Here is a 57671-nt window from a genome sequence, read left to right on the forward strand (position 1 = left end):
AAATTAGTGTTTAACTAGCAAGCTAAGGCTTGTTAGTTTTTAAATACTAGTATGGGATTTTGTTTATTTTTGAAAAATGATTTTCTACAAACTCTAATCAACATAGTTTACATTACAAAATCATCTTATATATACAATAAGTAAACATAAAACAATTAATATTAAATATAAATTACTATAATAAATATCGTAAAACATAAAAATACACACTAAATAATTGATATTAAGAAAATGAATATCAATATCTGGCATATTTTTATATATTTTTATTGAAATTAGTAAAATTTATGAAACTTTTATAAAAAATTGTTATATAATACTCATTAAGTTTATAAACAAAACTTAAATAAAACCCACAAGGAGTACATCATGGGAACAAGAAAAGAACACGACTTTATTGGCGAGTTGGAAATTTCTGACGAGGTTTATTATGGAGTGCAAACTTTTAGAGCACTAGAAAACTTCCATATGAGTGGCAGAAGGTTACAAGATTATCCTTATTTTGTAAAAGCTTTCGCTCAAGTTAAAAAAGCGGCTGCACTTGCCAACAAAGAAGTTGGAGTTCTTGATGCTGACAAAGCTGATGCTATCGCTAATGCTTGTGATAGATTAATTGCTGGTGAATTTTTAGATCAATTTGTAGTAGATATGATCCAAGGTGGTGCTGGTACTAGTACAAATATGAATACTAACGAAGTTATCACTAATATTGCTCTTGAAAGTATGGGGCATAAAAAAGGAGAATATCAATACCTTCATCCAAATGATCATACAAACTTAGGTCAATCTACAAATGATACTTATCCAAGTTCAATTAAAGTAGCAACCTACGCAAAACTTACTGATCTTTTAAAAGCTATGGAGCTTTTAAAAACTGAATTAGAAGCTAAAGCTAACGAATACAAAGATATCATTAAAATGGGTAGAACAGAGCTTGAAGATGCGGTTCCAACGACTTTAGGAAATACCTTCAATGCTTTTGCTAGCTATATTAAAAGCGATATTGCTAAAATCACAGCAGCCCGTGAATCAATGACTTATTTAAATCTTGGTGCAACAGCTATTGGTACAGGAATTAACTGCCATCCTGATTACAAATTTGTGGTTGAGAAAAAATTAAAAGAAATTACTGGTGTTGAATTTAAACCAGCAGAAGATTTCATTGCAGCTACTCAAGATACAGCTGACTTTGTACATGTAAGTGGTGCATTAAAAACTGCAGCTGTAAGACTATCTAAAATTGCAAATGACTTAAGATTAATGAATTCAGGTCCAAGATGTGGTTTAGGTGAAATTAATCTACCAAAAATGCAACCAGGTAGTTCTATCATGCCAGGTAAAGTAAATCCAGTAATTTGTGAAGCAGTGGGTGAAGCTTGCTATGAAGTTATAGGAAATGATGTTACTATCATGCTTTGCTCTGAAAGAGGTGAGTTTGAACTTAATGCATTTGAACCAGGTATTGCTTATGGATTATTCAACTCTATAGTATTACTTGAAAATGCAATGAAATCTCTAGCTGAAAAAGCTGTAAGAGGTTTGACAGCAAATCCTGAAGCATGCAAACAATCTGTGCTTAATTCAATCGGTATTGTTACAGCATTTAACCCTGTTTTAGGATATGAAAAATCTGCAAGTATTGCTAAAGAAGCTTTAGAAACCGGTAAAGCAGTTGGCGATATTTGTCTTGAAAGAGGATATCTTCCAAAAGAAGAAATTGAAAGAATTTTAACACCAGAAAATATGTTAAATCCTCACATGACAGAAAAAAGAAAAGCTTAATAATTTAGGAGTTTAATCATGGATATTATGATTATTTTACAACTTGTTGTCTTTCTTGGGGCAATCTTCATAGGTATCCGCCTTGGTGGCATAGCAATAGGCTATGCCGGAGGTTTGGGTGTTGTTATTTTAGGTCTTGTTTTAGGTATGAAGCCAGGTAATATTCCTTGGGATGTTATCTTAATCATCGCCGCAGCTATTGCTGCAATTTCAGCAATGCAACAAGCAGGTGGTTTAGATTATATGGTAAAAGTTACCGAAAGAATTTTACGTAAACATCCAAGATTTATCAACTACCTTGCACCAGCTTGCGGTTGGTTACTTACCATTTTAGCAGGTACTGGTAATGCGGTATTTTCATTAATGCCTGTTGTTATTGATGTTGCAAAATCACAAAACATTAAACCATCAGCTCCACTTTCGCTAATGGTTGTTGCTTCACAAATTGGTATTACAGCCTCTCCAGTTAGTGCTGCTGTTGTTTATATGACTGGCGTATTAGAACCGCTTGGTTGGAACTATCCTGCATTAATTGGTATTTGGATTGTAACTACTTTTGCTGCTTGTATGATTACAGCTTTCATTGTAAGTTTAATCACTCCTATGGATCTTAGCAAAGACCCTGTATACCAAGAACGTTTAAAGGCTGGCCTTGTAAAAAGCGCTTCTGATGTTTTACAAAGCGAAGATAAACCAGGTGCAAAACTTTCAGTTGCTATTTTCTTATTCACAGTATTAGCAGTTGTTCTTTATGCTACAGCAATTTCTAACAACATCAAGTGGATTGATCCAGTAGTTATCCCAAGAGATGCTGCGATTATGAGTTTCTTATTAACTGCTGCAACTTTAATTACATTCTTATGTAAAGTTGAACCTGCAAAAATTTTAGATACAAGTGTATTTAAATCAGGTATGACAGCTTGTGTATGTGTATTTGGTGTTGCTTGGCTTGGAAATACTTTCGTTGCAGGTCATGAAGCAGGTATTAAAGAAGTAGCAGGTGAGTGGGTTAAACAAACTCCAGCTATGCTTGCAGTTGCTTTCTTCTTTGCTAGTATGCTTTTATACTCTCAAGCAGCTACTGCAAAAGCTATTGTTCCAGTTATCATTGCTGCATTAGGAATTTCAGCTACAAATCCTGCAGATTCTTATATGCTAGTTGCTTGTTTTGCTGCTGTTTCAGCACTTTTCGTTCTTCCAACTTACCCTACTTTATTAGGTGCAGTTCAAATGGATGATACCGGCACAACAAGAATTGGAAAATTTATATTTAACCATGCATTCTTTATCCCAGGTGTATTAGCTATAGCTATAGCTGTTGCCTTAGGTTTCTTAGCAGTAGGTATGTTTTAATACTCCAACTTTCCACTTTTAAGTGGAAAGTTTTCTTCTTTTACTCATTAACCAATTTTAAGTAGAATGTTTCTTTTTACTTTTTAAAGAAACAAAATGACAAAATTATCTTTAGATAGAAATAATATAAGAATTTTATTTATAGGCTATATACTTATAGCACTTTTTGGTAGTTTTATCCTTATGCTACCTATCATGCACACAAAATCTATATCTTTTTTAGATGCATTTTTTACTAGTGCTTCAGCTGTAAGCATGACAGGACTTGTTGTATTAAATACTTCACTAGATTTTAGCTTTTATGGACAACTTGTTATTTTATTACTTATTCAAATAGGTGGCTTGGGCTATATGAGTATAGCCATGGCTTTATATATTCTAGTGCGTAAGAAAATGAGTTTTGGAGAAAAAAACCTTTTAAGAGAATCTTTGATTTATCCTAGCACTGATGGACTTGTAGGATTTTTAAAAAAGGTTTTATTTTTTGTATTTGCTATTGAGCTTATAGGAGCAATATTATTATTTTTTAGATTTAAACTTGATATGAATTTAAGTGAGGCTCTATGGGCTAGTATTTTTCACTCTATTTCAGCTTTCAACAATGCTGGTTTTAGTGTATTTGAAAGTGGTTTAATGCCTTATAGAAATGATTTTTGGATTAACTTCATTATCACTTCTTTAGTTATCATTGGAGGTTTGGGTTATTTTGTATTATTAGAATTATACTTTTTCTCCAAAAGACGTTTTGCAACTTTAAGCTTGCACACAAGACTTGTTTTAATTTCTACTGTTGTATTAATTATTTTTGCTAGTTTGGTAGTTTTTTTATTTGAATATCACAACCCAAAAAGTATTGGAGAATTTTCTCTTTTTGATAAAATTATGAGTGCATATTTTACAGCAGTAAATTACCGAACTGCAGGATTTAACACTCTTGATATTAGCACCTTTAAAGACGCAAGTTTATTTTTTGGATCTTTATTTATGATTATAGGTGGTGCACCTGGTGGAACTGCTGGAGGTATCAAAGTAACTACCATTGCTGTGTTATTAATTTATGCTTATTGGAGTATCAAAGACAGCAATACAAGGATTTTTAACTTTGAAATTCCAAATGAAACCATTAATAAAGCTTTTATTATAACAGTAAGCTCTATTGTTTATATCATCACTTGTGTATTAATTTTATCCTTAATTGAAGATGATAAAAGCTTTCTACCCTTACTTTTTGAAACAAGTTCAGCATTTGCTACTGTTGGAGTTTCAGTAGGCGATGGCGGAACTTTGTCACTTAGTGCACTTTTTAATTCCGAAAGCAAACTTATCGTTATTTTACTTATGCTTAGCGGCAGAGTGGGTGTGCTTGCATTTTTATTTAGTATATTTTTTAAAGAAAAAGAAAAATATTTAAATTATCCAAAAGGAAAAATCATATTATGAAAAAAGAAACTTATGGTATTATAGGACTTGGAAGGTTTGGCTCAGTTTTAGCAAAAGAACTTATTGACCAAGGTAAAAGGGTTATTGTTTCAGATATTGATGAAGAAGCAGTTAAAGAACTACAAGATCACGCAGATTTTGCTTATATTCTAGATTCTACCCATACTATAGCTTTAAAAGAAGCAGGTTATGCAAATGCCGATGTTGTCATACTTAGCATAGGTGAAAATTTAGAATCAAGCATACTCACTTTCATGGCCTTAAAAGAAATAGGAGTAAAAAATATCATAGCTAAAGCAAATTCTTCTACACATGGACAAATTCTTTCAAAACTTGGGGTTAATAAAGTCATCTATCCTGAAAAAGAATCTGCAAAGCGTTTAGCTAAAATTCTTATTACTAATCCAAATTTTGAAATCATAGATCTTTCAGCTAACACCATAAAAGTAGCAAAACTTCTAATAGATGAAAATTTAGCAGGAAAAACTTTGCAATTTATTGGACAAAATTTAAAAGTCATTGCACACAAACAGCATGATATTTGGAGTATTATGCCAAATTTAGAAACCACTGCATATTTAAATGATATACTAATGCTACTTGGCACTCAAGAAGAACTAAATCAATATGAATATTAAAAATCTAAAGCTTATTTTTAAGCTTTAGATTTATACTTAAACCACCTTTCATTTTCCATTAAATATTTTATATATTATTTTACCTATTGCCTGATTTATAAAAACATATAAATTATAATTAAATATATTTTTTTAATAAGTTATTTTAAGATTATAACAACTATTATCAAATTTATATAAAAACTCTATATTATAATTATCTAAATAGCATAATAAGATATTTATACTCTTTATTTATTACCATATATAAGCTTAGTATTTATACTTCATATACTAAATATAATAAATACACTTTATATTCTTATATAAATACTATTTTTCCATATCCACATATATTAAACAATATAACAAAGTATAAATATAAAAACTACAAAAGCCTATTAGTGCATTATTTTAAAAAAGTAAATAAAAGTGATTTTTGATGATATGTAAATAATAATAAATCTATTTGCATTTTTTTAATAAAAAATAAAAGTAATTTAGATTATAATTTATAAATAATTATTATTTATGATAGTTTTTTGACTATTTTTCAATATTTTTATAACTTTTTTATCGTTTTTATATTTTTTGTGTTATCATATTCTCATCACAGATAAAAATTAAATGTAGGTTATGGGGGGGGGGATATGAAAAAAACACTTTTACTTGTTTTACTTATTCACACTTTTCTTTTTTCTCAAATAATGATTTTAAAAAATCAAGATAAAATCATTATAGATGATAACCAGGTTCTTACTTTCAATGAAACAAGTCAAATTAAAAATCATAATAATCTTAATCCAAGAGTCAAAAAACTATTAGAAGAAAAACCAAACAAAGATTCTAATCTTAGTAAAGAAGATGAAGAATTATCTAATAAGGTTATTAATACCATCCAAACCATAGGTAATGTATATAATGCCAAAGATAGTAAAGAAAGAGATGAACTTATAAGAGATTTAGCAAGTAATTATTTAAGCTTACAAGCTAATACTTTAATCCAAGAATATTTACATGTTCTTAATCATTCTATCAACAGCGAGTTTAATTTAAACTATAATGATAGAGGTGGTTTAAATGGCAATGCTAAGGTTCTTTTACCTATTATGAGTGAAGAAAACCCGAAAATTTCTTATTTTTTACAAAGTGGTATAGGTGGATATGATAATAATAGAATCATAGGTCATTTTGGTGGTGGTATAAGATATTATCCTAATGCACTAACTTTAGATAATTCAGGTAATATCATGCTAGGATTAAACTTAGTTTATGATCATGATTTTAATAGAGAGCATAAAAGAATGTCTTTAGGTTTTGAAAGTATGCTAGATACACTCGCTTTCCATGCTAATATTTATCAAAGGCTAAGTGATTGGATTAATAGTTATGATTTTAATAAAAATTATATATTAGAACGTCCTGCTAATGGCTGGGATATGGGTGTTAAATATGCTTTTCCTTCTATGAGCAACGTAGCTGTTTTTGCTAATATGAGTAAATGGTATGGAGAAAAAGTTGCTCCATTTGGCAATGCAAGTTGCTATGAAGATTTAGAAAAAAATCCTTTAATATATGAAGGAGGTATTACTTATTCACCTTGTCCAGCATTAACTTTTTCACTAAGTCATAAAAGAAGTAATGAAAGTGATAAGCAAGGTACAAATGTGGCTATGAATTTTAATATACCTTTAGACAAAGACGGATTTAAACATGCATTTGATACAAAATTGGCAGGTATAAATAATACCATTGAAGGATCTAGAACTCATTTTATCGATAGAGATTATTCTATGGTGCTTGAATATAAAGCTATTAGTAATGCTTATCATATTTCTTATTGTGGAAATTTAGGAGATAATACTCATTGTATTATACTAAAAAATGGTTTTAACCAAGCAGTTAAAAATGTTGCTATGAGTGTAACTCCTGAACAAAAAAGTGTAATCTTAAAGAATGGAAATCATTATATTACTGACGATAATGGAAAAGTTTTTGTAAAGATAATCCATGCTTATGGAGTCCATCAAACCAATTTAATTGCTAAAGCAGGAAATGCTCAAGAAAGTTTTCCTATTACTATCATAGCTCCAAAAGGAGATTTTAGAGTATTTGCTAGACCTTCTAATATACAAAGACACGAGCAATCGTTAATTACATTTACAGGAAATGATTTAGCCGGTGATTTAGCAATTCATTGGAAATTAATTGGCAAAGGAAGTTTAGAAAAAACTCCAAATTCAGATAAAACTGATAAAGATGGAATTTCAAACATCATCTATAAACCTGATACAAATATGAAAAATAAAGAAAAAGTTGAAATTATTGCCAGTGTATTAGGAGTTACTTTAAAAGCCTTTGTTCAAATAGCAATTTATGGAGAGGATGATATCATTTTAGATAAAACTATTATAGGTAATAAAGAAAAAACTCATGCAAGTTATAAAAACTTAAAAGCTAATTCTACTAAGGTTAAATGGAGCATACAAGGAGATAATGCTTTATTTATAGATAAAGATAAAACCTCCAAAGAGCTTAATTTAATAGCCGATGATAAAGGCGAGAGTAATGTGGAAATCATAGGACTTAGTGGAAATGAAAAAGTAAAAATCATTGCTAAGAATATGAATGATGAGTTAGTAAAAGAAAAAAGTAAAGTTTTAGAGATCAAAAATTATACAGCTACTATGGAACTTCCTACCGGAAAAGATCCTGTGACTCACCAAGACTTTGAAAAAGGAATGATTGATTATAAAAGCGACTTTGAAGTAAAACTTAAAGGTTTAATGCCAAAAACAAAAGTTTTATGGAAGGCCAAAGATATACAAAGCAATAAGACTTTAAGAATTAACAATGATAAAGAAAGCACAGCTGATGATAAAGGCGAGAGTAAGGTAGTATTTGAAGGAGTAAAAGATTTTAATATTAAAAGATTACAAATCATTGCTACTTATAATCAAAGTGTAGCTAGCACTCAAGAAGTAAGTGGAGAGATCAAACTCCACCAGTACGCCCCAAGCATTAGTTTTAGTAAAGATACTATCCATGCTTATGAAAGTGATAATACTAAATTATTAAAAGATCCAAAACTTGATCATGTTGAAGTAACTTTAAAAGGTGGTAAACCTAATGAAAAAATAGAATGGGGTTTAAGTGGAGATGCTACTTTAAGTAATCAAGAAGCAACATTTAATGCTAACGGTGAAGCTAAAGCAACTATTACTTCTAAAGCTCCATTTAAAACCAATCCTATAATTAGTGTAAATGCTATGGCTAAAAAATTAAGTAAAACAATTACTTATGATGTGAAAACATATACACCTAGTGTAAAATATCCAAGCTTTAAAGATCAAGAAAAAACCATTGATTATGAAAGTCCTTATGAAATTAAAATAAGTAATCTTTTACCTAATTCAATCATTGATGGAATTAATGGAAGCAAAGGAGTTAATCCTGAATCTACTAGCTTTAAGGTAAATGAAAAAGGCGAAGCTGTTTTAAAATTTAAAGCTATTAAAGATTATAGTATTAAAGATATTACTATTCAGTTTAGTTATACCAAACAAGGTAGCGTTAAAGAGGAGCTTAACTTAGATAAAATCAAACTTTATCAATACGCTGTTTCCTTTAATACTGATCCAAGTACTATTATTGCAGAACCTGATAAAAATACTGAAGTAACCATAAAAGGTGGCAAGCCTAATGCAAAAATAGAATGGAGTTTAAGCGGGGATGCTACTTTAAGTAAACAAGAAACAGTGTTTAATGCTAGTGGCGAAGCAAAAGCAATTATTACTTCTAAAGCACCATTTAAAATCAATCCTATAATTAGTGTAAACACTCTAGGACAAAACCTTACTAAAACATTAACCTATATAGATGGAACTATATATACTCCAAAAATAACTTATCCAAGCTTTAAAGCTCAAGAAAAAACTATAGATTATGAAACAGACTATAGTATTAAAGTGAGCAATCTTTTACCAAATTCAGTCATTGATGGAGTTAGTGGGAGCAATAAGGTAATTCCTAAATCTACTAGTTTTAAGGTAAACGAAAAAGGCGAAGCTGTTTTAGAATTTAAAGCTATTAAAGATTATAATGTTAAAGATATTGTTATCAAATTTAAGTATATGAAGTCAATTATATCTAAATCAGACTATACAACAGATAAAGTCAATCTTTATGAATATAATTTAAAAATACAATCTAATCGAACTTGGTTTTATAATAAAACCAATGAACAATCTGAAATAAAAATTACAGGAGGACGTTTAAATTCTGAAGTCACTTGGGTTATACAAGGAGATGGGGTAATAATAAATAAAGATAGCAAATTCGATTCTCACGGTGAAGCTAAAGTAACTATTGCCTCTAAAGCTCCATTTGAAAATGAAATAACAATAAATGCTTTGACATTAGGAAAAAAAATGGATCAAAAAATTTCCTATAAATGGGAAATATTTTTCTTGCCAGAAATTACGTTTCCTTATGGTTTATCATATCAATATGAAGTTGATTATGTAAAACATTTTCCAGTGACAATAACTCATTTAAAGCCAGGATTTATTAAAGTTATACTACCAAATGGAGTTAAAAGTGAAAAAGATCTTAGCAGATTATACACCAATGGAGAAACAATCATAAATCTATACGTTGATGACCCACATCTTAGATATTTTCAAATAGAACTTGAATGCGAATATAGAGAAAGTACAAGTGAATTAAAAAAATTTAAATCTGATTTCGTTAAAGTGCTGTTCCCAAAAGTTGATTTAGAAAAAAAACAGTGGAGAGTAGGATACAATCCTATGCATATTTTTACACAATTTACTTTAGAATTTAAAGATAAAGACATAAAAGATCCTCCAGATTGCAAGATAACTTCGTATAAATTAAAAAATTATATATCTAGGGTATCAAGTGGAGGTATAGGATTTAGAACAATTATTTTTGTTAATGATGACTCTATGGGACACCAAGATGAAGGTACAATTAACTTTTCTTGTTTTGATGGGGAACAAAATTTTGAATATACTGTGCAAGGGATATAAAATTTGCCATTTTATAATTTTATGCAATTTCTATCTCTGCTAGCTCAGCTTTCAGAGGTAGAAATTAAAACTCTTATGGAATACAAAGATTTATTGTTAAAAGTATTGTCATCTTTAAACGAATCAAAAACATTTGATGTAAAAGAATGTACACGACTTATTAATACTCTCGAAGAAACTTTTTTAGATAAACTCCAAATAGAAGAAAGCAAAAAGAAAGAAATTTGCAAAAAATCATAAAAATACTAAAAACCATTGGAAAATGTTTTTTGAAAGCCAGATGGTGTCAAGGGGGAGACTTGAACTCCCGACCTCCGGCTTATGAGACCAGCGCTCTAGCCAGCTGAGCTACCCTGACATAAAAAGAAGTTAAAATTATACTTTATTTTGCTTAACATTTTATAAAATACTTATTTTGTAAATTTTATATATTTTTTAACTTTTTTGTGCTAAAAATACAAAACTATATCAAAAAAGGATTTTAATGCAAATTAACTCAGGTTATAGCAATGCCTTTTATACACAAAATCCTTATCAAAACGAAGATAAAAAACAAACTAAAGAAAACATTTCAGAAAAAGAAAATCCACAACAAACAAAAGAAAATAATAACGATCAAGAAAAAGATGAAAAAACTCAAAAAGTCAATGGTAAAGACTTAAGTAATGAAGAAGTAAAACAAGTACGAGAACTTGAAAAAATCGACAGAGAAGTAAGAGCTCATGAAGCAGCCCATCAAGCAGCAGGTGGAGCCTTAGCAGGTGCTGCAAGTTTTGGCTATACAAGAGGCCCTGATAATAAAATGTATGCAGTTGAAGGAGAAGTGCCTATAAGAATGCAAAAAGGCAATACTCCTGAAGAAACTATAGCAAATGCTATGCAAGTAATTGCTGCAGCTATGGCACCAGCTGATCCTAGTCCGCAAGATTATAAAGTAGCAGCCAATGCTATGCAAATGCAAAATGACGCACGCACCGAACAAGCTAAAATAAAAGCAGAAGAGCTAAAAGCACAAAATGAAAAAAGTGAAAATGAGAATGAGGAAAAAACAAATTCAAATTCCAAAGCTATAAAATCATACACACAAAATACATCACAAGATTACATAGGAAGTCAGTATAACAAAAGCGCATAGTGGCAGAGAGGAAGGGATTCGAACCCTCGGTGAGTTGCCCCACACACGCGTTCCAGGCGTGCTCCTTCGACCGCTCGGACACCTCTCTAAAAATGAAAATTATAACTTATTTTTTTAAATTTACACTAAAAAGGGATTTTATGAAGCTTTTTTACTCTTGTTTTTATCTTTTTATTTTACTTTTTTTAAGTGCTTGTTCGAATCATGCTAATGTTAATTTATCTTATGAAAAAGCCTTTATAAACAAACAATGTGATGAAAATATCCTAGCTTTAAAAAATGCAGATAAAGACACCATATATACAGGGTTAAATTTAGCTTCTTTAGCAAGAGTTTGTAAAGATTATGAAAAAAGTAATGCATTTTTTGATAAAGCAGAAGAAGCTTATAAATATGATGTAGATTTACAAAATGGGCTTCAAAAAGCCACTAGAAATTTTAGTGAAATTTTACTTAATGATACCATCAATGACTATCAAGGTTATTTTTATGAAAGGATTATGCTAAATACCTACAAAGGCTTAAATTATATGAGCTTAGGAGATTTTAAAAATGCAAGAGTAGAGTTTAACCGAGCTTTATACAGACAAGATAGAATGAAAGAATATTTTTATGATTACATACAAAAAGCTCAAGAAGAATACCAAAAAGAACTTCAAAAAGATAAAAAAACCTATGCGAGTTTTCAGCAAAATTTAAACCCCATCTATAAACAATACGACAATCTTCTTAGCACATTTAACGCAAATAAAAATTATACTAATATCTATGCTAGCTATCTTAGTGCTTTATTTTTCTTTTTTGATAAAGATTACATTAAAGCTTATGATCTTTTAAAAGAAGTAGCTTTAAGCGATGTAAAAAACAAACAACTTCAAAAACAATTTCAAGTATTTGAAAAATTCACTCATTTAAAAACAACCTTCCCTCAACAAAAATATATTTTTATCATTTATGAAGATGGTTTTAGTGCTACAAAAGAAGAATTTAATCTTACTTTACCATTTATTTTTAATGATAATCTTGCAAATATTAGCGTAGCTTTTGCTTATTTAAAATCAAGAAATGCTTCTTATAAATTCTTGCAAAGCCAAGATGAAAAAACACAAAATTTAATTTATTTTGATGATATTATAGCAAGTGAATTTAAAACTCTTTTACCTTCTATGGTAATGAAAACCTTAGCCTCAAGTGCTCTTAAAACTTCAATTAATTTAGCCATAGCTAATAATGATTCTAGTGGTTTTTTATCATTTATTAGCACTGTTAGCACTGCTTTAATCAATAAAGCAGATCTTAGAATGTGGCAAGCTTTACCAAAAAGTGCTAGTATTTTAATGCTAAAAAATGAAGGCATAGTTAAAATTTATGATGATAAAGAAAAAATAATATTTGAAGATAAATTAGAAAAAGATAAAAATTATATTGTGCTTATAAGATCTTTTGTACCAAATTCAAATATTATTTATAAAATTAAAGAACAATAAGGAGATAAAATGAAAAAAAGTTTATTTTTTATGATTTTTACGCTTTTAGTTTTCAGCGCTTGCTCTTCACAGCCAAAATATACCGATGGTAAAGCTTCTCAAAAAGTTCAAGGCGATGCACTTACTTTGGGACTTGATAGAGAAGATTTTGAAAAAACTGCTGAAGATATGATACAAAGTTTACTTAGCGATCCTGCTTTTGCAAATTTAAACAGCTCTAATAGAAAAGTTATTGCTATAGGAAAAATTATCAATGACACCCCACAAAGAATAGATACAGATAAACTCACTTCAAAAATTACCATAGCATTAAGAAAATCTGGCAAATTTATATTAACAACCGCTGTAGCTGCAGGTGGAGCAAAAGATAGTTTATCTCATGATGTAAGAGATTTAAGAGACAATGAAGAATTTAATCAAAACTCCATAGCTAAAAAAGGCACACTCTTAGCCCCAAATTTCTCACTTTCTGGTAAAATCAGACAAGATACTGTGAAACTTTATAATGGCAAAATTCAAACCGAGTATTTTTTCCATTTAATTCTTACGGATTTAACTAGTGGTTTAGCATTTTGGGAAGATGAAAAAACTATTAATAAAACAGGTAAAAGCAAGAGTGTAACATGGTAAAAAAAATACTAATACTTTTTTTAACCCTTATTTGTTTTTCTCAAGCACAAAATATCTTAAATAAAGAAAGCACGGGAGAGGGTTATGGAGCCACTAGAAGCGAAGCAGTAAAAAATGCCATTAATGAAGCTTTAGGAAAAATGAACGGATTAAAACAGGTAAAATTAAAAAAATTTGAATTCAATTTCAATGGCAATTTTGACATAGGCTATGATGAGGAAATTGAGCTAATAAGTAATGGTATTTTTAACAGTTATGATATAAAAACATTAACACAAATTAGTGCTAACGAATTTTATGCAAAAGTTATGATTTACAAAAAGCTTTACACTGAAAAAAATCTTGAAGATAAAAGCTCCTTGTTAATTATCAATACTGTAAAAAACGAATTATCAGTAGAATTTGAACAAGAATTTTTAGGAATTTTACTACAAAGTAAAAAATTTAAAATTATAGATAGAGCACATTTGGATATCTATAAAAAAGAAAAAGATATTTTACTTAATAATGGCAACGATGATGAATTAATTAAATTATACAATATCCTAGGTGCAGATTTTTTGTTAAGATTAACTCCAAAAATAGATCAAATTCAAAGCGAATCTGATACAAAAATATATAAGATTACGATTAATTATCGTTTAATAGAGTTTGCAACAATGCAAATTAAAGCATCTAATACCTTAGAATTTAAAATGACTTCTACAAGCAAATCAAGTAAACAAAAAGCTCTTAGAGGTATAGCCACAAAAATCGCAGATGATATATTTAAGCACTCTAAAAATAATAACGATGAAGAAGAAATAGAGCAAGGTTTGGACGCAAACTATCAAATTAACAATGAAGGTGGAGTTAATTTAGGTTTTTAAAATGCAAAAGGCTTGGGATATTAATGCAAAATTTTGGGATGCACAAATGGGAGATGATTCTAATGAATTTCATAAAAAAGTTGTGCGTCCTAAAGTCGAAGAATTACTAAACATACAAGATGATGATTATATTTTAGATATTGCTTGTGGAAATGGAAATTTTTCCGCTTATATGTGTAAAAAATATAACATAAATATTTACGCTTTTGATTATAGCGATCAAATGATAAAATTAGCAAAACAAAGATGGAAAAATTTTCTACATAAAATTCATTTTCAAACTATAGATGCTAGCGATGAATTGACTTTGCAAAATTTAGCTAAAAAACACACCTTTAGCAAAGCTGTTTCAAATATGGCTATCATGGATATGGAAAATATTCAGCCCTTATTCAAAAGTCTTTATTCTCTACTAAAAGAAAATGGAATTTTTGTTTTTGCTACTCAACATCCTTGTTTTGTAACATTGACTAAACAATATCTTAGCTCGCATAATTATCTCGGATTTGCATTTGAAAAACAACCTGTAAAACATCACTACTACCACCGTTCTATGGAAGAAATTTTTAACACTTGTTTTAAAAATGGTTTTATCATAGATGGATTTTTTGAAGAACCTTTTTTAGATAAAGAATTCCCTGAAGTTATAATTGTCCGAGCAAGGAAAATCAGTTTTTAAATTGCAAAAACTCACACCTTTTACAAAGCTCAGCTTTTAAAATTCCTCGCTTAAAGCCTTCTTTTAATTCTATATATAAAGACGAATTTAAAAGCTCACTAAAATCTTTTTCAAAACAATTTCCAAGTTTTATATCCCCTTTAGTATCCAAACAACAAGGCACTAAAGTTCCATCACTTAAAATAGCAATTTGCCCATTTAAAGCATGACAAAACCCATTCTCTCTAACAACCTCATCTTTTAAAGAAGGCCATTTAAAAAGTCTAGCTTGGTGTAAGATAATATGCCTTTCTAAGCGATTTTTAGCTTTTTGCTTTTGAATTTTTATTTTAAAAATTTGCTCTAAAAAATCATAAATTTTTTCATTTTCTAAAGGTGGGTTGAAATTTTTGTCCAAATTCCATAGCCTTAGATTAATAAAAGAATTATTTTTATTTTCTAAGTGTAAAAAAATAAGCTTCAAAATAGGCTCAAAGTATTCTTTTAAACTCATTCTACTTTGAGATAAAAAAGCACCCAAAGAGATATTAATTTGGTGTATATTTTTAAAACTTAAAACAAGATTGATTTTTTCTTCATCAAAATAAAACCCACTTGTAGTAAGCTCTATTTGCATATTAAATTTCAAAGCTATTTTTAAATACTCTTTTAAATTTAAAACCCTTAAAGGATCTCCAAGCACATGAAAAGCAAAAAGCTTGGCATGATTATGCACGCTTTTGCAAATTTTTTCAAAATTTTCAAGGCTCATTTGTTTTCTTTGGGCTTTTTGGCTAGGACAAAAATCACATTTTAGCCCACAAATATCACTTAATTCTATATAAATTTTCTCAAAATGCATAATCACTCTTTTTAAAAAGCTCAAATGCTTTTAAAGCAAGTTTTGAAAGCGTGATATACTCTAATTCTTTATAAGCAAAAGCTTTAGCTTGCAAGTCTTCAAAATCATCATCTTTTAAAAAATACACCTTAGCGTTGATTTTGTATTTGGTATAAGAATGCTTAAATTCTCCTATAAATTTTGCTTTTTTTTGGTTTTTGTATTCTAAAAAATTATATAAATTAAAATACAATTTTTCTTGGCTCTTAATGAGTAAAAACTGCTCGTTTTTTTGCACTATAAGTATTTTTAAAATAGTATTTTTGTATTGAATTTTTTTAGATACATGAAATTTTTCATATTCATTTTTTCCACTACAAAAGTCTTTTAAAGGACAAATTTCACATTTTGCATTTTTAGGCAAGCAAACCAAAGCTCCTATATCTAACAAAGCTTGATTATGATCAAATGCATTATCATAGTTTAAAAATTCTTTCGCCCTTTGTGTTAAAAGTTTAGAGCTTGGATTTTGCAAACTATAAAATCTACTCAAAACTCTTTTTATATTTGCATCCACAAAAGACTTAGCTTGCAAAAAACCAAAGCAAGCTATAGCGCCAGCTGTATATTCTCCAATACCAGGAAGCTTCTGAAGTTCATTAATATCAGATGGTAATTTTGCATTAAACTCTTGCGTGCAAATTTTTGCGCATTTGTGTATATTTCTAGCTCTAGTATAATACCCAAGTCCTTGCCAAGCTTTTAAAACCTCATCTTCACTTACCATAGAAAGTGCTTTTAAAGAAGGGAATTTAGCTAAAAACTGAAAATAATAATTTTGTAAAACACTTTTTACCTGAGTTTGTTGCAACATAATCTCACTGACATAAACCGCATAAGCAATATCAATGTTTTTTAATTTTTCTAAATCATCTGCTTTAGCGTATTTTTTATACTCATCATGCAAAATACGCCAAGGAAGACTTTTCCTACCGCTTTCGTTGTACCATTTCAAAATATTTTCATGAATTTTTTGCATTAAAACTTTCTTTATTTTTAAAAAATTATACAATCTATTCTTAAAGGCTTTATGATAAAATAAAAAAATATTTTTAAAAAGGAGTAAAAATGAAAAGTTTTTTAAAAGGTTTGGGTTTAGGATTACTTTGTCTGGTATTATTTGTACTAGGAGTGGTTTTTAACACTGAATTTTTAGGCTTAAAAAATCACAATAAACAAAATATAGAATTTTCAAGAAATATAGAAGTATCTAATGAAATTATGCCAAATATCTTTAATGCTACTTTAAATTTTAGTGCGAGCGAAGAACTTAGTAAAAAAACCATTGTTTCTAGCAATGAAAAAAATTATATTGCTAAAACATTTAAAGAAATCTCAGATCGTATTGCAAAAGAAAACTACTGTAAAGGCGGAAGCTATACTTTAGAGCCAAATTATAATTATTATCAAGGGGTAAAAACGTTAAATGGATATAGATTGTATTCTAATTTCACTTGCCAAATTCCACAAAATAAAAGTAAAGACTATGAAAATCTTATAAAAGATATAGAAAGCATTAGCGCTACCAACGTTTTCATCTCTTTTAATACTAAAGCCTTACAAGCTGGTTTTGATGAGGCTATTTTAGAAGCAAACAAAGAAGATTTATATAATCTTGCATTTAAAAAAGCTTTTGAAAAGGCTCAATATTATTCTAAAACTTTAGCAAAAACTTGCGTGATAAAAAACATTCATTTTGATAGTTGCAATATCAAACACAACGCTCCAAGCTTAGCAGCTAGTGCAGATAGTGTTGTATTGCCTATCGTTAAAAATGAAAAACAAAACCTAAAAGCAAATGTGCTTTTTGTTTGTCAATAAATTTCATTTTGGCTTTATTTTGAACTTTTATAATTTCTCATCATTAATTTAAAGGAGAAAAAATGAAAAAAATTATAAGTTTATTTATCGTAGGTTCTTTAGCGGCTTCATTTGCACTAGGAGCTGATTTTTCTAAAAAAAGCAATGATGAGATTTTAAATCTTGCAAAAAGTGTAAAAGCACAAGATCAAGCTGATTTAGTTATTGAGATGAAAAAAAGAATGAATGAGATGAAATACAAAGACGCAAGAGATTTTCATCAACAATTTAAAAGCAATTTACGTGAAAATATCTCTAAACTCTCTCCACAAGAAAGAAATCAAAGAAGGGTTGTAGTACGAGAAAATATGCAAAAATTAACTGATAATATGAGTGGTAAAGAAATAAGAGAATTAAATTTGTATCATTATGGTAAAAATCCACACAAAGTACATCCAATGGATCATCAAAACCATAGAGTAAACCATGCAAACTGTCCAATGAGATAAAATGGCTACAAAAATTTTACTTCTCGAAGATGATTTAAGTTTAAGCGAAATTATATGCGATGCCTTAAGCGATGAGGGTTTTAAAGTCTCTTGTGTATATGATGCACAAGAGGCACTAGAAAAAGCTTATGAAGAAAATTTTGATCTTTGGATTTTTGATGTTAAAGTTCCAAAAGGAAACGGCTTTGAAGTCTTAAAAGAACTAAGAGAAAGTGCTAAAAATACCCCTGCTATATTTTTAACTTCTTTATCTATGCTTGATGATGTAAAACAAGGTTTTTTATCAGGTTGTGATGATTATATTAAAAAACCTTTTGACATAGACGAATTAATTATCCGTGTAAAAAATATAATCAAACGAAATTTTAATCATCAAAAAGAAGATTTAATTTTAATAAGCCCCTCAAAGCATATTTATTTCGACACCATTAACAAAACTCTTTATCAAAATAAACAAATCATCACTCTCACTAACAAAGAAAAGGAGCTTTTAGCTTTACTTTTAAAAAAACGTCCGCATTTTGTAAGCTTAGAAACTATATTTGAAGAAATTTGGAGCTTAGATGAAGAGCCTGTAATTATGAGTCTTAGAGTTTATGTTAAAAACTTAAGGAAAATTCTTGGTAAAGATTTGATTATTAATCAAAGAAATATAGGATATGCCATCAGGTTAGAAGATGAAAAGTGAAAATTTCAATAACACTATTTTTAAAATTTTAACTCTTTATATTATCACAAGTGGAGTTTTTCTTGCATTATTTTTTATCACTTTTTACCAAAAAGAAGCAAGTTATATACGTTTAAATCAACTTACGCATATGTATACTCATCATAATTATATATTACAAAACATCATAGAGTCAAAACATAACCAAATTCCACTAGAAAAAATCAACTTTACAGAAATATCCAACAAGCTTAACACATCTTTCGCCATCATTGCAGATAAAAAAATAATTTTTAGCAATCTATCCTTTGAAGCTTTAGGTATTTTAAATCAATTAGAAAAAAATGACTTTATTTATAATAAAAACAAAAAACTATTTATAGAATTTCTAAGAATTAGAAATCTTGATACTTATATAGATAGAAGCTACATAAAAAAACCTAGACACTACTTTAAATTTTTAAAATATAGAAATATTCATATTATTATGGAAACTGATGATCTTGGTTTTAAAAAAGAACAATATCGTCAAGATAATTACAATAATATTAATATTAATGATTTTTCAAATGAGCTTTGGAAATTAAAATTAAAAACTATTTTTTATACTCTTATATGTATTTTAATACTTGCCATCATTGCCTATATATTAATTTCACTTGTTTTTAAAAATATTGAGGAGCAATTTAAAGCATTAAATGATTTTATTAAAGATACTACGCACGAAATTAATACGCCTTTAAGTGTGATTTTAGCTAGTATTAAAAAATTTGATGATAATAGCTTAACTCCAAATAATGCAAAAAAATTAAATCATATTAAACTAGCAAGTAAAAATTTAAATCATATCTATCAAAATCTCATAGCATTAAATTTTTTCATACAAAAAGAAAATACCAAGGAAGATATAAATTTGAAAGAACTTTTAGAGCAAAGATTAGAATATTTTGACACTTTAATCTCACAAAAAAATCTCACCATTGAAAAAGAGCTTTTAGAGCAAAATTTCTATGCAAATAAAGAAGAAATACAAATTTTAATCGACAATCTTTTAAGCAATGCTATAAAATATACTAATACCCATAAGAAAATTTATATTTATTTAAAAGAAAAAACACTTAGTATTAAAGATGAAGGTCAAGGTATGAGTCAAAATGAAATGGCTCAAATTTTTACACGCTATAAACGCTTTAATCAAGATCAAGGTGGATTTGGTATAGGCTTGAATTTAGTTAAACAAATAGCTGATAAAAACAATATCAACATTAAAGTTTTAAGCAAAGAGAATGAAGGAAGTGAGTTTATACTTTCTTGGTAAGGATAAAAATGAATATTTGTTTAGAAAAAATAAAAATGGAACAAACTTGGAAAGAATTTTTAAAAGATGAGTTTTTAAAACCTTATTTTTTAGAGATAAAAACTCATTATATTAATACCATAAACGAAGGAAAAACCATATATCCGCCAGCAAATTTAATCTTTAATGCTTTTAACCTAGCTCCTTTACAAGATTTAAAAATCATACTTTTAGGACAAGACCCTTATCACAACCCAAATCAAGCTATGGGTTTAAGCTTTAGCGTGCCAATGGGAGTTAGAATTCCTCCATCTTTGCTTAATATCTACAAAGAATTGCAAAACGACTTAAACATCCCTATAGCAAAACATGGCGATCTTAGCAAATGGGCCAAACAGGGAATTTTACTTTTAAACTCTATCTTAAGTGTAGAAGCAAACAAACCTACTTCACACGCACATTTTGGTTGGCAAAAATTTACCGATGCGGTTATATCAAAACTTAGCAATGAAAAAGAGGGTTTGGTATTTTTACTTTGGGGGAATTATGCTAAAAACAAAAAAGTTTTAATCAACCCTCAAAAACATTTTATCCTAGAAGCGGCACATCCTTCGCCCTTAGCAAGAAATGCTTTTTTAGGTTGCAAACATTTTTCAAAAAGTAATGAAATTTTATTAAAACTTGGTAAAAGTCCTATTGATTGGGATTTAAACTCATAATTTACTTTTAATCTATATACTTTAATAAAATTTTTTATAAAGGATAAATATGAATTGCCCAGTTTGTGTAAATACAGCTTTATTGATGAGCGAAAGAAATGGGGTTGAGATTGATTATTGTCCAAAATGTCGTGGTGTTTGGCTTGATCGTGGTGAACTTGATAAAATCATAGAAAGAAGTTCTTCTCAAAGTACACAACCATCTCATCAACAAAATTATAACCAACAAGCAAACTATCATCACAATAATAGCTATAAATACAAGAAAAAAGAAAGTTGGCTTGGAGAATTATTTGACTTTTAAGCCAAAAGGCTTAAAAGTTTTTATAATTTTACTTTAATCAAGGCATTCTCTGCCATTTTTGGCACCCATAAATACTCACCATCAAAAAACATATCCGCAGGACCTTTTATAGGATTTAACTCTAATTTCATCTCTTCATTATCTTTTAAAGTATAAATATATCCCTGTAAATCTTTGCCCCAACTAGATACTAAAAGATTTTTATCTTTATCATATACAATACCATCAAACTGTTCTATTTTGTTGCTTAATTCTTGAATTTTCTTTGTATTTAAATCAACGCTGATAATTTTTCCACCTGCTTTATCGCTTGGATCATAACCTGCTATAAATAAAGTATTTTTATCTATCAGCAATCCATTTGGACCACCATATTTTGAATCTAAATGGATAAAGTTTTCGTATTTTTTATCTTTTAAAAATACCTTATGAATATATCCTGTTCCTGTATCACTCACTAGTAATGTATCATTATCTAAAACTGCTATATCGTTTAAAAATATTGCATTTTTTATAGGGAGTTTAAAAATTTCTTTTTTACTTTTTACATCAAAACCATATAAAACATCAATATCTACAACATACAAAATATCACCTATTTTAGACATACCCTTTGGAGCATTAAGATTTTTGATAAATTCTAATTCTATAACTTTTCCATCTTTATCTAATTTTGAGATAAAACCATCATTATCTTTCCTTAGTGGAGCTAACTCTTTTCCTACATTGGACACATAAACTACACTTTCATCTACATACACACTTTCAGGATGTGCAAAACCTTTAAATTCTTGAACCTCTAAAGCATTTGCACTACAAAATGCAAATAAAGCTAAAGCTAAAATACTTTTTTTCATATTGTTACCTTTCTTAATTTTTATTCACAAATTTTAATATAATTTAAAAATAAAATCTATCATTTTTAAGATAAAAAATATAAGTTTTTTGATTTTTGTTCTTGTTTTGGAGTAATACCATATCTTTTTTTATATCTTGCTATAAACCAAGCAGGAGAATTAAACCCAAGTTCGTGACAAATTTGAGTAATATTCTTAGTAGAAAACTCTAATAGAAATTTGGCTTTTTCAAAGCGTTTATTATCAAGCCATTCCTTAGGACTTATACCAAAACTTTGTTTAAAATTGCGACTAAAACTTGCTATATCCATTTTACTAAATTTAGCCATAGAAGCTACATTTTCAAAATCATTTTGACAATATGCAAACATCTTATAAAGATCTAATTTAAAACCGTTTAAGATAGTCTTTAAAAAAGCTAGAAATTCTGCATTATCCTCACTATATAGCAAAGATAAAAACAATTCTTCAAATTTCAATCTAAGCAAATATTCATTATTTTTAGAAGTGCTTATACAAGGCAAAAACGACTGAAAAATACTCTTAGTTACAGAATCTGTTTTTAGGCTAAACAAACTTTTAGCACACTTTAAAGAGTTTAGCTTATAAATTAAATCTTGATATTTAAAAACAAGTTCTATTAAAACACTCTCTTTAAAACTCAAAATAATAGACTCATATGTATTTGCCTCATTTAGATAATCTCTAATAGAAAAGGAATTTTTTGTAAAAAAAATAATTTCATCTTTATTTACTTTAAAATGATTATCAATAGTATAAATACCTTTAGAACCTTCTAATATAAAAACCAAAGCATAGTCTTCAAATACGATTTCTATATTTTTATTACTTGAATTTTTTTGATAATAACATAACGACAGTAATGAATTTTTTAAAATATTTTGACTAACTTTTTTAAAGTCTCTTGGAAAAACTAACATTTTGACCTTTTTATAAGTTTTTTGATTATTATATTTTATAAAAAATAATTTTTTATTAATATTATATGTTACAATAAAATAATTTTTAACAAAAGGAGAGAAAATGAAAAAAATTATACTAGGCTCTTTACTGGCATCAAGTTTCTTAATTGGGGCAAATTTAGAAAATTTTGATCCAAAAGCACAAAAAGATCATTTAGTTATCAAAATGGAAATTCTTGATAAAAATGCCAACAAAAACGCAGGTGAAGTAGTAGCGGTACAAACTTCTTATGGAGTAGCATTTTACCCAAATCTTCAAGGTTTAGAAAGTGGAATTCATGGTTTTCATGTTCATGCGAATGCTGATTGTGGAGCAACTGATAAAGGTTTAGGTATGAAAGCAGGTGGCCACTGGGATCCTGAAAAAACTGATGCACACTCAAGTCCATGGGATGATAAAGGACATAAAGGAGATTTACCGCCACTTTATGTAGAAAAAGATGGGAAAGCAACTAATCCTGTATTAGCACCAAAAATCAAAACTCTTGATGAGCTTAAAAACCATGCTCTAATGATACATTTTGGAGGAGACAATCATAGCGATCACCCAGCTGCACTTGGCGGTGGTGGTGCTAGAATGGCTTGTGGGGTTATTAAATAAATACACATACTAAAGGCTTTTTAGCCTTTAGTATCATTTAAAAAGCTTAGTAAAATCAAAATCATTTATAAGATCATGGCTTGATCCACCAAAACTTTGACTAGGACTATAAGTAGCAATAGCTACTGCAAGCTCACTAAGCATAGAAGCTATTTCTTCTCTTTTATCAACTATATAAGCTTTCATACCTTCATAATCACTTGTTTCTAAAATTTTTAAAGGATTGTAAATTTCAAAAGCAAAAGCCTTTGAACCAACATTTACATTATAATTATTATCAAATAAAGCATTGCCTAAAAATGAGCAACTATCTACTATTTTCAAACTTTCACTTGCGATTAAAACTTTATCTTGCACATCTTCATAATTTTTGTCTTCTAAAAGTTTTGAAATTTTTTTCAATGAAGAATCTAAAATTTGCAAAGCACCGACAAAATCATTTGCATCGGTAATATCTTGACTAAATTTTTGTGTTTGGTGTTTTAAATTCGCACCATCTATACTTGAACCTACTTGTCCTAAATGTTTTTGCAAGATTTCTAATTCATCTCTCATAATACACCTTCCTTGTTATTGCTATAACAAGAAAAGCATTTTTTATTCCAAATTTTGATTTATCCAAATCCTAAAATCTTTAGCAAAAAGCAAAAAAACCTCATCATAGTTTTGGATTAAAATTTGAGGATTATTATCATTTAATTCTTTTTCGTAGTAAAAATACTTACTCGCTATAAGTTTTTTGGTGTTTATTTGCACTAAATTTAAATTAATACCTAATTTTATTTTAGAATGCACTTCATCACTAAAATCTTGCTCTAATATATCTACTTTGCTCTCTAAAACATAATCAGCACTGGCTAGACTATCTTGATTTAAAACTGCTTTAAATACCCCCAAATCTTGCAAATGAAATTCCAAAAAAGATTTTATCATTAAAGCAGGATTTTCTTTCCAAAAATGATAAGCATAGGTATTAATAGCATAATCTTTTTTATAAAAAATTTCATTAGTATAAGCTAAGCCTTTAGGTAAGGAAACTATGATAGTTGCATTTTTTTTATTTTGACTTTGCTCTAGCTTTTCTAAATTAATACTAAAATATTTATTTGCAGGTAAAGTTTGACTTGGACTAATCAAAGAACAAGCACTAAAAAAAATAGTTATTAAACTAATATATAAAAATTTCATTTTATTCTCCTGGAGCATATTGAGTTGCTTTATCTTTATAAATTACATTTGAAGGATTTTGCTTTAGACTATTTAATAATTGCGTAAAATCCAAAAATAAAACTCTTAAAATATCTAAATTTTCATTTAAAAGCATTCTGCTTTTATTAAGCTCATTAAGTTGGCTATTAGCATTGTTTAAAAAATTTGAAAATTCATCTGCACTTTTGCCAAGTTTAGAGCTTGTTTTATTTAAATTTGCTAAAAATGCTGGCGCATTAGCATTTAAATGTGCAGATAACTCTGATGAATTTTGTAAAATTTGCTCGATATTTTTTAGATTTTTATCGCTTAAAAGATTTTCTAGCTTAAGTTTTGAGACATTAATAAGCTCTAAGAGATTATTTGCTTGCTTATCTATACTTGTCAAAAAACTTTCTTTTGATGTTATAATAGGATAAGTATCATCATCTGCTTTTAAGACGCTAGCTTCTTCACTTCCGCCTGCAAGTTGAATAAATTTAAACCCTGTTATACCTTGAATTTGTAAGCTTGCATAAGTATCTGTTTTAACAACTAAACTAGAATCAAGCTTAACTAAAATTTTTACTCTTAGTTGCTTGCTCGAGCTATCTATACTAATATTTTCGACACTGCCAACATCAACCCCTAAAAATTTAACTGGAGCTTTAACACTAAGCCCTGCAACTGATTCTTCCATATAAATTTCATAATATTTGAATGATTTTTCATCTTTTAAATTTCCATACCACACCATAAAAAACAAGCTGATAAAAAATAACACACAAACAAAAATTCCGATCAAAATATAATTTGCTTTATTTTCCATTATTGCATAAACCTCTCATAAAGTCTTGGATTTTGCTCTTGTAAAGCTTCAACATTTCCCAAAAAACCAACTTTTTTATTCTCTATAATCAAAAAGCGATTTAATACATTTTTCATACTTTCCTTATCATGAGTAATCAAAACCACACATAGTTTAAAACTTTGCTTTAAGTTCAAAAGCAATTCATCAAATTCTCTTGAACTATAAGGATCAAGCCCTGAAGTTGGCTCATCTAAAAAAAGCAATTTAGAATCAAGTGCTAAAGCTCTAGCTATGGCCACTCTTTTTTTCATACCCCCACTTAACTCACTTGGATAAAGCTTAGCCACACTCTCATCAAGCCCTACCATCTTAAGCTTCATCATGGCTATTTCTTTGATATCATTTTTATTAAGCTTTGTGTATTCAACTAAAGGTATGCTAATATTTTCAAGTATATTAAAAAAGCTAAATAATGCTCCATATTGAAAAACAACACCCCATTGTTTTTGCAAAAATAAAGCATCTTCATCACTTATATTTTTTAATTTCTTACCCAAAATTTCATACTCACCCTTATCAAAATGCTCAAGCATTAACATTTGTCTTAAAAGTACAGATTTACCACTACCACTACCGCCTAAAATGCCAAAAATTTCATTATCATGCACTTCAAAGCTAATATCTTCATGTACACATTTGCTTCCAAAATAAGTGCTAATATTTTTAGCTTTTATAATCAAAATCCAGCCTTTGTTAAAAATACAGAAAAAATTGCATCAAAAGCTATCACCCAAAAAATAGCATTTACCACACTTTTTGTCGTATAAACACCTATGCTTTCGGTAGTTTTTTGCACAAAAAATCCTCTAAAACAAGCAATAGAAGCAATCAAAAATCCAAAAATAGGTGCTTTTATAAGCCCTATGATGATATGTTTTAACTCCACTGCTTCTTTAAAACGACTCATAAACTCACTCGCACTAATTTCTAAACTAAACCAAGCAACTACAATTCCACCTATAATGCTTAAAATATCAGCTACTATTACTACTAAAGGCATAGCAAGTGCTAAGGCTAAAACCCTAGGTAAAATGATAAACTCACTTTCTTTAAAACCCATAGTTTTCATCGCATCTATTTCATCAGTAAGCTTCATTACTCCAATTTGGGCTGTATAAGAACTTGCACTCCTACCAGCTATAACTATAGCACTAATTAATGGCGCAAGTTCTCTAGTGGCAGAAATTCCCATTAAATCAACAATATAAATATTAGCTCCAAATTGTGCAAGTTGATACGCAGCTTGATAAGCAAGCACTACACCGACAAGTAATGAAGTTAGCATAATAATAGGCAAAGCATTAATAGCACTATTTTCTACATGATATAAAAATGCCTTAAAGCGAAGTTTTTTAGGATTTAAAAGTGTTTTAAAACAAGTATAAATAATAAGCCCAATGAAATTTAAAAACTGCACCAAAAGCGCAAAAGATTCAACAACCTTTTTTCCTAAATTTTCAAAAAAATCTTTGATTGTTTTTTTATCTTCATGAGAATTATAAAAGCTTTTATAGTGTTTTTGACAAAGTTCAAAAAGCTTAGCATGCTCACTTTTAAGATTTACTCTACTAAGCTCAAAACCTTTTTGCTTAAGTTCATTTTCTAAAGCTAGAAAATACCTAATCCCAGCAGTATCTATAAAATCTAAATTTGCAAAATCAAAAATAATATTTTTTTGAGTAGGAAAATCTAATTTTTCCAATTTTCCTACGCTAGTTTTATCCCATATACCAAAAACACTAAAAACACATTCTTGGTTTTTAATGTCTTTGATGATTTTATTTTTCATTACATAAACTTAAAATATATGAGCTTAATTTCTCCTCACTAAATCCAAAATGCTCAAATACATCTTTATCTTTACCACTCTCACCAAAACTTTCTATACCATAAAGCTCATCACAAATTCTATAAAGCTCGTTTGAATTTGCAGCTTCAACACCTATAACCTTACCTTGTAAAATTCTTTCTTTATAAGACTTTTCTTGAGCAATAAATAACTCATAACAAGGCATAGAAACTACATTAGCAACCACACCTTTTTCTTTTAAAATCTTAGCTGTTTTTACACACAATGATACTTCACTACCACTTGCTAAAAGTGTAAATTGTGCATTTGCGTTTTCTTCTAATAAATAAGCCCCATTTTCCACATCTCCAAAAACAGGCTCGCTTAAAGCACTTAATTTTTGACGCGATAAAACAAAAACACTTGGCATATTAGTTTTAAGTGCAATCTGCCATGCTTTTACATTTTCGACCCCATCAGCCACTCTAAATGTTAATGAATTTGGCATAGCTCTAAAAGTGCTAAGTTGCTCTATAGGTTGGTGTGTTGGACCATCTTCACCAACCCCTATACTATCATGAGTAAAAATAAAAAAATGTTTAGCCCTCATCAAAGCTGCTATTCTTGCAGCAGGTTTTAAATACTCGCTAAATATAAAAAAGGTAGCACAATAAGGCAAAAACAAACCATATCTAGCAAAAGCATTTGATATAGCAGCCATTGCATGCTCTCTTATACCATAGTGGATATTTTTTCCATTTGGAAAATCGCCCATATCTTTAAGTTCAGTTTTATTTGATGGACCTAAATCTGCACTACCACCTAAAAATCCCGGTAAAGCTTTAGCGATAGCATTTAAAATCATACCATTGCTATCTCTAGTAGCTAAATCTTGTCCTTTAAAATCAGGAAATTGTATTTTTGAAAAATCAGGCTCTAAAAGCTCTTTTAATAAAGCTTGTTTTTCTGTATTTAAATTTTGCACTTTTTGATTCCACTTAGCTTGTGCTAAATCCCCAAGTTCTATTGCAGTGCTAAAGCGAATTTTAACTTCTTCTGGGATTTCAAAAGTTTTTTGTGGATCAAAACCTAAAGCTTCTTTTGCCTTTTTTATAAGCTCTTCACCCAAAGGCGCTCCGTGAGAATGATGACTTCCCTCAAGCTCTAAAGCTCCTTTAGCTATGGTAGTATGAGCGATGATTAAACAAGGCTTTTTACTTTCTTTAGCAGTTTTTAATGCTAAATCAATTTGCTCAAAATCATGCCCATCTATCTCAAGTACTTCAAAATTTTGCGCTCTAAAACGCTCTTTTACATTTTCATTAAAAGCAATAGCCACATCACCTTCGATTGAAATATTATTGCTATCATAAATGATGATTAAATTATCAAGTTTATGAAGTCCTGCTAAAGAACAAGCTTCATAAGAAATTCCTTCTTGTAAATCCCCATCACCACATAAACAATATACTTTGTGATTGATAATATCTTCACCCAAAAGCAAACTTGCCTTTTTAGCTGCCATAGCAAAACCAACCGCATTTGCAATGCCTTGTCCTAAAGGTCCTGTAGCGATTTCAACACCTGGGGTAAAAATTTCAGGATGACCTGGAGTTTTAGAGTGTAATTGACGGAAATTTTTTAAGTCCTCTAAACTTACATCATAACCACTCAAATGTAAAAAGCTATAAAGCAAAGCACTAGCGTGACCGCCTGAAAAAACTAATCTATCGCGATTTAACCATGTAGGATCTTTTGGATTATGCACTAAATGAGTACTTAAAACACTTATAATATCTGCTAGACCCATAGGTGCACCTGGATGGCCTGAATTTGCTTTTTGTACCATATCTGCACATAAAAATCTTATAGTGTTGGCTTGTTTTTGTAACATTGTTTAACCTTTTAAATATTTATCAATCAAAACTTGAAGCTCATTAGCAAGCTTAGAGTCTAAATTTTTCATTTTTTCTTCGCATAATGCAATTTTATCATCTTTTGCCTTTTTAGCGCCTTCTAAACCCAAAAGTTTTACAAAAGAATTTTTATGCAAATCATTATGAGTTGGCTTACCTGCTTCTTGGGTATCTAAAGTCGCATCGATAATATCATCTTTGATTTGAAAAACTAATCCTATCAAAAGCCCTATTTCATAAATTTGCTCGCATTCTTTTTCATCTAACTCACAAATTTCACAACCCATTCTTAAAGCTGCTGCGATTAATCTTGCAGTTTTATGAATATGCAAAAACTCAACTTGCTCTAAATTTAAAGGCATGTCTTCAAAATAACAATCAATAGCTTGCCCGATAATCATACCGCCAAGCCCTGCATTAAAAGCTAAAGTTTCTATGAGTTTTAATTTAACATTTTCTTTTAAATCAAGTCTTGAAAGCAGTAAAAAAGCTTCGGTATTTAAAGCATCACCTACTAAAATAGCTGTGGTTTCATCGTATTTTTTGTGTAAAGTTTGTTTTCCTCTACGCAAAGAGGCATTATCCATAGCAGGTAAATCATCATGTATTAAAGAGTAAGTGTGGATAAATTCCAAAGCCAAAGCCGCATTTAAAGCTTTTTCAAACAAAGCAGGATTTTTAGCATTCACTATCCCTAAAAGCAGTTGAGCTCTAAAATGCTTCCCACCAGCTTCTAACATCCATTTTAAAGCCTCATTGAAAAACGGATGAAAGCTTTGAATTTTAGGAAAATTTCGCTCTAAATGCTGTTTGAATTTTTCTAAAATCACTTACTTAGCCTTATAAAAAAGTCAAAATATCCTTTATTAAAATGCTCAAAATCATTATTTTTAGCTGAAGGGATATTACTTGCTTGTCTTGAGATCAAAATATCAAAAACATTAGCTTGACTTAGTATGGCTTGAAGCTCATTGAAATTGTTGATTTTTTGATTATTAATTCTTAAAATTTTATCCCCTTTCAAAAATCCAGCCATTTGCGCTTTAGAATTTGGAGTTACTTCTGTAACATTCATTTTCATATCTATGCGCAATCCTAGATTACTATAAAAAGAAGTTGGCTTAGCTTGAACTACTTTTTTAGGTTTAGCAAATACACCTAAATCTTTATCAAAAACTGTCGTGGAAATATTTACATCTTTATTGTCTCTTAGCATATTAAAATACAAAGTTGCACCACGATCGGCAAATAAAATTTTCTCATTTAGCTTTCTTAAATCATCATAAACTTGTCCATCTACACTCACAAGCTCATCATTAAGCAAAAATTGTCCGTTTTTGCGCACATTTTTTACATAAATTTTGCCATCACGCATATCAAAATCCACACCTATATCACCCCAATAAACATCAGGATATTTTGCAAAGTGTTTTAAATAACGATTACCTATGAGCTTGCCATCTTCTAAAGTTATACCTAACATTTTACAACATGGCGAGTTAAGCTCTCCGATTTTAGAAGTAAAATCAAGCTGATCACGCTCTGTTAAACTTTGTCCAAAATACTTCAAATGCCCTATATAGCTTTTATTGCTATCTAAAATTCCCACCCAGCTATTGCGCGTTAATTCTTCTTCATCTCCCATAGGAGCAGGGATTAAACTAAAATCTGTCTTTACCAAATATAAATTTAAAAAAGGATCATACTTGGTATAGCTGTTTAATTTCGCGTTTTTAGTTTTAACCACTGCTAGAGTATTTTCATTTAAAGCAAAGGCAGGCAAACCCTCATAAATTAACATACTAGCTTTGTTTTTTTCATAACAACCCAAAAAATCATTAAAAGTCGGTCTTGGTACAGCAAAAAGTACACAAGTTATACCCAAAATACAAAGTAAAATTCTCATAGCATTCCCATTCCGCTAAATAAATTACTAGCCATTGATTTTTTATTTTGTTCTACCATTTTCATCACATCATTCATCGCTGCTATTAGTAAAATTTGCATAGACTCTTTATCTTCAAGCAAAGAATCATCAATATTTATATCGATGATTTCACCTTTTCCATTAGCACTAACTTTTACTAAACCACCGCCACTTTTTGCACTAAATTCTTTTTTTAAAGCCTCTTGCTCTAATTCATTTGCTTTCTCTTGAGCCTTAGTTAAAAGCTCACCCATTTTAGAAAAATCCATATTTTCAAACATTTATTTTCCTTCTTTTAATATCTCTAATACTACTTCTTTATCATTAAAAGGATATTTTACACCCTTGATCTCTTGATAAGTCTCATCACCCTTACCTAAAATCACCACAAAATCATTTTTAGTTTTAAGTTTTAATGCTTTTTTTATCGCTTCTTTTCTATCACATTCTATAAAAACACTCTCATCTTTTTCTATGCCACTTAAAATATCATTAATAATATCTATCGGTTCTTCTGAACGCGGATTATCACTTGTGATGATAAGGTTTTTAGCATAGTGTTTGGCAATTTTAGCCATTAACGGACGCTTAGTTTTATCTCTATCTCCCCCTGCTCCAAAAACTACAATCAAATCACGATACTTTAAAGCATCTAAAACTTTTTCTATACCATCAGGTGTATGGGCAAAATCTACAATCACATCTTTTGCGACTACTTGCATTCTACCTTCAATGCCACCAAAATTACTAATGGCCTTTTCAAGCTCTTTTAAATTTGGTTTTACAAGTTCATTCACACAAGCACTTGCAGCTAAAAGATTATAAAGATTAAAAAGCCCCACCAAAGAAGAGTCAATCATAAAAGTTTCTTTTCCAAAATTTACCACAGCTTCAATGCCGTTTTTTAAAGCATAAGCTTTAATGTGATAATAACTTGGATTTTCTACTCCGTAAGTAAAAGCACCTTTGACATTAAAATTTATAGCTTTTGCATCTTTATTGATAAATTTCATACATTCATCAGTAAAAAAACTTTCTTTTGCCACTTGGTAGTTTTGAAAATCCCCATGAAAATCTAAATGATCTTGAGTGATATTAGTAAAAATTTTAGCCTTAAACTCAAGCCCTTCAATGCGGTTTTGCACCAAAGCATGCGAACTTACTTCCATAATTAAAAATTCACATTTTTCCTTACTTGCTAAAGATAAAAGCTCTAAAGTTTGCAAAATAGGAGCAGTAGTTAAGCCTTTTGGAGTGATATTTTTATCATTTATAAAACTACCCCTAGTTCCCATCAAAGCGCATTTATAACCTAAATCAAGCAAGATAGAATAAATAGCACCTGCAGTAGTTGTCTTGCCGTTTGTGCCTGTTATGCCTATGATTTTTATATTTTCATCTATATTTAAAAGTTTCTTACACTCAGCTATACTTATAATTTTTGCTTGTTTTTCTAAAGCTTGATGAAGAAATTTTTCATTTTGAACAGTTTTTAAGAAAAAACAATCTTTTTCGCATTCATTAGAATTATCACAAATGAAAGTATTTTCAATCTTTACTATCATAATTTAATTCCTTGATTTTCTCACTAAGCTTGATAAATCTATAATTAGAATAAAAATGCGCTGAAACATCTTCCATATAGGCTACAAGCATATCTTTATAACCGTGCTCTAAAAGTTTTTCTAAAAAATCCACAAAGTCTTCTTTATCATTAATGATAAGTTTATTTGATATTATAACATTTTCTAAAGCTTGTTTAAACCCAACTTTTGCTTCACTCAGTAAAAAATCTTGATAACTCAAACCCTCAAAATCCTCACTATCTTCCTCAAATTGCACACTTTGACTAAGATTAATGAGTTTTTCTAAGTCTTTATCTACTTTAGTATTTTTATAATTTTGCATAAAAAATTCAAAAAAAACAAAAGCTTCTTCAGGGCTTTTTAACGCCAAATCACAAATACTAATAAAAGTTAAAAGTCTTTTGTTTTTACGCTTTTCATAAGCAAGAGAAAAATACATCTTAGCATTTTTAAAATCTTTTTTATAAAAACACTCTATGGCTATTTTTTTATAATTTTGCAAATTCGCTTTCCCCGCCTGCTAAATTTACTATAGAAATATCTGGATGTATGTCGATTTTAAGCTGTTTTTCCAAACCATATTTTAAAGTCGTCCCACTAGCTGGACAGCCATGACAAGCTCCGGTTAATTTTACATAAACTACACCATTTTTTACACCTAAAAAATCAAGCCCCCCGCCATCATTTTCTAAAATATGCATAGTTTTAGCTAGACTTGCTTTTACAGGCTCGATTAATTCCTCATCACTAAAAGGCATATTCATAACTTTTCCTTGATTATTTTTAGTTTAATTTTATCTTATTTGCCTTTAAAAAATGTAAATTATTGCTTATTTTAAATTCTTTTACTATACAATGATAAAAATATTTTAGGAATACTTATGCAACAGCACACACAGATAAAAGGTTTTGAAAAACTCAAGCTTATTATAATTTTGGCTTTTTTATCATCTATTGCACCACTTTCAACTGATATGTATTTGCCTGCTTTAAATGAAGTAGAAAAAAGCTTTCAAACCAATTCTTTTTATACTCAACTTTCCCTTGCAAGTTTTTTCATAGCCTTTTCTTTGGGTCAGCTTTTTTATGGGCCATTAAGTGATGTATATGGCAGAAAAAAACCTTTATACATAGGACTTTTTCTTTTTATTTCTTCGAGTATTGCTTGTGTTTTGGTTGATTCTATTCATGCTTTTATAGCTTTGCGTTTTTTTGAAGCTTTGGGAGGTTGTGTAGGCGTAGTTGTAGCAAGAGCTATAGTAAATGACGTTTTTGAACTTAAAGAGGCGGCAGGAATTTATGCACTAATGATGGTTTTTACCTCTTTAGCTCCTATGCTCTCACCTACTTTTGGTGGGATTTTGCTTGAGTTTTTTTCTTGGCGTAGTATATTTTTGACATTATTTATTTTAGGTTTTATTTTGTTTATGCTTGTTATTTTTGCCTTAAAAGAAAGCAATCATAATACTAAAGGAAAAAAATTTAATCATAAAGAAGTTTTAAAAGGTTATAAAAAAATTTTAAAAGACCGTCGTTTTGTGGTGTATTTGCTTTGCGGTAATTTAATCTTTGCAGGTTTTTTTGCTTATTTAACCGGATCATCTTTTATTTTTACACGTATTTTTAATCTTAGTGAACAACAATATGCTATACTTTTTGGTATAAATGCATTAGGCTTTGTGATATTTGCAAATATCAACGCAAGATTAGCTCTTCGTTTTTCTCCTTATTATATACTACCTAGATCTTTTATGATGATTACTTTTTTAACTTTTTTACTCATTTTAGGAGCAACTTTTGATCTAGGTTTTTGGGCTTTTGAAATTCCTTTATTTTTGATTATAGCAAGTTTAGGTTTTATCCTGCCAAACACCACCACTTTAGCTATGGCAAGATCAAAACAAAATGCAGGTAGTGCTTCAGCACTCTTAGGTGCAGCACAATTTGCTATGGCAGGAGTGATGGCATTTTTAGTAAGTCTTTTAAATGCTAATACACCTATATTTTTATCACTTATTTTAGGCACTTGTGCGTTTTTATCTTTGGTTTCTTATCTAAGTTTAATCAATAAAAGAAAGTTAAATAAAATCAAAAAGAAGTTAAGCGTGATTTCTCACGCTTAATTAAGCAATATTTTTGAAAAGATTCACTGACTATATCGAACCTTTTTTAAAAAACTTTATATTTATTTTCAAAACACTTATAAACAATTTATGTTAAAATTTCTCATCAATCAATAAAGGCTTTATTAATGAAAAAAATAGCTACTATTTTTGCAGGAGCCGAAGGATGTGGAAAAAAACTACCTTGTATTATAATGAACTTGAAAAAAACAAAGACTTTGGACTTAGAATCAACATCGATGAAATCGTAAGTAGCTTTGGCGACTGGAAAAATCAAGAAGATCAATTTAGAGCTTCAAGGATAGCCATTAAAATGCGTGAAAACTATATCAAAAAAGCTTATGATTTTAACCAAGAAACCACACTTTGTGGCACTAGCATTTTATCTTTATTCAAAAAGCTACAAAAAATTCTTACACTATAAATCTTTACTACATCGGGCTAGACTCTCCAAACACAGCAAAACAAAGAGTTAAAATTCGCGTAGCTAAAGGCGGGCATGATATAAAAGAAGAACTTATAGAAAAAAGATACTATGAATCTTTACAAAATTTTAACACCGTTGCTAAATTCTGTAATCACATTACTATTTTTGACAATACTCAAAATTATAAAAAACTCTTAGAATTTAAAAACAGCAAGCTGGAAGTATTTGAAACTACCAAATGGCTAGAACCATTAATGATAAATTTTAAAAATCCAAGTTTATAAATTTTTATTTTAACTTGTCGATATGCAAATCATGCTACTCACTCCTTAAGGCAAGAAAGAAGTGAGTTAGCAATAGATTGAAGGCTTCAAGGCTATCAAGTATTACAAGGCTACCTCGATAACCTTGTAAAGCTTGATCCCAAGGTTTTAAAACCTTGGGTTAGAATTATTGTTTTAATTGAAGCAAAGTATTTAAAAGCTGATCACTTGTGGTAATCGTTTTTGAGTTTGCTTGATAACCTCTTTGGATTACGATAAGCTCTGTTAATGCACGACTTAAATCCACGTTTGACATTTCTATAGCTGAGCCTTTTAAGCCCCCTCTACCACCTTCACCAGCATGGCCTATAGTAGGTGTTCCTGAGTTTGCTGTCGCTTTGAAAAGGTTATTACCCATTTCTTCAAGACCCATATTATTTGGGAAAGTAGCTAGAGCAACCTTAGCTAGAGCTAAAGTTTTACCATTTGTAAATTCTCCATAGATATAACCATTCTCATCAGTTCTTAATGCATCTGGCTTTAAGTTACCCCCTGTGTAACCATCAGTTTCTTGTTTAGTGGTAGCTGAGTCTTTATCATAGCTTGTTAAACCATCAAAACCACCTGTTGTTCCAAAGTCAAGTTTTATAACTTGATCTGGTTTTGAGCCGTTATTTCCGGTGAAGTTCAATACATTTGGCGTATAGCTTTGCAAAGAGCCATCATTACCAAATTTTAAATTTCCTACTACTATATTTCCTGGAGCACCATCACCACTGAAATTAATCTCTGCAGGCTCAGGCACTGAGATGATGATAGACCATTCAGCTCCACCATCTGCTGTTTTAGCTTGCTTAGTAAATTGCACAGTTAGCTCATGTCTAGTTCCTAGCGAATCAAAGATTTCCATGCTGGCAGTATGCGCTGATAAATACATGTCTTGAGAATATTTTTCATTATTACCTGCATTAAAATTTCCATCTAGCGCACTAAACATCGCTGTGAATTTATCATTTGTAGCGATTTTATTAGTTTCATTAGAATAACCTGTAACTTTAAAAGTCATATCCTTAGCATTATCACCTGCTGGATTGGTTATTTTAAATCTACCATCACTTTCTACTACTACTTCTACACCAGGATTAGCATCAGCTCCAACGCCACCATTTTGCCAATTTACTATACTTCCATTACCATCATAATCTACAGCATATCTAGCATCTCTTTGCAAAAGCTCTCTTAAGTCTTCTGTAGTATGGAAGGTTCTTTGTCCTTTTGCACTAGGCATATTAGCATTTTCTTGTGTATCTGCGCCTGGATTAGGATTAGCTCCTATATCTACACTATTTGAGCTATAAATATACTCATGTGCTGTAATGACTTCTATAGGATTTGCTGCATTGCCTATAATATTTGATCCTGCAGGTGGAACAGGTACTACAGGTTGTCCTGCATTATTTGTAGCTAGCACTTGTCCTGCAGTATTAGCAGCTGCATTTACTGTGATATGCAAATTTTTTGATTTTGCTGTAGTTCCTGTGCTATTATCGTTAGTAAAAGTCATTCTACCATCTACTATAGCTGCTACTACGCCAGTTTCTGAAGTCTTAGCATTGATGGCATTAATAAAAGTATCCCTACCAATACCCTCGGCTACTATATTAACACCATTAATTGTAATATCTAATTTTGCCGGATGTTTTGTTCCATCAGCTGCTTCATAACCCCAAAAAGTATAATTAGTGTCTGGCTTAAACTCTGTAGCATTAGTAGGTAAATCTGCATTCGCAAAAGCAGGTGCTTGCCATTTAGCATCAGCAAAACTCACCCACATACCTTGCCCATCTCTTAAATTTAAACCTTCACCCTGAGCGTTAAACACCACACCCATGTCTACACCTTTTTCGGTTACTTGGGCTCCACTTTTTGAAGTAGTGTAAAACTCAGTATGTCCCGTATCATTTTCATCTATAGGTTTGCCTATATCATCTCTTCTACCATGAGTAGAATCAAGAGCATAGATAGGACGCTTAGCAGAAGCATTCATACCTAAAGTATTACCACTATCTAAATTTGCTGTAAGTTTTACTGAAGTACTTGGTCTAGCAGGCATACTCATACCAGGTGGGATCACTATATCTTGCACTGAAGTTGAAGAGTCAATTTGCCCTGTTTCTTGATTATAATTCCAACCTTGAACGGTGTAGCCGTTATTATCTACGAAATTTCCTACCGCATCCGTTTTAAAGTCCCCTGCACGAGTAAAAAACTGTGTGGTACCACCATCATTTGAAACGATGAAAAATCCATCCCCATTAATAGCCATATCGGTGTTTTTATCTGTAGTTTGAATATTACCCTGAGAGTGAATTCTAGTAGTAGAATTTACACCCGCACCAAGTCCAACTTGCATAGGGTTTTTACCACCTAGGTTGCCATCTGGAGCTGTAGCTATCTTAGAAGTTTGGCTCATAAGCGTTGAGAAATCCGCACGAGAATACTTAAAACCAAATGTATTAACATTTGCTATGTTGTTACCTTCTACATCCATTGCGTATTGGTGTGCTTGGAGTCCTGAAACCCCAGCCCAAAGAGATCTCATCATAATTAAATCCTTTAAAAAATATTGCTTTGTGAATATCTCACAATCTTCTATTGCTTAGCAGATATAAAGCAATAAGTGTTCCAAAATACAAGTAAAATGAAATTAAAAAGTAGAAAATAAATCAAAAATTAGGTTTTAATGTGTAAAGTTTTTTAAAAATTACTCGATATAGTTAGTGAATCTTTTCAAAAATATTGCTTAATTAAGCGTGAGAAATCACGCTTAACTTTTATTTCTTTCTTTTAATTTAGCAATCACATCATTTAAACTCAAATCCGCATCAGCTAATAACACTTCTAAATGATAAAGTAAATCAGCAGCTTCATTTATAAGCTCATCTTTGTCTTTAATAGTAGCAGCCAAAGCGGTTTCAACGCCTTCTTCGCCTACTTTTTGCGCTATGCGTTTAGTACCTTTTGAAAAAAGTTCAGCCGTGTAAGAAGAACTTGCGCAAGTGTTTTTACGTGAATTAATAAGTCTTTCAAGACGCGATAAAAACACAAAATCAGCCTTTTTAGAAAGTGTTTCAAAACAAGAAGTATCACCCGTGTGACAAGTAGCGCCGCTAGGTTTAACTAAAATCAAAATACAATCTCTATCACAATCAAGTCCCATATCTATGATATGTAAAAAATTCCCACTTTGCTCACCTTTCATCCACAAACGCTCTTTAGTGCGTGAGTAAAATACAACCTTTTGGTGCTTAAAACTCTCTCTTAATGCCTCTTCATTCATAAAACCTTGCATTAAAACTTCACAAGAATGATAATCTTGTATGATCACAGGAACAAGGTTATTAACCTTTTGCCAGTTAATGCTTTTTATAAATTCTTCTTCATTTATCTTCATAGCTTTTCCTTTTAAATACGAATTTGTATGCCTTGATCTTTTAAAAATAGTTTTAATTCTTTAATATCTATAAGTTTTTTATGAAACACAGAAGCTGCCAAAGCTCCATCAACACCAAATTTAAAAGCGTCTAAAAAATGCTCTTTAGCTCCTGCGCCACCGCTTGCTACTAAAGGCACAGGACAAATTTGTCTAACTTTAGCAAGTTGATCAAGATCATAACCCTTTCTCATGCCATCTTGATTCATCATATTTAGCACGATTTCACCCGCTCCTAACTCGCATACTTGCTTTACCCATTCTAGTGTTTTTTTACCACTATGATGAGATTTGCTCTCATCTCCGGTGTATTTATAGACTAAAAGCTCATTGTTTTCATCTTTAAAAGTATCTATGCCTACGACTACACATTGTACTCCAAAGTTTTTTGCAAGGCGTGAGATCAAATCAGGATCATTTAAAGCAGGGGAATTAATAGAAATTTTATCAGCACCATTTGCTAAAAGCTCTTTTGCATCATCTTCGCTTTTTATGCCTCCTGCAACACAAAATGGTATAGAGATATTTTGTGCTACTTTGCTTACCCAAGTTCTATCAATGCGCTCATTTTTAACTGAAGCGGTTATATCATAAAATACAAGCTCATCAATGCCATTTTGTGAGTAAAATTTAGCAAGCTCGATGATATCGCCCATATCTTCATGGTTTTTAAACTGCACCCCTTTAACTACTCTACCATCTTTTACATCTAAACATGCGATTATGCGTTTTGCAAGCATTCTTGAGCCTCCTTTATGCTAAATTCTTTATCAAGCAAGGCTTTACCTACGATGATACCACTTACTATGCCATTTAACTTTTTAAAATCTTCTAAGCTCGCCACGCCTCCACTTGCTTGGGTTTGTAAATGTGGGAATTTCTCATATAAAGCTTTATATAAAGTGATATTTGCTCCACTCATCGTGCCATCTTTAGAAATATCTGTGCATAAGATATGTTTTACATCTTTATAAAAATTTAAAAGCTCAAATAATTTTTCATCGCTTGTTTTACTCCATGCATCAACAGCCACAAAAAACTCATCTTTAATACAAATACTATCAAGTGCTAAGACTATATTTTCTACGCCAAATTCATTTAAAAGCTCTTGTGTAAAGGCTTTGTTTTTAACCGCTAAAGAGCCTATAACTACGCGTTTAACACCGCTATCAAACAAAGCTTTAACCTCACCTTTAGTGCGAATTCCTCCACCTACTTGAAGATTTACTCTAATTTTTGAAGCTAGGTTTTCTATGAGTTTTAGTTGTCTTTTACTAGGATCTTTTGCACCACTTAAATCCACCAAATGAAGCCAAGCAATGCCTTGAGCCTCATACTCTTGAAATTTAACTAAAGGATCAAAGCTGTATTCTTGCTTTTTAGTATAATCTCCTTTATAAAGCCTTACTACTTTGCCATCTATTAAGTCTAATGCCGGAATGATTTGAGTTTGCATTTTTACCTACATATTTATGAAATTTTTTAATAATACTTCACCCGCTTCACCACTTCTTTCAGGGTGAAACTGCACGCCATAAAAATTGTCTTTGTTTAAACTTGCACTAAATTTAGTAGAATACTCACACTCTGCAATGGTGTATTCATTTAAACTCACACAATAACTATGCACAAAATAAAAATAAGCCCCATCTAAGCCTTTAAAAAGCTCATGAGAGCTAAAGACTTGATTCCACCCCATATGTGGGAAAGTAAAATTTGCTTTTTCTTGGAATTTTTGTGTCTCAAAAGGCATAATACCAAGTGTTTTTTGGTGTAATTCTTCTGAAAATTTACCCAAAATTTGCATACCAAGACAAATACCTAAAAGTGGTTTTGTGGTAGTTTGGATAAAATTTTCTAAATTAAGTGCTTGTAAATTAGCCATTGCTTTAGCTGCTGTGCCAACTCCAGGAAGTAAAAGCTTATCTGCTTGTGAGAGTTCTTTTAAATCATGTGTGATAATACCTTTTTGCCCTAAACGCTCGAGTGCAAAAGCAAGAGAAGCTAAATTCGCACAACCTGTATCTATAATAGCTAGTTTCATGATAAACACTTTCTTGAAAAATTAAATTCCCATTTCATATTTTACACTCTCTTTCTCATATTGCTTAGCAATACTCTCATAATCTGCAAAATATACAATATCTTTTATTTTTTCATAAATAGAATTTGAAATTATATTTTGAAATTCTCTATATCTATTTTTATGCGCAACAATAAAAAATTTTGCTCTAAAATCTTGAAGCTCATAAAAACGGTTAATAGAATTTTTTATATTAGTAGAATGCTCTACCTCATAAAAAGCATGAGGCATTTTTCGTTCATTAAACCAAATACAATCGCTAAATTTAGCTTTTTGTGTCAATTCATCATATGTAAAACTATAAAGAAAATCTAAAGTAGCCAAGTCGCCTAACCTAGTATCCATAAAATATTTATTCTTATCTTGACTAGGAACAAAAGTTTGAAAGCCTCTTAAATTTCCAATTGAGACAATAAGTCCTTGATAATAAGAATGACTAAACTGACATTCGTTATTTATCAAATTTAATTTTTTTTCAATCTCATGCTTTTTCTCTGTTAAACCCCAAAGTCCTGCTGTGATTTTATAAAATTCTTTATTTGTTTGTAATATTCTTCTAATGCTTGCAAAAGGTGTTTTTGTTTCCCATTTACTAACATCTGTCAGCATATAAAGCTGACTTAAAGTTGCAAAGTTATTATTATTTTTAAAAGCTTCTATAACATTATCTTTTTGTTTCATTGTTGAGTCTCATATAACATAATAAGCGATCATATTTCACAAACACTTGCATTATAAAAAAATTTTTCATATCACTCCTTTTGAGCTTGCTAGGTTTTCATTTTCTATTTTTATAGCCATTTTTAAAGCTCTTGCAAAAGCTTTAAAAAGTCCTTCGGCTTTGTGATGATCGTTTTTGCCTTTAACTTTTAAATGCAAACTCGCACCCATAGCATAGCTTAGTGAGTAGAAAAAATGCTCTATCATTTCTGTGCTTAATTCTCCAAGTTTTTCTTTTTTAAATTTAGCCTTATAAACTAAATGCGGTCTATTGCAAAAGTCAATCGCACAACTTGCCAAGCACTCATCCATAGGTAAAACAAAGCCATATCTTGCAATGCCTATTTTTTGATCAAGTGCGCTTTTGATAGCCTCGCCCAAAGCAAGTGCGACATCTTCTACGCTATGGTGTTCATCAACTTCTAAATCCCCTTTGCATTTTATCTCTAAAGATATATTCGCATGCGTAGCAATTTGCTCTAACATATGATCAAAAAATGCGATATTTGTTTTGATATCAGCTTTTGCTTTTTCATTAAAAGCTATTTTAACTTGAATTTGGGTTTCTTTGGTATTACGCTCTATACAAGCACTGCGGTAATTTTGCAAGATAAAATCAGCGATTTGCTCCCAGTTAAAATCGTTTTTGTCATATTTTAAACCTTGAATTTCAAGATTTTGCGCTAAAAGCATATCGCTGTCTCTATCGCCTATGACAAAACTTTTGTTTTTATCATAAAGTTTATTTTTGATATAGTTTTCAAGCATGGCAGTTTTTGGCTTCCTGCAGGCGCAATTTTCATGCTCAAAATGCGGGCATATAAAGATATCTTCAAATTCTATACCACAACTTTGAAAAACACTTAGCATTTTTTCATGAGCCTTGTCAAAATTTTCCTTAGGAAAAGAATTTGTGCCTAGGCCGTCTTGATTACTCACCATAACAAATTTAAAACCAAAATTTTTTAACTTTAAAAGTGCATTAATGGCACCTTTTTCAAACTCAAGCTTTTCTAAAGAATCGATTTGAAAATCATCTTTTGGCTCATCAATGAGCGTGCCATCTCTATCGATAAATAAAATTTTTGCACTCATTTTAGACTTTCTAATCTTAAACTCACGGCGTTTTTATGCCCATCAAGCCCTTCAGCTGCTGCTAAAACTTCCACCACAGGCCCAAGTTTTTTAAAGCCTTCTTTACTAAGTTCTTGCACGGTCATTCTTTTCATAAAATCAGCAAGCCCTAATGAAGAATAAGACTTAGTAAAACCATAAGTTGGCAATACATGATTTGTCCCACTTGCATAATCTCCCATGGATTCTGGAGAATACTCACCTAAAAATACCGAACCTGCATGCATAATATCATCAAGTAAGCTAGATGGATTTTGTGTATGAATGATCAAATGCTCGGGTGCATAGTCATTTGAAATACTTATGGCATGTTTTATATCTTTTGCAAGAATGATTTTAGAGTGTGCTAAAGATTTTGAAGCAATTTCTTTACGCGAGAGTTTTTCAAGCTGTAAAGCAACTTCATTATCTACATCTTTGGCTAATTTTTCACTTGTACAAACTAAAATCGCTTGAGAATCTGCTCCATGCTCAGCTTGCGAGAGTAAATCTGAAGCTATAAATTTAGCATTAGCAAACTCATCTGCTAAAACTAGCACTTCAGAAGGGCCTGCTTGCATATCAATAGCTACTCCATGATTATTAACTTGCTTTTTGGCTTCAGTTACAAAGGCATTTCCTGGACCAAAAATTTTATCTACTTTTTGCACACTTTGCGTTCCATAAGCAAGCGCTGCTATGGCTCCTGCTCCACCTATTTGATGCACTGCATCAACTTTGCAAAGCTTTGCTACAAAAGCAATAGCAGGGTGCAGTGGCGCTGGGGAAGCTAAGGCTATGAATTTACATTTTGCAATTTTAGCAGGGATAGCTAGCATAAGTGCGGTTGAAAAAAGTGGTGCTAAGCCTCCTGGTATATAAAGCCCTACTTTTTCAATGGCTCTTGTTAGCACTTTGCAAGTTACCCCTTCAAAGGTTTGAACCTCTATGGTTTGACTTTCTTGAGCTTTGTGGAATTTATAGATATTTTCATAAGCTATTTTAATAGCTTGTTTTAACTCATCATCAATTTGCTCTGCTAAACCGCTAAGCTCTTCATCGCTTAGTTTTATAGAATTTAACTCTACTTTATCAAATTTTACAGCCATTTGCTTTAAAGCTTCATCACCATTTACTTTGACATCTTCAATGATTTGCTCTACTATGGTTTTAACCTGTGCATTAGCGCTTATAGCAGGACGCTTGAGTGCTAATTCTTGTTCGCTTTGGTTTAATTTTTCAAAATCCAGTATTTGCATGTTTATCCTTTAAGAGAGCATTTTTTCAATAGGTAAAACTAAAATCGCGCTTGCACCTTCTTTTTTTAAAGCTTCCATAGTTTCCCAAAATAAATTTTCTTGACTTACCATATGTAGTGCCACTCTAGCTTTATCATTTTCTAAAGGTAAAATCGTAGGTTTTTCAACACCTGGTAATAAAGCTGTAATTTTTTCTAGCTTTTCAATAGGAGCATGCAACATGATGTATTTTGACTCTCTTGCTTGCATAACTCCATGAATTCTAATGAGTAATTTATCGATTAATTCTTGTTTGTGTGAAGCTAAACTTTCTTTTCTTTGGATAATACAAGCTTTTGACTTATAAATTACCATAACTTCTTTAAGTCCATTTGCTTTTAAAGTAGCTCCACTTGAAACCAAATCACAAATTCCATCGGCTAAATTTGCGCTTGGTGCTACTTCAACTGAGCCTGTTAACATACAAGTTTTATAAGGAATATTATTTTCTTCCATAAAACGCTTTAAAAGCTGTGGATAAGAAGTTGCTATACGTAAATTTTTAAAACTTTCTATACCTTTATACTCGCTAGTTTCTGGCAATGCTAAAGACAAACGACATCCACCAAAATCAAGCTTTTTAAGCATGATAAAATCTGCATTTTCGTTTTTTGATTTTCTTTCTAACTCATTTTCTTCTAAAACATTTTCCCCAACTATGCCAAGATCCACTACTCCATCAAAAATTAATCCTGGTATATCATCATCTCTTACTCTAAGTAGATCAATAGGTAAATTTGTAGAAAAAGCAATTAAACTTTGATCGTGTATGCGAAGTTTTACACCTATAGACTCAAGCAAGGCAATAGAATCTTTGCTTAAACGACCTGATTTTTGTATAGCTATGCGTAATCTTGAATTTTCTTGCATTTTTTTCCTTTTTTGTAGTTAAAAGATTAATAGTAGCAAAAAATGGATAAAAATACAAAAAATAGTAAGTAAATAAATAAAAATAAGAAGTTTTTAGCCTTTAAAAAGGCTAAAAATTAAGCTACGAATTCGATGAAAGCCATTTCTGCAGCATCACCACGGCGAATTCTTGTTTTAATAATTCTTGTATAACCACCGTTTCTATCTGCAAATTTAGGTGCGATTTCCGTTACAAGTTTATTTGTAGCTTCTTTATCTTGTAAGCTAGCAAAAACTGCTCTGTGAGCATTGAAATCACCTTTTCTTGCACGAGTGATCAATCTTTCAACATAACCTCTTAATTCTTTTGCTTTAGGTAATGTTGTTTCTATCTTACCTGCTTTAATAATAGCAATAGTAAGGTTTTTTAATAAGGCTGCACGATGAGTAGAAGTGCGACCTAACTTTCTATATCCATGTCTATGTCTCATTGATTATCCTTCATTTTGTGCTTTTAATTCTGTAATTTTTTTCTTTAGCGTTTCTTTTGCACTATCACTGAGTTTTGAATTTCCTATAGGGAAACCTATAGATTCCATTACACTTTTAATCTCATCTAAAGATTTTTTACCAAGATTTTTTAAATCTGCAAGTTCGCTAACACTCATTAAAGCAAGCTCACCGATATAAACTACATTTGCTTTTTCTAAGCAGTTAAAACTTCTTGCGCTTAAATTTAACTCAGTTATATTTTGAAGTAATTTTACATGTTCTACTTCATTATTTGGTGTTTGACTTCTTACAACGCTTTGTGCATTAGTGATTTTATCAAACACTGATAATTGTTTATACATTGCTTCTAAAGCATTTTTAAAAGCATCACTTGGTGAAATTTGACCATCGGTTGTGATTGTAAAAACAACTTTTTCATAATCTGGATTATCTTCAAAAAGCACTTTTTCTATATCATAAACCGCATGTTTTACCGGAGTAAAGAATGCATCAAGTGCTATAAATTCAGGATCTAAGAAATTTTGAATTTCTTCAGAAGGCACATAACCTATACCTTTTTCAATAATTAAAGTAAATTCTAAATCTGCATCTTCATTAATCGTTGCAAGATAGCTATCTGCATTCACAACTTCAACAACTTCATTGTCTAAGTCTTTTCCGCAAATTTCTTTTGGTCCTTTAAAACTAAAAGTTACGATTTCTTTTTCAGAATCTGTTTTTAGTTTAAATCTTAATTTTTTTAGATTGATAATAAACAATGCTACATCTTCAAGCATACCACGCATACTATCAAATTCATGTGCTACGCCTTTGATTTTAACTCCTGTTGGAGCAAAACCTACTGTGCTTGAATAAAGCAAACGACGCAAAGGATGCGCCAAAGTAATAGCATAGCCGATTTCAAAAGGCCATGCACTTACTTTTGCTACTGTATCACTGATATTTTCAATACTAAACTCTGTTGGTGTATAAGCAGAAGTTGTAATATGTCTCATATCAAAAACCTTTATTATTTAGAGTACAACTCAACAATATATCTTTCCTCAACTGGAATGATAACTTCTTCTCTTTCAGGTTTTCTTGTAAAAATTCCAAATCTTTTATCTTTTTCTACATCAACCCAAGCAACTATACCAGTTTGAGCAGTAAGCTCGATCGCTCTTGAAATTTGAGGATTGTTTTTGCTTTTTTCAATCACTTCAATTTTTTGACCTGCTTCTACTCTATAACTAGGAATATCCACTCTTTTACCATTTACTAAAATATGTCCATGAGTTACAAGTTGTCTAGCAAAACGACGTGTTGTAGCAAAACCCATTCTATAAACAACATTATCTAGTCTTTGTTCTAAAAGCTGAATTAAAAGTGCACCGGTGTTGCCATCTTTTCTAGCAGCTTCACTAAATAATCTTCTAAATTGTTTTTCGCTAACCCCGTACATAAATTTAGCTTTTTGCTTTTCTCTTAATTGAAGTCCGTATTCGCTAATTTTAGCTTTTCTTTGTCCATGCTGACCTGGTGCGTAAGGGCGTTTATCTAAAGCACTTTTACCTGCTAATCTTCTTTCGCCTTTCATTGCCAAGCTTACGCCAAGTCGTCTTTCTAATTTCTCTACTGGTCCTCTATATCTTGCCATTATAATTCTCCTAAATCTTATATCTTATTCTTAGACACGACGACGTTTTGGTGGTCTACAACCATTATGAGCTAATGGGGTAATATCTTTTAAGAAAGTTACTTTAATACCTTCCATAGCACCTACACTCTTAACCGCTGTCTCACGACCACTTCCTGGTCCTTGTACTTTAATACCTACTTCTTTAATACCATGTTCTTTTGCTTTATTTAAAGCATCCTCTACTGCTTGTTGTGCTGCATAAGGAGTTGATTTTTTAGAACCTTTAAATCCTAAACCACCTGCACTACTCCAAGCAATAGCATTTCCCATTTCATCAGTTACAGTAACCATAGTATTATTAAATGTTGCACTGATATAAACTATACCTTTAGCTATATTTTTTTTAACTACTTTTTTCTTAACTACTTTTCTTTTTGCCATTTTCTATCCTTATGATTTTGCACCAACGGTTTTTCTCTTACCTTTTCTAGTTCTGGCATTTGTTTTTGTTTTTTGACCACGAACCGGTAAGCCTTTTCTATGTCTTAAGCCTCTAAAGCTTCCTAGATCCATCAATGCTTTGATATCCATAGCAACTTGTTTTCTAAGATCACCCTCAACCATATAATTTTCTTGAATTTCTTTACGGATAGCTGCTGCTTCATCTTCACTTAGCTCATGAACTCTTTTATCATAAGAAATTCCTGTTTTATCTAAGATTTTTCTTGAAGTATGTAAACCTATACCATAAATATAAGTCAAGCCATATTCAATTCTTTTTTTCTTTGGTAAATCCACACCTGCAATACGAGCCATAAATTATCCTTGTCTTTGTTTGTGTTTTGGATTTTCGCAAATAATGCGAACTACGCCTTTACGACGAACTACTTTGCATTTGTCACACATCTTTTTAACAGATGGTCTAACTTTCATGCTTTACTCCTGTTATTGTAAATTCCACTTTTTTACAACTGCACCAGGTTTTTAGAGCAACCAACTATTTTCAAAATAAGTGGTGATTTTGAAAATACTTCTTCATACAGTTTTATTGCAATTTCTGCAAAAGTGCTAATTATACTTTACTTTTGCTTTTAAACAACTTAGACTTATTTGTATCTAAATGTAATACGACCCTTATCTAGACTATAAGGCGTTAGCTCTACTTTAACTCTATCGCCAGGCATAATCCTAATATAATGCATACGCATCTTACCTGCAATATGACAAAGTATCACATGTTTATTATCTAATTCAACTTTAAAAGTTGCATTAGGTAAAGCTTCAATTACATTACCATCAATTTCGATAATATCATCTTTTGCCAATGCATTCTCCTTTCTATTAAAATACAAAACTATTATTTTAACACAATTTTTCTTTTTAAATTTTTAATATTTTTTGACAAACTATGATATTTTTTTACTATAATTATAAAATTACTACAAAAAAAGAAAGTATTTAAATGCCAAAAAGTTTAAAAAGAAGTGATTATAAAACTCTTTCCTTATCTTCTTTAGGTGGAGCTTTAGAATTTTATGACTTTGTGATTTTTGTCTTTTTTGCTAATTATATTTCAAGAAATTTTTTTCCAAGTGATATGAGTGATTTTTGGAAACTTTTAAATACTTATGGAGCTTTTGCAGCAGGATATTTAGCTAGACCACTTGGTGGTATAGTTATGGCTCATTTTGGCGATAAATTTGGTCGTAAGAAAATGTTTATGCTAAGTATATTGCTCATGGTGCTTCCAACTTTTTCTTTAGCTTTTATACCTACTTTTGAAAACATAGGTTATTTGGCCCCTATTTTTTTACTACTTGTTAGAATAGCTCAAGGTATAGCTATAGGAGGGGAATTGCCTGGTGCTTGGGTATTTGTGAAAGAGCACGCACCTGATGGTAAAGATAGTTTTTATATTAGCGCTATTAATGCCTCCATGGCTTTTGGTATCCTTTTAGGATGTTTTGTTGCGCTAGTAATTAACCATTGTTTTGATCAAGAATCAATTTATGATTATGCTTGGCGTATTCCATTTGCTATAGGTGGTATTTTTGGCATTATTTCAATATATCTAAGAAAATTTCTAGAAGAAACACCTGTTTTTCAAAAAATGTACCAAGAAAATAGCTTAGAAAAATTTCCTTTAAAAACATTTTTTAAAGAAAAAAATATTTTTTTAGATATCATCGCCTCTATGCTTTTAACATGGATGCTTACAGCTTGTGTAATCATACTTATTTTGCTTATGCCAAATTTTATACCTGAAGTTTTAGTTCTTGATAAAACAGATGCTATTTTAATACAAATGATTGCAATAGTAATTTTATCTTGCGGAACCTTGCTTGCTGGAATTTGGGTAGATAAATTTGGTTTTTTAACCACTAGTTTGATTTTTACAATAGGTTTTAGTCTTTCTTGCTTTTTTTATTTTTATTTTCTCTATGCACAAATTTTACATTTGAGTATATATTTTTATTTTATAGCATGTTTTTTTGGTGGTATTAATGCTTTAGCACCTATTTTAATGTGTAAAATTTTTAAACCAAGTATTCGTTTTAGCGGGATTTCTTTTTCTTATAATATAGCTTATGCCATAGCAGGTGGCTTTACACCTCAACTTGTATTTGCATTACACTCTTTAGCTATAAAACCTGAAAATCCTTTTATATATGGAATTTTTATTTATATTTTATTTCTTTCACTAATAACGTTGCTAGCCACTGTGCTTACTTATAAGAGATTAAGATTTTAATGTTATAATTAAGAAAAATTATTAATTAAAAATTTATAAAAATAAAGGAAAATGATTATGAAAATTTTTATTATTTTAATATTTTCTTTACTACCGCTTTTAGCACTTGAAATGATCACACCTATACCAGAAAGCATACCTTATGATAAAGAAAAAGCTATCTTAGGGAAAAAACTTTATATGGATACAAGTTTATCAAAAGATAAAAAAGTATCTTGCAATAGCTGTCATGATATTGCGAATTTTGGAGTAGATAATAAAACTTTTTCAACAGGTACTAATGGTATAGTAGATGAACCATTCCATACCCCTACAAATTTCAATGCTGTTTTTAATCTAGCGCAATTTTGGAGAGGCAATGCAAAAGATTTGCAAGATCAAGCTAAACATCCTTTACTAAATCCTAAAGAAATGGGTTTAAAAGATGCAGATGAAGTGGTGCAAATAGTAAAAGCTAACCCAATTTATGAAAAAGAATTTAAAAGACTTTACGGAGAAATAACCTTTGATAATATAACACATGCTTTAGCTGAATTTCAAAAAACCTTACTTACTCCAAATTCACCTTTTGATCGCTATTTAAAGGGTGATAAAAACGCTATAAGTGAGCAAGCAAAAAGAGGTTATAATGCCTTTTTATCAAATGGTTGTATAGCTTGCCATCAAGGACAGAATGTAGGTGGTAATATGTATCAAAAAATGGGAGTATTTGTGCCTTATGATAATGGAACAAACTGGAAAGGGCGCTACGAAATCACTCAAGATCCTCATGATCAATTTGTAGTAAAAGTCCCAAGCCTTAGAAATATAGCTAAAACTGCTCCTTATTTTCACGATGGCTCCATGCCAACACTTGATGCTTGTGTGCAATTTATGGCGTATTATCAACTTGGTAAATTTTTAGAGCAAGATGTGGTTGATGATATAGTTGCGTTTTTAAATTCTTTAACAGGAGAATACCATGACCCACTCAAATAAAAAATCTTTTTCTTTTTTAAAACAGTTTATTGCATTATCAATAGTGGTTTTGGTATTGCTTTTAACTCTAACACTATTTATTTTTAATACTTACAATACTACAAAAAGAAATTCACTCATCATGGGTTCATTTCAAAAATTAGAAATTCTAGATACCAAAATAGATGAGATTTTTAAAAATAAACTCAACTTGCAAAACTATGATACTAGCGTTGCTTTAGTGCAAGATTTTGAAAATACTTTAGCAATTTTGAAAGCTAATAAAATAGACATCAAAAAAATACAAACAATTTTTGAGAAAAAAAACACTCAATTGCAACATTTCAAATCAGCTAATTCCATTGCTATAAACTCAAAACTATACCTTTATGAAATTCAACAAGAAATCATCAAGCAAACAAGTCAAATAGCACTCAATACTCAAGAAGCTAAACAAATAGATTACACAGGAGATATATTAAGTATTATAGGAACTATGGATATATTAGAGCCTTTATCACAAAATAGACTACAAAATCTTGTCACAAATTTGAATGCAAAAGATTCTCAATTGCCACAAGAATTATTTGAGCTTTTTAGCACACATTGTAAAATGATACTAAATCAAATAAAAGTTTTAAAAGATAATTCTCAAAGTTTTCTTGACCAAGAACTACAAAAAGAAATTATTGCTCATAAAAATTTAATTGCTCAAGAAATTAATCTTAATAATAAATATAATCTTTACACCGCTATAGGAATTTTCTTATTTATTTTAACTGTGTTGGTATTTTTTATATTACTAACATTAAAAAAAGTAATTATACCTATATCTTTGCTAGAAAAACTAAGTGCAAACTTAGCTGGTGAGCATGCAAATTTAAGTGCAAGATTAGACATTGATAAAAAAAGTGAATTAGCTACAAGTGCTGGTTATATAAACTCTTTTATACAAATAGTACAAAATTCAGTTTTAGAAGCTATACAGACTGCAAATTCAAGCCATAAAAGCTCACAAAAACTTTCTCAAAATGCTGAAGTTTTACAGCAAAGCTCACTTTTGCAGCATGAGCAAATTTCTAATGTTCATGAAATAAGTTCTGTTTTAGAAAGCCATATAGACTTAACTCAAAACCTAGCTAAAAATACCATAAAAGATATGTATGACATGCAAGAAGTGATGGGAGAAGTTGAAACAACGCTTAAAGAATTAGTAGAACTTATATTATTAAGTGGCGAAAAAGAACAAAGTGTTTTAAGCGCTATGGATATGCTAGTGCAAAGTGCTGACAGTATAGTAGAGGTTACCACTACTATAAAAGATATAGCAGATCAAACCAACTTACTAGCTTTAAATGCAGCTATTGAAGCAGCACGTGCGGGTGAGCATGGACGTGGCTTTGCTGTGGTTGCTGATGAAGTTAGAAACCTAGCTGATAAAACTACAAAATCTTTAGTTGCCATAGAAACAACCGTAAGAACTATAGTACAACAAATCAATGACAATAAAAGCTTAATGGATGGGATTCATCAGTCCATGAATGATACTTCTAATAAAGCTAATATCTTACAAGGTGAGGTTGGAACGTCTATAGAAAAATTAAAAACAAGTATTCATTCTACTAAAATCATGGAAGAAAAAAGTGATGAATCAAAAGCTAAAATGAATGAACTAGAACAAAATATAGAAAAAGTAACTGAACTTGCAAATTGTGTTAAAAATTACTCACTTGATTTAACACAAATTTCACAAGATGTTTTAGAAAATGCTTCTAAACTTTCAGAAAAATTAAAAACATTCGAGTAAGAAAGATTAAACTTTCTTACTTAGATAAAATATCTGCTTTACCATTTATAATAGCAACACAATGCTCATAATGAGCCGCATTTAAACCATCTTTACTTCCTGCTTCCCAATTACCTTTTAAATGTATTGGTGTACCATCTTTTTGGCATACCATAGGTTCTATGCAAAATACCATGCCATTTTTTATTTTAGGGCCACTTTTTGCACTAGCACCTGGTTCTAAATAATTTGGAATTTCAGGCTCACCGTGAGGTTTTTTACCTATACCATGACCACAATAACCTTTCAAAGGCACAAATCCTCTTTTAGTGATAAACTCGCCAAGCTCATATGAAAGCTCTTTAAAACGCATACCTTCTTTGATAATATCTATAGCATAATACAAAGCATCTTTAGCACAAGCAATTAACGCTTCATCGGTGGCTGAAATTTTACCTATAGGTATAGTCCTTGCTGCGTCTCCATAATATCCATCTATACAAGTACCTACATCAAGCCCTAAAATATCACCTTCTTTTAAAATACGCTCATCACCTACGCCATGAATGCAAGCTTGATTAAGCGAGATGCAAATACTACCTGGAAAACCATACAAACCTTTAAAAGATGGTTTTGCACCATGATCAAGTATAAATTCTTCTGCTTTAATATCAATTTCTTTTAAGCTCATACCTGGAACTATAATACCCTCTAGATAATCAAGCGTTCTAGCTACAAGCTCATTTGCTTTGCGTAGTTTTTCTATTTCTGCTGGTTTTTTAATTTCTATCATTTATATTTTCCTTAAAATTTTTAAAAATTTAGCATTTATGCGCTTTTAAAAGCTTTAAGGAAAAAACCTTAAGTTCTAAAACTTAAGGTTTTAGCATACACTTGTAAGATTGGTAGCTAAGCCACCTAAAGAAGTTTCTTTGTATTTTGAGTTCATATCCTTGCCGGTTTCATACATAGTTTTTATAACCTCATCAAGACTTACTTTTGGAGTTGATTTTCTACTCATTGCCATTCTAGCGGCTGAAATAGCTTTAATCGCTCCAAAAGCATTTCTTTCTATACAAGGAATTTGCACCAAACCACTTACTGGATCACAAGTTAGCCCCAAATGATGCTCCATTGCAATTTCAGCAGCATTACAAGCTATCTTTGCATCAAAACCCATCACAGTAGCCATAGCTCCTGCTGCCATAGAACTTGCACTGCCAATTTCAGCTTGACAGCCAGCTTCAGCACCGCTTATGCTTGCATTTTTCTTATAAAAAGAGCCTATTAACATAGCAGTAAGTAAAAAATTAATAGCTTTTTCATCGTTAAAGCCAACCGTGTGATTTTTAAGATAGAGCATTACAGCAGGCACAACAGCACATGCTCCATTAGTTGGAGCAGTTACCACTCTAGCTCCACTTGCGTTCTCTTCTGCAATAGCAATAGCATATAAAGAAATAAAATCAATAATCCCCAAAGGATCACTTGTCATAGCCAAACGCTCATTTAGTCCTTTAGCACGGCGTTTTAAGTGTAAATTTCCTGGAAGGAAATCTGAGCTTGGGTGAATACCATTATAATAAACTTCTTGCATCACTTCCCAAATTTCTAAACAATAAGCTCTAATTTCTTCTTTTGTATGAAATTGAAGCTCATATTCATAAGAAAGTTTTGCTAGATCCCATGATTTTTCTTCGCAAATCCTTAAAGCATCGCTTGCGTTGTTAATATCAAGTTCTAATTTAGTATGTTTTTGCTCACAAGCTCCATCTTTGTGTTTTTGAAGCTCAGCTTCACTCATAACAAAACCACCGCCCACTGAATAATAAATTTCTTCAGCAATGATTTCTCCGTTTTCATCATAAGCGCTTACTCTTAACCCATTTTCATGCAAAGGTAGAAAATCTTTTTCAAAAATCAAATCTTTATCATAATCAAAACTTAATTCTTTTTGAGCATTTAAAACCAAAATTTTATCTTGCAAAATTTTATTAAAAACGCGATCTTGCAAAGCAGCATTGAGTTCTTTTGCTCTTAAGCCACTCAAGCCCCATATAATAGCCTTATCGCTTAAATGGCCTTTACCAGTAAGCGATAAAGAGCCATAAAGCTTGATTTGAATTTTTGTAATTTGTGTGATTTTATCTTTAATTTTTTCACAAAACATATTCCCTGCTAACATTGGTCCTAAGGTATGAGAAGAAGAAGGACCAACACCAACTTTAAATATACTTAAATTACTACTCATTCACTAGCACCTTAAAAAGTATAAATTACAGTGATGATTGTCAAAATACCTGTGATAAACACAAACGCATCTAAGGCTTTGTTTTGGAATTTCTTCATTTTAGAAACAGTGTAAATTGCAATCATAGGCATTAAGAATAAAATCGCAGCAATAATTGGACCACCTAAGCTTTCAATAAAACCTAAAATACTTGGATTTACATAAGCAGTAATTAGCATAACAATATACATTACTAAAGTTGAATAAACTGCGATTTTTTTCAAATCAGGATTTTCATTGCCTGCTAATTTGCAGCATTTTCTAACTATACCATAAGCACCCTCTCTAGCACCAAAATAATGTCCAAAGAATGAACTAGAAATTGCTAAAAATGCGATTAATGGACCACCATAAGAAATAAATGGATTATCAAGTTTGTTAGCAAAATAAGAAAGTACAGGTATATTTTGTGCTCTAGCTTCATTAAGTTCTGCAGGAGTTAAAGAAAGCACGCAAGATACCACAAAAAACATAACAAAGGCAAGTAACATCACAGAAGTTCTAAACAATACTTGATTTGCTTTTTGTACTGAATTTTCAGGATATTGTCTTTTTACACTTAAAGAAAAAGTAGAAATCGCTGGTGAGTGATTAAACGAAAACACTAAAACTGGTAAAGTTAGCCATACTATAGTGATAAATTCTTTTGTCCCAGGAATAGCACTAAAACTTTCAAATGACCATTGTGGGATAAGATATAAAGAAAATAAAAATAAAATAGCACATAAAGGATACACAAGCCATTCACATACTTTAGTGATTAATTCTTCACTAAAAAGCATAATAAGCATAAAAATACTTACTAAAACAAAAGCAAAAAGCGCTCTATAAAAAGGAAGTAAATTAGCTACAGTTTTTCCTTGCTCATTAACACTTGTTTGATACATAGCACTAATTGCACTTGCAAAAGAACCATTTGGATCTAAAAGTGGTAAGAATTGGTTATAAATAAAACTCTCAAAAGTATTAGTTATACCTACACAATATGCTAAACAAATTGGGAAAATTGCAAAGAAATAAAGCACAGAAATAAAAATACTTACTTTTCTACCAAAATACTCTTCAGCTGCATGAGTAATGTCTTTATCATTACCATTTGCTTGGCATACAAAACGACTTAAAGCTCTATGGCTTAAATATACCATTGGAAAAATAATCAAAGCCATTACAACAACCGGCCAAAAGCCACCAACACCTGCCTTAATAGGTAAAAATAAAATCCCCGCACCAACTGCAGTCCCAAAAAGAGAAAGCATCCAACGCGTATCAAAAGAATTCCACTTAAGATTGTCCACATTTTCTCCTTGTAAAAAATAATAAAAAAAGCTTTTACCTAAAAAACTTTTTGTATTATTTTACAAATACGCTCTAGCATAATTTGGCATAATTTTTTCTCTTTCATTTAAAGCAACTGCGGCTTCATTTGCAAAATTTGGATTTCTTAGTAATTTTCTACCATAACAAACCAAATCACACACCTCACCCAAAAGCAAAGCCTCACCTTCGCTAGCGCTATTTATAAGACCCACACAAGATATAGGAATTTTAACAACTTCTTTTAAGACCTTAGCATAAGGAGCTTGATAAAGTGGTGCTATGTTGGGCATTAAAGAAGGTTTGTTGATATTTCCTCCCGCTGAAACATCTAGCATATCAATGCCTAATTTTTCTAAAATCAAGGCAAGTTTTTTACTATCTTCTAAATTCCAACCACCCTCTTGCCATTCTGTGGCTGAAATTCTTACAAATAAAGCAATATCAACTTCTTTTTTTATACGCTTAATAATATCACACAAAAGACGTGTTCTATTTTCAAAACTGCCACCATATTCATCGTCTCTTTGATTTGATAAAGGCGATAAAAACGAACTAAGCAAATACCCATGAGCACTATGAAGCTCTACTGCGTCATAACCTGCTTCTTTAGCCCTTTTAGCACTTTGAATAAATTCTTGCTCAATTTGTAAAATTTCATCTTTGCTTAAAACATGAAGTTTGGAAAATTTTTCACTAAAAGCTATATTGCTTGGAGCTTTTGATATGGCATCTTTGCACGAATTTTTACGGCCACTGTGATTTAGTTGGATAGCAACTTTAGCACCAAAATGATGACAAAGCTCAACAAGCTCTTTATGTCCTTGAATTTGAAAATCCCCCCAAAGACCTATATCATTATCAGCAATTTTTGCATTTTCATTAATCGCACAAGCTTGAACTATAATAAGCCCGACACCGCCCAAAGCTCTAGCTCCATAATGCATCAGGTGAAATTGATTAATCTTGCCATCTAAAACTTGTGTTTCATACATATCCATAGGGGGCATTACAATGCGATTTTTTACATAAAAATTTCCAATTTTTAGCTCACTTAAAAGTAAAGACATAATACCCCTTGAAATATTTTATATTACTATAATAGAAAAAAATTAATTTTTCTTAAAACATA

59 protein-coding genes, 2 tRNA genes and 1 pseudogene are annotated in these 57671 nt (G+C 30.6%); 24 read left to right on the plus strand and 38 right to left on the minus strand.

Annotated elements, in window-relative coordinates; all coding sequences use genetic code 11:
• The first annotated feature begins 369 nt into the window (after positions 1-369).
• From L8X40_RS04290 to L8X40_RS04315, 6 genes are all read left to right on the plus strand, one after another.
• Positions 370-1782: an aspartate ammonia-lyase gene (locus L8X40_RS04290; RefSeq protein ID WP_214100100.1), complete on the plus strand. Its 1413-nt coding sequence runs from the start codon at positions 370-372 to the stop codon at positions 1780-1782.
• 18 nt (positions 1783-1800) lie between these two features.
• Positions 1801-3135 carry an anaerobic C4-dicarboxylate transporter gene (locus L8X40_RS04295; protein WP_087699000.1) on the plus strand — a complete coding sequence of 445 codons (1335 nt, stop codon included), beginning with the start codon at positions 1801-1803 and terminating at the stop codon, positions 3133-3135.
• 96 nt (positions 3136-3231) lie between these two features.
• The gene (locus tag L8X40_RS04300; RefSeq protein WP_261530529.1) at positions 3232-4575 is read left to right on the plus strand and encodes a TrkH family potassium uptake protein; all 1344 of its coding nucleotides are present in this window, start codon (positions 3232-3234) and stop codon (positions 4573-4575) included.
• On the plus strand, positions 4572-5213 hold the full coding sequence (locus L8X40_RS04305; protein ID WP_087698998.1) for a potassium channel family protein: 642 nt from the start codon (positions 4572-4574) through the stop codon (positions 5211-5213). Before L8X40_RS04300 ends, L8X40_RS04305 begins: the two co-directional genes overlap by 4 nt.
• A 629-nt stretch (positions 5214-5842) precedes the next feature.
• Positions 5843-10246: an inverse autotransporter beta domain-containing protein gene (locus L8X40_RS04310; RefSeq protein WP_263667409.1), complete on the plus strand. Its 4404-nt coding sequence runs from the start codon at positions 5843-5845 to the stop codon at positions 10244-10246.
• Positions 10247-10249: 3 nt separating this feature from the next.
• Entirely contained in the window at positions 10250-10486 is a 237-nt protein-coding gene (locus L8X40_RS04315; RefSeq protein WP_263667410.1) for a hypothetical protein, read from the plus strand.
• Positions 10487-10527: 41 nt separating this feature from the next.
• On the opposite strand, the gene L8X40_RS04320 is transcribed toward L8X40_RS04315, so the two are convergent.
• A tRNA-Met gene (locus tag L8X40_RS04320) sits at positions 10528-10604 on the minus strand.
• A 126-nt stretch (positions 10605-10730) separates the two neighbouring features.
• On the opposite strand from L8X40_RS04320, the gene L8X40_RS04325 reads away from it, so the two are divergent.
• Complete coding sequence (locus tag L8X40_RS04325) at positions 10731-11381, plus strand: putative metalloprotease CJM1_0395 family protein (protein ID WP_261529922.1); 651 nt, start codon at positions 10731-10733, stop codon at positions 11379-11381.
• Here L8X40_RS04325 and L8X40_RS04330 read toward each other — a convergent pair.
• A tRNA-Ser gene (locus L8X40_RS04330) sits at positions 11382-11469 on the minus strand.
• Between the two features lie 52 nt (positions 11470-11521).
• Here L8X40_RS04330 and L8X40_RS04335 point away from each other — a divergent pair.
• From L8X40_RS04335 to L8X40_RS04350, 4 genes are read left to right on the plus strand one after another with little or no spacing between them, the layout of a single operon-like run.
• Entirely contained in the window at positions 11522-12868 is a 1347-nt protein-coding gene (locus tag L8X40_RS04335) for a hypothetical protein (protein WP_263667414.1), read from the plus strand.
• A 9-nt stretch (positions 12869-12877) separates the two neighbouring features.
• Positions 12878-13498 (plus strand): penicillin-binding protein activator LpoB, encoded by a 621-nt coding sequence (gene lpoB / locus L8X40_RS04340; protein ID WP_087700844.1) that lies wholly within the window; start codon positions 12878-12880, stop codon positions 13496-13498.
• Entirely contained in the window at positions 13492-14367 is an 876-nt protein-coding gene (locus tag L8X40_RS04345; RefSeq protein ID WP_087700843.1) for a hypothetical protein, read from the plus strand. The genes lpoB and L8X40_RS04345 overlap by 7 nt, the downstream gene beginning before the upstream one ends.
• A gap of 1 nt (position 14368) precedes the next feature.
• Entirely contained in the window at positions 14369-15046 is a 678-nt protein-coding gene (locus L8X40_RS04350; RefSeq protein WP_250322387.1) for a class I SAM-dependent methyltransferase, read from the plus strand.
• Here the strand turns inward: L8X40_RS04350 and L8X40_RS04355 are convergent.
• Both L8X40_RS04355 and mutY read right to left on the minus strand, forming a co-directional pair.
• Entirely contained in the window at positions 15036-15887 is an 852-nt protein-coding gene (locus tag L8X40_RS04355; RefSeq protein ID WP_214125554.1) for a radical SAM/SPASM domain-containing protein, read from the minus strand. The two genes, L8X40_RS04350 and L8X40_RS04355, sit on opposite strands and share 11 nt — an antisense overlap.
• A complete protein-coding gene (mutY, locus tag L8X40_RS04360) occupies positions 15877-16920 on the minus strand; it encodes an A/G-specific adenine glycosylase (protein ID WP_263667456.1) in 1044 nt (347 codons plus the stop codon). Before mutY ends, L8X40_RS04355 begins: the two co-directional genes overlap by 11 nt.
• A gap of 74 nt (positions 16921-16994) precedes the next feature.
• Between mutY and L8X40_RS04365 the strand changes: the two genes are divergently transcribed.
• The 6 genes from L8X40_RS04365 (at position 16995) to L8X40_RS04390 (ending at position 21222) form a co-directional block, all read left to right on the plus strand.
• A complete protein-coding gene (locus L8X40_RS04365; protein ID WP_263667415.1) occupies positions 16995-17747 on the plus strand; it encodes an SIMPL domain-containing protein in 753 nt (250 codons plus the stop codon).
• Between the two features lie 62 nt (positions 17748-17809).
• Positions 17810-18235 (plus strand): DUF1104 domain-containing protein, encoded by a 426-nt coding sequence (locus L8X40_RS04370; protein ID WP_263667416.1) that lies wholly within the window; start codon positions 17810-17812, stop codon positions 18233-18235.
• Position 18236: 1 nt separating this feature from the next.
• Entirely contained in the window at positions 18237-18923 is a 687-nt protein-coding gene (locus L8X40_RS04375; protein WP_087700837.1) for a response regulator transcription factor, read from the plus strand.
• Positions 18913-20220, plus strand: coding sequence for a sensor histidine kinase (locus tag L8X40_RS04380; RefSeq protein ID WP_087700836.1), 1308 nt, complete (start codon positions 18913-18915; stop codon positions 20218-20220). The genes L8X40_RS04375 and L8X40_RS04380 overlap by 11 nt, the downstream gene beginning before the upstream one ends.
• Positions 20221-20228: 8 nt before the next feature.
• Positions 20229-20918, plus strand: a complete 690-nt coding sequence (ung, locus tag L8X40_RS04385) for a uracil-DNA glycosylase (RefSeq protein ID WP_214135758.1) — start codon at positions 20229-20231, stop codon at positions 20916-20918.
• Between the two features lie 49 nt (positions 20919-20967).
• A complete protein-coding gene (locus tag L8X40_RS04390) occupies positions 20968-21222 on the plus strand; it encodes a zf-TFIIB domain-containing protein (RefSeq protein ID WP_087700834.1) in 255 nt (84 codons plus the stop codon).
• Positions 21223-21242: 20 nt separating this feature from the next.
• Here L8X40_RS04390 and L8X40_RS04395 read toward each other — a convergent pair whose 3' ends face one another.
• Together L8X40_RS04395 and L8X40_RS04400 are read right to left on the minus strand one after the other, a co-directional pair.
• Entirely contained in the window at positions 21243-22079 is an 837-nt protein-coding gene (locus L8X40_RS04395; protein WP_263667418.1) for an ATP-binding protein, read from the minus strand.
• A gap of 65 nt (positions 22080-22144) precedes the next feature.
• The gene (locus L8X40_RS04400; protein WP_263667419.1) at positions 22145-23020 is read right to left on the minus strand and encodes a helix-turn-helix domain-containing protein; all 876 of its coding nucleotides are present in this window, start codon (positions 23018-23020) and stop codon (positions 22145-22147) included.
• A gap of 103 nt (positions 23021-23123) precedes the next feature.
• Between L8X40_RS04400 and L8X40_RS04405 the strand changes: the two genes are divergently transcribed.
• Positions 23124-23663, plus strand: coding sequence for a superoxide dismutase family protein (locus L8X40_RS04405; protein WP_087700831.1), 540 nt, complete (start codon positions 23124-23126; stop codon positions 23661-23663).
• A gap of 33 nt (positions 23664-23696) precedes the next feature.
• Here the strand turns inward: L8X40_RS04405 and L8X40_RS04410 are convergent, their stop codons facing one another.
• The 12 genes from L8X40_RS04410 to L8X40_RS04465 are packed head-to-tail and all read right to left on the minus strand — an operon-like array spanning position 23697 to position 33698.
• On the minus strand, positions 23697-24218 hold the full coding sequence (locus L8X40_RS04410; RefSeq protein ID WP_087700830.1) for a flagellar FLiS export co-chaperone: 522 nt from the start codon (positions 24216-24218) through the stop codon (positions 23697-23699).
• A 42-nt stretch (positions 24219-24260) separates the two neighbouring features.
• Complete coding sequence (locus tag L8X40_RS04415; protein ID WP_087700829.1) at positions 24261-24851, minus strand: hypothetical protein; 591 nt, start codon at positions 24849-24851, stop codon at positions 24261-24263.
• Position 24852: 1 nt separating this feature from the next.
• Positions 24853-25680 (minus strand): MlaD family protein, encoded by an 828-nt coding sequence (locus L8X40_RS04420; protein ID WP_087700828.1) that lies wholly within the window; start codon positions 25678-25680, stop codon positions 24853-24855.
• Complete coding sequence (locus L8X40_RS04425; protein ID WP_087700827.1) at positions 25680-26402, minus strand: ABC transporter ATP-binding protein; 723 nt, start codon at positions 26400-26402, stop codon at positions 25680-25682. The genes L8X40_RS04420 and L8X40_RS04425 overlap by 1 nt, the downstream gene beginning before the upstream one ends.
• Positions 26399-27499, minus strand: a complete 1101-nt coding sequence (locus L8X40_RS04430; RefSeq protein WP_412175584.1) for an MlaE family lipid ABC transporter permease subunit — start codon at positions 27497-27499, stop codon at positions 26399-26401. The genes L8X40_RS04425 and L8X40_RS04430 overlap by 4 nt, the downstream gene beginning before the upstream one ends.
• A 1-nt stretch (position 27500) precedes the next feature.
• Positions 27501-29405 (minus strand): transketolase, encoded by a 1905-nt coding sequence (tkt, locus tag L8X40_RS04435; protein ID WP_263667422.1) that lies wholly within the window; start codon positions 29403-29405, stop codon positions 27501-27503.
• Positions 29406-29408: 3 nt separating this feature from the next.
• The gene (locus L8X40_RS04440; protein WP_192866653.1) at positions 29409-30254 is read right to left on the minus strand and encodes a polyprenyl synthetase family protein; all 846 of its coding nucleotides are present in this window, start codon (positions 30252-30254) and stop codon (positions 29409-29411) included.
• Positions 30254-31333 carry a PDZ domain-containing protein gene (locus L8X40_RS04445; protein ID WP_263667423.1) on the minus strand — a complete coding sequence of 360 codons (1080 nt, stop codon included), beginning with the start codon at positions 31331-31333 and terminating at the stop codon, positions 30254-30256. Before L8X40_RS04445 ends, L8X40_RS04440 begins: the two co-directional genes overlap by 1 nt.
• Positions 31330-31635 carry a YbaB/EbfC family nucleoid-associated protein gene (locus L8X40_RS04450; protein WP_039617208.1) on the minus strand — a complete coding sequence of 102 codons (306 nt, stop codon included), beginning with the start codon at positions 31633-31635 and terminating at the stop codon, positions 31330-31332. The genes L8X40_RS04445 and L8X40_RS04450 overlap by 4 nt, the downstream gene beginning before the upstream one ends.
• Positions 31636-32919 carry a UDP-N-acetylmuramoyl-L-alanyl-D-glutamate--2,6-diaminopimelate ligase gene (locus tag L8X40_RS04455; protein ID WP_087700822.1) on the minus strand — a complete coding sequence of 428 codons (1284 nt, stop codon included), beginning with the start codon at positions 32917-32919 and terminating at the stop codon, positions 31636-31638.
• Positions 32903-33442 carry a histidine kinase gene (locus L8X40_RS04460; RefSeq protein ID WP_087700821.1) on the minus strand — a complete coding sequence of 180 codons (540 nt, stop codon included), beginning with the start codon at positions 33440-33442 and terminating at the stop codon, positions 32903-32905. Before L8X40_RS04460 ends, L8X40_RS04455 begins: the two co-directional genes overlap by 17 nt.
• Positions 33429-33698, minus strand: coding sequence for a NifU family protein (locus L8X40_RS04465; RefSeq protein ID WP_087700850.1), 270 nt, complete (start codon positions 33696-33698; stop codon positions 33429-33431). Before L8X40_RS04465 ends, L8X40_RS04460 begins: the two co-directional genes overlap by 14 nt.
• 123 nt (positions 33699-33821) lie before the next feature.
• On the opposite strand from L8X40_RS04465, the gene L8X40_RS04470 reads away from it, so the two are divergent.
• Both L8X40_RS04470 and L8X40_RS04475 read left to right on the plus strand, forming a co-directional pair.
• On the plus strand, positions 33822-35063 hold the full coding sequence (locus L8X40_RS04470) for a multidrug effflux MFS transporter (protein WP_087700820.1): 1242 nt from the start codon (positions 33822-33824) through the stop codon (positions 35061-35063).
• A 166-nt stretch (positions 35064-35229) separates the two neighbouring features.
• On the plus strand, positions 35230-35487 hold the full coding sequence (locus L8X40_RS04475) for a hypothetical protein (protein ID WP_204507006.1): 258 nt from the start codon (positions 35230-35232) through the stop codon (positions 35485-35487).
• 453 nt (positions 35488-35940) lie between these two features.
• Here the strand turns inward: L8X40_RS04475 and flgE are convergent, their stop codons facing one another.
• From flgE to infA, 16 genes are all read right to left on the minus strand, one after another.
• On the minus strand, positions 35941-38358 hold the full coding sequence (gene flgE / locus L8X40_RS04480; RefSeq protein ID WP_263667425.1) for a flagellar hook protein FlgE: 2418 nt from the start codon (positions 38356-38358) through the stop codon (positions 35941-35943).
• 222 nt (positions 38359-38580) lie between these two features.
• Positions 38581-39207, minus strand: a complete 627-nt coding sequence (gene hisIE, locus L8X40_RS04485) for a bifunctional phosphoribosyl-AMP cyclohydrolase/phosphoribosyl-ATP diphosphatase HisIE (RefSeq protein WP_087700818.1) — start codon at positions 39205-39207, stop codon at positions 38581-38583.
• A gap of 11 nt (positions 39208-39218) precedes the next feature.
• Positions 39219-39986: an imidazole glycerol phosphate synthase subunit HisF gene (gene hisF, locus L8X40_RS04490; RefSeq protein WP_263667426.1), complete on the minus strand. Its 768-nt coding sequence runs from the start codon at positions 39984-39986 to the stop codon at positions 39219-39221.
• On the minus strand, positions 39968-40702 hold the full coding sequence (locus L8X40_RS04495) for a 1-(5-phosphoribosyl)-5-[(5-phosphoribosylamino)methylideneamino] imidazole-4-carboxamide isomerase (protein WP_263667427.1): 735 nt from the start codon (positions 40700-40702) through the stop codon (positions 39968-39970). Before L8X40_RS04495 ends, hisF begins: the two co-directional genes overlap by 19 nt.
• 6 nt (positions 40703-40708) lie before the next feature.
• Positions 40709-41290 carry an imidazole glycerol phosphate synthase subunit HisH gene (gene hisH / locus L8X40_RS04500; protein WP_263667428.1) on the minus strand — a complete coding sequence of 194 codons (582 nt, stop codon included), beginning with the start codon at positions 41288-41290 and terminating at the stop codon, positions 40709-40711.
• Positions 41291-41311: 21 nt separating this feature from the next.
• A complete protein-coding gene (locus L8X40_RS04505; RefSeq protein ID WP_263667429.1) occupies positions 41312-42010 on the minus strand; it encodes a hypothetical protein in 699 nt (232 codons plus the stop codon).
• Positions 42011-42076: 66 nt separating this feature from the next.
• Positions 42077-43144 carry a bifunctional histidinol-phosphatase/imidazoleglycerol-phosphate dehydratase HisB gene (gene hisB, locus L8X40_RS04510; RefSeq protein ID WP_214099312.1) on the minus strand — a complete coding sequence of 356 codons (1068 nt, stop codon included), beginning with the start codon at positions 43142-43144 and terminating at the stop codon, positions 42077-42079.
• The gene (hisD, locus tag L8X40_RS04515) at positions 43141-44421 is read right to left on the minus strand and encodes a histidinol dehydrogenase (protein WP_263667430.1); all 1281 of its coding nucleotides are present in this window, start codon (positions 44419-44421) and stop codon (positions 43141-43143) included. The genes hisB and hisD overlap by 4 nt, the downstream gene beginning before the upstream one ends.
• Positions 44422-44430: 9 nt before the next feature.
• Complete coding sequence (gene hisG / locus L8X40_RS04520) at positions 44431-45330, minus strand: ATP phosphoribosyltransferase (RefSeq protein WP_214100125.1); 900 nt, start codon at positions 45328-45330, stop codon at positions 44431-44433.
• Positions 45331-45446: 116 nt separating this feature from the next.
• Positions 45447-45800, minus strand: a complete 354-nt coding sequence (rplQ, locus tag L8X40_RS04525; protein WP_012660847.1) for a 50S ribosomal protein L17 — start codon at positions 45798-45800, stop codon at positions 45447-45449.
• A 3-nt stretch (positions 45801-45803) separates the two neighbouring features.
• Positions 45804-46817 carry a DNA-directed RNA polymerase subunit alpha gene (locus L8X40_RS04530; RefSeq protein WP_039627711.1) on the minus strand — a complete coding sequence of 338 codons (1014 nt, stop codon included), beginning with the start codon at positions 46815-46817 and terminating at the stop codon, positions 45804-45806.
• Between the two features lie 14 nt (positions 46818-46831).
• Complete coding sequence (rpsD, locus tag L8X40_RS04535) at positions 46832-47458, minus strand: 30S ribosomal protein S4 (RefSeq protein WP_039617184.1); 627 nt, start codon at positions 47456-47458, stop codon at positions 46832-46834.
• A 30-nt stretch (positions 47459-47488) separates the two neighbouring features.
• Positions 47489-47881 (minus strand): 30S ribosomal protein S11, encoded by a 393-nt coding sequence (gene rpsK / locus L8X40_RS04540; protein ID WP_012660844.1) that lies wholly within the window; start codon positions 47879-47881, stop codon positions 47489-47491.
• Positions 47882-47890: 9 nt separating this feature from the next.
• Positions 47891-48256, minus strand: coding sequence for a 30S ribosomal protein S13 (gene rpsM, locus L8X40_RS04545; RefSeq protein WP_012660843.1), 366 nt, complete (start codon positions 48254-48256; stop codon positions 47891-47893).
• A gap of 3 nt (positions 48257-48259) precedes the next feature.
• Complete coding sequence (gene rpmJ / locus L8X40_RS04550) at positions 48260-48373, minus strand: 50S ribosomal protein L36 (protein ID WP_002781429.1); 114 nt, start codon at positions 48371-48373, stop codon at positions 48260-48262.
• A gap of 173 nt (positions 48374-48546) precedes the next feature.
• Positions 48547-48765, minus strand: coding sequence for a translation initiation factor IF-1 (gene infA / locus L8X40_RS04555; protein WP_012660842.1), 219 nt, complete (start codon positions 48763-48765; stop codon positions 48547-48549).
• Between the two features lie 137 nt (positions 48766-48902).
• Here infA and L8X40_RS04560 point away from each other — a divergent pair, with 137 nt between their 5' ends.
• From L8X40_RS04560 to L8X40_RS08590, 4 genes and pseudogenes are all read left to right on the plus strand, one after another.
• Positions 48903-50192, plus strand: a complete 1290-nt coding sequence (locus tag L8X40_RS04560; protein ID WP_263667431.1) for an MFS transporter — start codon at positions 48903-48905, stop codon at positions 50190-50192.
• Between the two features lie 54 nt (positions 50193-50246).
• Positions 50247-51170 carry a cytochrome-c peroxidase gene (locus L8X40_RS04565; RefSeq protein ID WP_315967634.1) on the plus strand — a complete coding sequence of 308 codons (924 nt, stop codon included), beginning with the start codon at positions 50247-50249 and terminating at the stop codon, positions 51168-51170.
• Positions 51154-51831: pseudogene (locus L8X40_RS08585) on the plus strand (DAHL domain-containing protein); the annotation flags it as partial. The gene L8X40_RS04565 and the pseudogene L8X40_RS08585, both read left to right, overlap by 17 nt.
• A gap of 498 nt (positions 51832-52329) precedes the next feature.
• Positions 52330-52956 (plus strand): methyl-accepting chemotaxis protein, encoded by a 627-nt coding sequence (locus tag L8X40_RS08590; protein ID WP_373416655.1) that lies wholly within the window; start codon positions 52330-52332, stop codon positions 52954-52956.
• Positions 52957-52972: 16 nt separating this feature from the next.
• On the opposite strand, the gene map is transcribed toward L8X40_RS08590, so the two are convergent.
• From map to L8X40_RS04590, 4 genes are all read right to left on the minus strand, one after another.
• A complete protein-coding gene (map, locus tag L8X40_RS04575) occupies positions 52973-53728 on the minus strand; it encodes a type I methionyl aminopeptidase (RefSeq protein WP_214100129.1) in 756 nt (251 codons plus the stop codon).
• A gap of 90 nt (positions 53729-53818) precedes the next feature.
• Positions 53819-55186: an L-serine ammonia-lyase gene (locus L8X40_RS04580; protein ID WP_087700806.1), complete on the minus strand. Its 1368-nt coding sequence runs from the start codon at positions 55184-55186 to the stop codon at positions 53819-53821.
• 11 nt (positions 55187-55197) lie between these two features.
• Positions 55198-56481, minus strand: a complete 1284-nt coding sequence (locus L8X40_RS04585; protein ID WP_391527393.1) for an aromatic amino acid transport family protein — start codon at positions 56479-56481, stop codon at positions 55198-55200.
• A gap of 99 nt (positions 56482-56580) precedes the next feature.
• A complete protein-coding gene (locus L8X40_RS04590; protein ID WP_263667433.1) occupies positions 56581-57609 on the minus strand; it encodes a tRNA-dihydrouridine synthase in 1029 nt (342 codons plus the stop codon).
• Positions 57610-57671 lie beyond the last annotated feature (62 nt).

Origin of the sequence: Campylobacter sp. CNRCH_2013_0855, assembly GCF_025773025.1 — a bacterium.
Classification (GTDB): Bacteria; Campylobacterota; Campylobacteria; order Campylobacterales; family Campylobacteraceae; genus Campylobacter_D; species Campylobacter_D jejuni_C.

Coding starts and splice junctions, on each gene's coding strand:
- L8X40_RS04390 (WP_087700834.1), top strand. CDS start 20,968: ATGAATTGCCCAGTTTGTGTAAATACAGCTTTATTGATGAGCGAAAGA.
- L8X40_RS04305 (WP_087698998.1), top strand. CDS start 4,572: ATGAAAAAAGAAACTTATGGTATTATAGGACTTGGAAGGTTTGGCTCA.
- rpsD (WP_039617184.1), bottom strand. CDS start 47,458: ATGGCAAGATATAGAGGACCAGTAGAGAAATTAGAAAGACGACTTGGC.
- L8X40_RS04530 (WP_039627711.1), bottom strand. CDS start 46,817: ATGAGACATATTACAACTTCTGCTTATACACCAACAGAGTTTAGTATT.
- L8X40_RS04455 (WP_087700822.1), bottom strand. CDS start 32,919: ATGATAGTAAAGATTGAAAATACTTTCATTTGTGATAATTCTAATGAA.
- L8X40_RS04325 (WP_261529922.1), top strand. CDS start 10,731: ATGCAAATTAACTCAGGTTATAGCAATGCCTTTTATACACAAAATCCT.
- lpoB (WP_087700844.1), top strand. CDS start 12,878: ATGAAAAAAAGTTTATTTTTTATGATTTTTACGCTTTTAGTTTTCAGC.
- hisD (WP_263667430.1), bottom strand. CDS start 44,421: ATGCAAATACTGGATTTTGAAAAATTAAACCAAAGCGAACAAGAATTA.
- L8X40_RS04465 (WP_087700850.1), bottom strand. CDS start 33,698: ATGCCTTTTAGTGATGAGGAATTAATCGAGCCTGTAAAAGCAAGTCTA.
- L8X40_RS04295 (WP_087699000.1), top strand. CDS start 1,801: ATGGATATTATGATTATTTTACAACTTGTTGTCTTTCTTGGGGCAATC.
- map (WP_214100129.1), bottom strand. CDS start 53,728: ATGATAGAAATTAAAAAACCAGCAGAAATAGAAAAACTACGCAAAGCA.
- L8X40_RS04400 (WP_263667419.1), bottom strand. CDS start 23,020: ATGTTAGTTTTTCCAAGAGACTTTAAAAAAGTTAGTCAAAATATTTTA.
- hisB (WP_214099312.1), bottom strand. CDS start 43,144: ATGAGTGCAAAAATTTTATTTATCGATAGAGATGGCACGCTCATTGAT.
- hisIE (WP_087700818.1), bottom strand. CDS start 39,207: ATGAAGATAAATGAAGAAGAATTTATAAAAAGCATTAACTGGCAAAAG.
- rpsK (WP_012660844.1), bottom strand. CDS start 47,881: ATGGCAAAAAGAAAAGTAGTTAAGAAAAAAGTAGTTAAAAAAAATATA.
- hisH (WP_263667428.1), bottom strand. CDS start 41,290: ATGAAACTAGCTATTATAGATACAGGTTGTGCGAATTTAGCTTCTCTT.
- L8X40_RS04580 (WP_087700806.1), bottom strand. CDS start 55,186: ATGAGTAGTAATTTAAGTATATTTAAAGTTGGTGTTGGTCCTTCTTCT.
- rplQ (WP_012660847.1), bottom strand. CDS start 45,800: ATGAGACATAGACATGGATATAGAAAGTTAGGTCGCACTTCTACTCAT.
- ung (WP_214135758.1), top strand. CDS start 20,229: ATGAATATTTGTTTAGAAAAAATAAAAATGGAACAAACTTGGAAAGAA.
- L8X40_RS04395 (WP_263667418.1), bottom strand. CDS start 22,079: ATGAAAAAAAGTATTTTAGCTTTAGCTTTATTTGCATTTTGTAGTGCA.
- L8X40_RS04585 (WP_391527393.1), bottom strand. CDS start 56,481: ATGCTTTCTCTTTTTGGGACTGCAGTTGGTGCGGGGATTTTATTTTTA.
- L8X40_RS04375 (WP_087700837.1), top strand. CDS start 18,237: ATGGCTACAAAAATTTTACTTCTCGAAGATGATTTAAGTTTAAGCGAA.
- L8X40_RS04445 (WP_263667423.1), bottom strand. CDS start 31,333: ATGAGAATTTTACTTTGTATTTTGGGTATAACTTGTGTACTTTTTGCT.
- rpmJ (WP_002781429.1), bottom strand. CDS start 48,373: ATGAAAGTTAGACCATCTGTTAAAAAGATGTGTGACAAATGCAAAGTA.
- L8X40_RS04370 (WP_263667416.1), top strand. CDS start 17,810: ATGAAAAAAATTATAAGTTTATTTATCGTAGGTTCTTTAGCGGCTTCA.
- L8X40_RS04335 (WP_263667414.1), top strand. CDS start 11,522: ATGAAGCTTTTTTACTCTTGTTTTTATCTTTTTATTTTACTTTTTTTA.
- L8X40_RS04310 (WP_263667409.1), top strand. CDS start 5,843: ATGAAAAAAACACTTTTACTTGTTTTACTTATTCACACTTTTCTTTTT.
- L8X40_RS04355 (WP_214125554.1), bottom strand. CDS start 15,887: ATGCATTTTGAGAAAATTTATATAGAATTAAGTGATATTTGTGGGCTA.
- L8X40_RS04380 (WP_087700836.1), top strand. CDS start 18,913: ATGAAAAGTGAAAATTTCAATAACACTATTTTTAAAATTTTAACTCTT.
- hisG (WP_214100125.1), bottom strand. CDS start 45,330: ATGCAAGAAAATTCAAGATTACGCATAGCTATACAAAAATCAGGTCGT.
- L8X40_RS04405 (WP_087700831.1), top strand. CDS start 23,124: ATGAAAAAAATTATACTAGGCTCTTTACTGGCATCAAGTTTCTTAATT.
- L8X40_RS04505 (WP_263667429.1), bottom strand. CDS start 42,010: ATGAAACAAAAAGATAATGTTATAGAAGCTTTTAAAAATAATAATAAC.
- L8X40_RS08590 (WP_373416655.1), top strand. CDS start 52,330: ATGGGAGAAGTTGAAACAACGCTTAAAGAATTAGTAGAACTTATATTA.
- L8X40_RS04420 (WP_087700828.1), bottom strand. CDS start 25,680: ATGGAAAATAAAGCAAATTATATTTTGATCGGAATTTTTGTTTGTGTG.
- L8X40_RS04415 (WP_087700829.1), bottom strand. CDS start 24,851: ATGAAATTTTTATATATTAGTTTAATAACTATTTTTTTTAGTGCTTGT.
- L8X40_RS04475 (WP_204507006.1), top strand. CDS start 35,230: ATGTGGAAAAAAACTACCTTGTATTATAATGAACTTGAAAAAAACAAA.
- L8X40_RS04590 (WP_263667433.1), bottom strand. CDS start 57,609: ATGTCTTTACTTTTAAGTGAGCTAAAAATTGGAAATTTTTATGTAAAA.
- L8X40_RS04495 (WP_263667427.1), bottom strand. CDS start 40,702: ATGCAAACTCAAATCATTCCGGCATTAGACTTAATAGATGGCAAAGTA.
- L8X40_RS04470 (WP_087700820.1), top strand. CDS start 33,822: ATGCAACAGCACACACAGATAAAAGGTTTTGAAAAACTCAAGCTTATT.
- L8X40_RS04300 (WP_261530529.1), top strand. CDS start 3,232: ATGACAAAATTATCTTTAGATAGAAATAATATAAGAATTTTATTTATA.
- hisF (WP_263667426.1), bottom strand. CDS start 39,986: ATGCTTGCAAAACGCATAATCGCATGTTTAGATGTAAAAGATGGTAGA.
- flgE (WP_263667425.1), bottom strand. CDS start 38,358: ATGATGAGATCTCTTTGGGCTGGGGTTTCAGGACTCCAAGCACACCAA.
- L8X40_RS04450 (WP_039617208.1), bottom strand. CDS start 31,635: ATGTTTGAAAATATGGATTTTTCTAAAATGGGTGAGCTTTTAACTAAG.
- rpsM (WP_012660843.1), bottom strand. CDS start 48,256: ATGGCTCGTATTGCAGGTGTGGATTTACCAAAGAAAAAAAGAATTGAA.
- L8X40_RS04365 (WP_263667415.1), top strand. CDS start 16,995: ATGAAAAGTTTTTTAAAAGGTTTGGGTTTAGGATTACTTTGTCTGGTA.
- L8X40_RS04350 (WP_250322387.1), top strand. CDS start 14,369: ATGCAAAAGGCTTGGGATATTAATGCAAAATTTTGGGATGCACAAATG.
- L8X40_RS04560 (WP_263667431.1), top strand. CDS start 48,903: ATGCCAAAAAGTTTAAAAAGAAGTGATTATAAAACTCTTTCCTTATCT.
- tkt (WP_263667422.1), bottom strand. CDS start 29,405: ATGTTACAAAAACAAGCCAACACTATAAGATTTTTATGTGCAGATATG.
- L8X40_RS04290 (WP_214100100.1), top strand. CDS start 370: ATGGGAACAAGAAAAGAACACGACTTTATTGGCGAGTTGGAAATTTCT.
- L8X40_RS04345 (WP_087700843.1), top strand. CDS start 13,492: ATGGTAAAAAAAATACTAATACTTTTTTTAACCCTTATTTGTTTTTCT.
- L8X40_RS04410 (WP_087700830.1), bottom strand. CDS start 24,218: ATGAGAGATGAATTAGAAATCTTGCAAAAACATTTAGGACAAGTAGGT.